The following is a 57,671-nucleotide window of genomic DNA, read 5'->3' on the forward strand; positions in this document are numbered from 1 at the left end:
GGTTCGAGTGGTATTGAAAAACAACCGCTTGGACTTCCAGTTCAGTGATCAAATGGAGCCAGCGTAACGGCAGTTGCTCACGTAAGTGTTCATTAAAGCAAGCGTTCACCAAAAGCAAAACCCGGCCTGAGAGCCGGGTTTTTTTGACCGCGTTCGGAGGATTAACGCGAACGGAAAACGATGCGACCTTTCGACAAATCGTAAGGGGTCATTTCAACAGTGACTTTGTCGCCGGTCAGGATGCGGATGTAGTGCTTACGCATCTTGCCTGAAATGTGGGCAGTCACCACGTGACCGTTTTCTAGTTCTACGCGGAACATAGTGTTAGGCAGCGTATCCAATACGGTGCCTTGCATTTCAATTACGTCTTCTTTTGCCATTGAATCCTCTTAGGCTTATTCTGATAGCCAATTTTTTGACCGACAGATAATGCCTCTATTCTGAAAGTCTGTAAAGTTCGGGTGCGAATTTTACCCTGTTGGAGCGCACCTTGCTAGAAAAAATAGCGACTATTGCGGAATAACTGGCCAGGAAAAGGCCCGCCACTGCTGATTAATAAAGCGTTGGTGGGGATAATAGTCCGCTTTATAGCGCATCGCGGCGCAGGCATCGATTTGATAGCCCAAATACAGCCAAGGTAACTGCATCGATTTTGCCAGCTGGAGTTGCGCTTGAATACTCACACGTCCTAATGAAAATCGGTGCTGGGGGTCAAAAAACGTATACAAGGCACTAAGGCCGTCATCCACCACATCGCTCACCGCCACGGCGATCAAGCGTGAACGCTGTTCTTCATTTTGGTACAGATGAATAAAGCGCGGGGTTAGCCAATCACTATGGATAAAATCTAAGAAGTCTTGCCGTTTGGCCGGGTACATGTTGCCCTCTGAGTGACGGGCGGTAATATAGCGGTCATACAACTCGAACCAGTGGTCATCTAACTGGCCACTGACGTGCATAGTGAGGCGCTTGAGCTGGCTGCGATGCCGCTTTTGACTTTTTGATGGGCGGTAATGGTCGACATCGACTCTCAACGCTTGGCAAGCCTGACAAGAAGGGCAATGAGGACGGTAGATGAGATGACCGCTTCGCCGAAAGCCTGCCGCTAACAGCGCGCCATAACGTTCGCGTTGATGGTATTCTGGAGACATCACCACCGCGAGTTGCTCAGTTTGATCAGTAAGATACTGGCAATCAGCGCCTGGTGTGACACCAACTTGGATTCCAACACTCATGTTATTCTCCAATCGGCAAGATGTTGCGGTGGGTAGCCATCAGCAATAGGGCGGTCACGATGTGCGTGAAGCGCGTCGATAAACGTATGACGTGACCAAGGTTGCGCACCTAATGACGCTAAATGCGGTGTCATCATTTGGCAATCAATATATTGCCCTCCTTGGTGAGCAAAATATTGGCTGAATTGCCTCAGCGCGAATTTAGACCCATTCGTTGTGCTTGAAAACATGGACTCACCGCAGAAAATGGCCCCCACCGACACACCGTATAATCCGCCGACTAATGTATTGCCTTGCCATACTTCCACGCTGTGGGCATCACCTTGATGATGAAGCTGGCAATAGGCCGCTTGCATTTCGTGCGTGATCCAAGTTTGCTCCGGCCCTCGAATCTCGGCACAGATAGCAATAACGCGCTCAAAGGCCTGATTCAAGGTAACCGTCATTCCGGACTTTCTCGCTGCTTTTTGTAAGCTTCTGCTGGCGTGAAACTCGGTTGGCTGAATGATGGCCCGCTCACTGGGTGACCACCATAACAGCGGGTCATCTTCACCAAACCACGGGAAAATCCCATTGCGATACGCAGACATTAGCCGAGCAGGGCTAAGATCCCCCCCGATGGCAAGCAAGCCATCGGGATGATCTAGCGCCTCGGTGACGGGAGGAAAACGAACGTCATCTTGCGCTAAAGGAGGCAAATAGAGGGTCATCGTGTGCTCTCTGATTTACAGCCGATGCATCAATTGTGCATAGCGTCCATTGGCATCGATCAATGACTGATGCGTGCCTTGTTCAATAATCTGACCGGCATCCATTAAGCAGACAGTGTCCATCTGCTCCAAGCCAACAAGACGATGGGTAATGATCACCACTGTTTTATCTTGGCAATGGGTTTTCAATAAAGACAGGATTTCGGCTTCAGTTTGCACATCTAAGCCTTCTGTCGGTTCATCTAAGAGCATAATCGGGGCCGAATGCAATAAACCACGCGCGATACCTAAACGACGGCGCTCACCGCCTGATAACTGGCGTCCACCATCGCCTAGCCAGGTGTCTAAGCCTTGCCCTTCTAATAGGCGCGCTAAGCCGACCTGCGTCAATGCCTGAGATAATGCCGAGTCTGAGGCATTTGGACGGGCGAGAATGAGATTATCGCGGAGTGAGCCGTTAAAGAGATCAACCCGTTGCGTCACCACAGACATAGCATCACGTAACCTAGACTCATCCCACTCGCTCAACGGAACGCCATCGAGTGTAATTTGCCCCTGAGTCGGATCCCATGCACGCGTCAGCAAGCTCATAAGGGTCGACTTACCACAACCTGTACGACCTAATAGCGCGACGGTTTGCCCTGCTGTGATGTCCAGCGAGACCCTTGATACCGCCTCTTGTGCCGCCCCAGGGTATTGATAGCTCACCTTATTCAAGCCAATTGATCCTATTACCGGTCCTTTGTGGCCATCGAGAGGGAAAGGAACACTGGGTGGGCGTTCTGTGATGGCGTTGAGTCGTTTTGCGGCCGTGAGCGTTTTGCCTAAATACTGGAAAGCTGCCGTAATCGGCATCATCAGCTCAAAGCTTGCCATGGTCGTAAACGCTACCATGGCGATGAGGGGGCCTGGCGCACGATCGCCAACGCCATCGGCTGCCAGCCAAATCATCAAGACTAACGTGAGTCCGGTGGCTGCGATTAGCACGGCGTTAGCCCACCCTGTGATACGGGCCATATTCGCTTGCGCATTGAGCATCGCTTGTTCGCTGTCGTCAATGCGCGCACGATATCGCTCACGAGCGCCAAATAAGGCCAGTTCTGCATGGCCTTGCAGCCAATCTAGCAGGGCAACGCGGGTTGCGGCATTTTGTTCTAGTTGATCTCGGCCCTGATCCTTGCCCAGACGATAGAAAACGATAGGTAGACTGACAAGCAGTACCAGCAAACTCAGACCCAAGGCAATACCAAGCGTCGGATCAAACCAGCCCAAGAATAAGCTCACGGCTAATACGCCCAGTACACCCACAATCATGGGGCTAATAAGGCGTAGATAAACATGATCCATGGCGTCGACATCCGCCACCATGCGGTTAAGCAAATCACCATCACGCATATTCAGACGATGGTCGGGGACTAACGGCGCCAATTTACGGAAAAACGACACGCGGAGATCAGCAAGCAACTTGAAAGTAGCGTTATGGCTGACCACACGTTCCGCCCAGCGACCAAAGGTGCGCCCAATAGAAAACCCACGCACGCCCGCGGCTGGCAACATATAGTTAAAGGTGGCGATGCCTGCGATACCGGCCACTGCCGCTGCGGCAATGAACCAGCCAGAGAGAGTGAGCAAGCCAATGGCGGCAAATAAAGTGGCAAACGCGAGGACAATGCCCAAACTTAAGCCAAACCAATGACGTTTATACAAGCGTAGATACGGCAGGAGTTCACGCATCAAGATTTCTCCTATCGGCTGAAGCCAGCATCTCTGCCAGCGGCCCTGTGTGCGCTAATTGATGATACTGGCCTTGTTGAACCAGCTTTCCGTCGGCCATCAACCAGACTTGATCACTGTTAGCCAGTGCATCTAGACGGTGAGAGACCTGGATGCAGGTTTTAGCTTGAGTGGCAGCGTGTAAGCTTTCAATGACCAGCTTTTCACTGTGTGCATCCAGGCTCGCAGTCGGTTCATCTAGCACCCATAACGCACCGTCTTGCAACAAGGCGCGTGCGACAGCGACACGCTGCGCTTGGCCGACGGATAAGCCGCCATTGCGATCACCGACGGCGTGCGCAAGGCCATTTTTTAACCGCATCACGAATTCATCCACATAGGCTTGTGTCATCACCTGGTTAATCGTTTCTGGACTCGCATCGGGGTTGGCGAGCGCGATATTATCGCGAATACTGCCATGGAACAGTTGTGGATTTTGTCCCACCCAGCTAATGGCTTGTCGCCAATGCGAAAGTGCCAGCTCACTGCGTTCACAGCCATTAATGGTCAATCTACCTCGGTAGGGAAGAAAGCCGAGTAACGCATTGAGTAAGCTAGATTTTCCGGCGCCACTCACGCCAACCAGTGCGATATGTTCACCGGGCTTAATATGAAAATTCATGGGACCGGCGAGTACCTGGCCATCTGGGCTGAGCACTTCGAGATCCTCGGCAGTGATGGTGACCGTGGCCAAGTCGGGAGTTGCTTCTCCTTGCGTGCCTGTATCAGGCTCAGCGTTTAAAAATGTGACAATCGATTCAGCAGCCCCAATCGCTTGCGCTTTGGCATGATAAAAGGTACCGAGATCGCGAAGCGGTTGGTAAAACTCCGGTGCCAGCACCAGCACAAACAAGCCGGTAAAGAGCGAAATAGGCGCACCATAATGACCAAAGTCAAGCTCACCGATAAAACTAAAACCAAAATACACCGCCACAACCGCAATCGAAATCGCCGTAAAAAACTCAAGCACCGCAGAAGATAGGAACGCGAGACGTAATACTTCCATCGTTCGTTGACGGAACGTATGTGACGCCAGGTGTAACTGATCGGCTTCGGCATCAACGCGATTAAATAGTTTTAGTGTGGGTAGGCCACGTAAACGATCGTAAAAATAGCCGGATAAACGCTGCAGTGCTTTAAAATTCTTGCGGTTAGCATCGGCAGCTTTCATCCCGACCAGTGCCATAAACAGGGGAACCAGCGGTGCTGTGATTAAAAAGATCAGCCCAGATGCCCAATTGATTGGAAACACGACGACTAAAATCACTAAGGGGATCAAGACTGCGATCGCCATTTGGGGTAAGTAACGAGCGAAAAAGTCCTGTAACTCCTCAACCTGCTCAAGGATCAGGCTTGCCCAGCTCCCCGCGGGTCGCCCTTGAATACTCACAGGTCCAAGCGCATGAAGTCGGTTGAGTATTAACTGGCGGATGTGTTGCCGAATGACCTCACCACAGCGATAGCCAGTTTTTTCTTTGGCCCAACTACACCCAGCACGGGCTAAAACAACGCCGACCAATGTGAGAAAACTTGGCAGTAAGGCGTATTTATCGGTTTGCTCAATAATCAGTTGATGCAGCAGGTGGGCAAGAAGTGCTGCTTGGGCAATCAAAAGCACACCAGAGAGGAGTGCAATGCTAATCGTCGCAACTAACCAGGGTTTGGCTAACGTGCTCTGCGACTTGAGCCATTGGGTTAGCGCCCGCTGTTTAGATTTATCCATATCATCTTATTATTCTATCAAAGCCTGCCAACAGGCTGGGCAGGCCATCGAATGATAGCCTGCATGAGCGCGAGAAATTACTGATTCGCGAGTGCGTCGAGATAACGCTCGGCATCTAGAGCCGCCATACAGCCGGTCCCTGCAGAGGTAATCGCTTGACGGTATACGTGGTCCATGACATCACCAGCCGCAAATACGCCTTCGACGCTTGTCTGGGTTGCATTGCCACTTAGGCCTGATTCAACCTGGATATAGCCGTTTTCCATTTTCAGCTGGTCAGCAAAGATGTCTGTGTTAGGTTTATGGCCAATCGCAACAAAAACACCCATCACATCAAGGGTTTCAGTCTCATCGCTTTGTGTGTCTTTTAAGCGCGCTTGTGTCACGCCCATTTCATCGCCCAACACTTCATCCAATACCCGGTTAGTGTGCAGGACAATATTACCGTTCTTCACTTTGTCCATCATACGATCGACCAGAATTTTCTCAGCACGGAAGGTATCGCGACGATGGACAACATGCACTTCAGAGGCGATGTTAGAAAGGTATAAGGCTTCTTCGACTGCCGTATTACCGCCACCAATTACCGCCACTTTTTGGTTGCGATAGAAAAAGCCATCACAGGTCGCACAGGCGGATACGCCACGTCCCTTGAACGCGTCTTCAGACGGTAAGCCAAGGTATTGCGCAGACGCTCCCGTCGAAATAATCAAGGCATCGCAAGTGAACTCGCCGTTGTCGCCTTTTAGGCGGAAAGGGCGTGAGGATAAATCCACGTCATTGATGTGATCAAAAATAATCTCGGTATCGAATTTTTCTGCGTGGGCTTTCATGCGATCCATTAATGCGGGACCGGTCAGTCCTTCCGGATCGCCAGGCCAGTTTTCAACATCCGTGGTGGTGGTCAGCTGACCCCCTTGTTGCATGCCTGTTACCATAACAGGGTTTAAATTGGCACGAGCCGCGTAAACAGCCGCGGTGTAGCCCGCTGGGCCTGAACCAAGAATCAATAGGTTCGCATGCTTAATGTTACTCATTCACGTCTCCGAGCAGGAAAGAGGTTCGTTTTTTTGAATGGAGTGATTGTAGGTAAATTGGAAGGCTAAAGAAAGGGCACCGTGATGGTGCCCTCTATTTCTATCATTGATATTGCCGATTAATGGGCTGACTTCAACGCATCCAGGGCATCAACGTATGGAAGATCAAAGCCTTCGGCCACTTCTTTGATGGTAACGTGGCCACTGATCACGTTAAGACCGTTACGCAAGTGCTCATCTTGAACTAAAGCATCGCGATATCCCTTGTTCGCCAGCTTCACAATGTAGGGCAGTGTTGCGTTATTTAAGGCAACCGTCGAGGTGCGCGCGACAGCGCCAGGCATGTTTGCCACACAGTAGTGGACAACATCATCAACGATGTAGGTTGGGTCAGCGTGGGTCGTTGCATGTGAGGTCGCGAAACAGCCACCTTGGTCGATAGCGACATCGACAACCGCAGCGCCTGGTTTCATTCGCTTGATATGGTCTTCGTTGACCAGTTTCGGTGCAGCAGCACCTGGGATAAGGACAGCACCGATAACTAAATCAGCGTTAAGTACGTGCTGGTCTAATGTTTCCTCGGTTGAGTAGACGACTTTGGCGCGGCCTTGGAATTCTTCGTCCAAGCGACGCAATGTATCGACATTTTTATCCAAAATAGTGACGTCAGCTCGGAGGCCAACTGCCATGCGCGCGGCGTTTGAGCCAACCACGCCACCGCCAAGTACGACGATTTTAGCGGGTTCGACACCAGGAACACCACTGAGCAGCATGCCCGAACCGCCGTGTGATTTTTCTAACGCTTGTGCACCTGCTTGAATAGACATACGGCCGGCGACTTCAGACATTGGCGCTAATAGTGGCAATCGACCTTTAGAATCTGTTACCGTTTCATAGGCAATGCAGATAGCTTTACTTTTAATTAAGTCTTCTGTTTGCGGAAAATCTGGTGCAAGATGCAAATAGGTGAACAAAATCTGTCCTTCGCGCAGCATGGCACGCTCGACAGCTTGCGGTTCTTTGACCTTGACGATCATGTCTGCTTTCGCAAATACGTCAGCGGCGGCAGGGAGAATGGATGCCCCAGCGGCTTTATAGTCATCGTCAGAGAAACCAATACCGTTACCTGCATTGGTTTCAACATAGACTGAGTGGCCGTGAGAAATAAGCTCACGGACACTTGCTGGAACCATACCCACGCGGTACTCATGGTTCTTGATTTCTTTTGGAACGCCAATGATCATGCTGTCACCTCTTGTTTATTTAGTGTTATCGGCTGGCTTGTTATTGAAATTGTCAATTTTCAGGCTAGTATAAAGGCAATAAACCAGCATTTGATGCTAAAGATTGTTTAGATGTTATTTAATTTGGTATATCTTTTTGCAAGGAAGTAACAAGGTGGAATAAAAAATGGTAGATACCAAAAACAAGCCCTCCAAGGAATTGGACCGTATTGACCGCAACATCCTAAATGAGCTCCAAAAGGATGGGCGAGTCTCCAACGTTGAGTTATCAAAACGTGTCGGTCTCTCTCCAACCCCCTGCCTAGAACGTGTGCGACGTTTAGAGCGTCAGGGCTATATTCTTGGCTACACGGCACAGCTTAATCCCCAGTATTTAGATGCATCACTGCTCGTTTTTGTGGAAATCACACTAAACCGTGGCGCACCTGACGTGTTTGAGCAATTTAATAAAGCGGTGCAGACACTAGAAGACATCCAAGAATGTTCGTTAGTGTCCGGTGATTTTGATTACCTACTAAAGACACGAGTAGCTGACATGTCGGCTTATCGCAAGTTATTGGGTGAAACCTTGCTACGTTTACCCGGCGTGAATGACACACGCACTTACGTGGTAATGGAAGAGGTAAAACAAAGTAATCATCTGGTGATCCACACGCGTTAAGTGTTGGCCATAGGGTGAAGCAAAACATAACCAAAGCCGGGCATTGCGCTCGGCTTATTTTTTGTACGCCATGATTTAAAGAATGTGATATCTCGGTAAAGATTGAACGTAAACACGCATCATGCCTGCCGTCACGGCATGAATGTGATAAAGTCAGGGCAATCAGAGCAAGCCTCCATTCAGGGTGAGGAATGCGATTAACGAATAATATTAAACAGGTAATGATGGAGTTTTCTTTACGTCGAGAGCCGAAAACGGCTCAGCAGAAAGCGCGTTTAGATGGCGGTCAACGTTTAAAAGAGTGTGGATTCATCTTGGTCCTCGCCGCTGCTGTGTTTACCATGGTGGCATTGTTATCTTTTAATCCGGCTGATCCTTCGTGGTCGCAAACCGCGTGGCATGGTGACGTTCATAATGCGGCTGGCGCGATGGGTGCATGGATAGCAGACAGCTTTTTCTTCTCGTTTGGGATCTTGGCGTATCCATTACCCCCTGCTGCTATTCTTGGCGGTTGGGTTTTTTTGCGGCGGCGTGGTGATAATGAACCCATTAATTACACCATTATTGGCGCACGTCTATTGGGGCTTCTGGTCCTTTTCCTGACCAGTTGTTCGTTAGCTGATCTCAATTTTGATGACTTTTGGCATTTTTCATCGGGTGGCGTGATGGGAGATGTCACCAATAGCCTTGCTTTGCCCTTGTTTAATGTCTTAGGGACCACCTTGGTCATGTTGTTTGGCTGGGCGGCCGGTTTCACCTTATTCACGGGAATTTCATGGCTCACGATCGTGGATCACCTCGGCGCGGTGACGCTAAATGGTATCACCTGGCTGGTTAATCGCGTGCGTGGCGATACCCCGACACAACTTGGTGCGCCTGGCTCATCGGCCCCCGAGCGCACAGACGTGACGCAATCGCGTGAGACTTGTGAACCGATGGAGCTGAGTGATTTACGTCGATTGACGCCGACATCGCCTGAGAAAGCGTCCGTTTCTGAGAAAAAATCGGTCGCTGAAAAAACGACAGAGACGGAAAAGGAAACCGTTGATCACAGCGCGCACGAGAGTGAAAGGTCGATCATCTTTGGTGGACATGCCACCGCTGAGCAAGCCGGTTCGACGCAGTCCGAATCCGCGCTGTCAGAGAGTGCGGATGAACCGGCATTGGGACAATGGCAAACCGCTGTTGCTGATGATGAGCCCTCTGCGTCGGTATTCAGCGCAGACACCGACTCAGACCCGCAAGCCCAAACACCGACTCAGCATGATCGTGAGTCGGTCGCAGCTTACGTGTCGACAGATTCAGAGCATTCAGAGACAGAGCACTTAGAGACAAAGCACTCAGAGTACGCTGATACCACCTATGGCAATCAAGATGGACTCTCGGAGCTAGAGCGCGCGGAGCAGGCAAGTAAGTTGGCCGATGATGACGAGGATCCTTTCCAAGAAACGATTCGCCAAGCACAAAAATCCCAACAGCAAGCGGCCGGGCTCGACCATCCTTTTTTAGTGAAAGATGAGCCTAATTTGCCTAAACCGGCAGAACCTTTCCCAACCCTCGATCTGTTGGATCCTGCGCGCCATACAGCGCAACAAGCCACGCGCGAAGAGCTAGAGCAAATTGCGCGCTTGGTTGAGGCGCGCTTGGAAGATTTTAAAGTGCAAGCACGCGTGGTGGGTGTGTATCCAGGGCCGGTGATCACGCGTTTTGAGCTTGATTTGGCGCCGGGTGTTAAGGTCTCACGAATTTCAGGTTTGTCTAAAGACTTAGCGCGTGCGCTATCAACCACCGCGGTGCGCGTGGTCGAGGTGATCCCAGGAAAACCTTATATTGGCCTTGAACTGCCGAACGAGCATCGCGAAACGGTGTTTATGTCAGAAGTGATTGGCAGTGAGCGATTTAAAAACAGCCAATCGCCGATCTCCGTAGTATTAGGAAATGACATTGCCGGCGAAGCCATTATTACCGATCTTGGCAAAGCACCGCATATGCTGGTGGCAGGGACGACAGGGTCGGGTAAATCTGTGGGCGTGAACGTGATGCTGGTTAGTATGCTCTATAAGGCGTCTCCTGAAGATGTGCGTTTTATCATGATCGACCCTAAAATGCTGGAGTTATCGGTTTATGAGGGCATTCCGCATTTGTTGTCAGAAGTTGTCACCGATATGAAGGATGCGGGGAATGCGCTGCGTTGGTGTGTGGGTGAGATGGAACGACGTTACAAGCTGATGTCGGCCCTTGGCGTGCGCAACCTTAAAGGTTTTAACGAAAAGGTGAAAGCAGCAGAAGCCGCGAATAACCCGATCCCAGACCCACTGTGGAAATCGGGCGACAGTATGGATGAATCGGCGCCTAAACTGGAAAAACTGCCTTATATCGTGGTGGTGGTAGATGAATTTTCCGATCTCATGATGGTGGTTGGTAAAAAAGTCGAAGAGTTGATCGCACGATTAGCACAAAAAGCACGGGCAGCAGGTATCCACCTTGTGCTAGCCACCCAACGTCCTTCTGTTGACGTGATTACGGGGCTGATTAAAGCCAATATTCCAACGCGTATGGCGTTTACTGTCTCGACCAAAACAGACTCGCGCACCATCCTTGACCAAGGCGGCGCTGAGTCGTTGCTGGGAATGGGGGATATGCTCTTTATGCCGAATGGTTCCAACCATCCGATCCGCGTGCATGGTGCCTTTGTCAGTGATGAAGAAGTGCATCGGGTGGTTAATAATTGGAAAGCGCGAGGCAAGCCGCAATATATCGATGAAATCACCCAAGGCGATCAAGGTGCAGATAGCTTATTACCTGGTGAAGCGCCGACCGGCGGCGATGGCGAAGAGCTGGACCAGTTGTTTGATCAAGTGGTTGAATTTGTGACCGAAAGTCGTCGTGGTTCCGTGTCTGGTGTCCAGCGTCGATTTAAAATTGGTTATAACCGTGCGGCGCGTATTGTGGAACAACTCGAAGCACACGGTGTCGTAAGTTCACCAGGCCATAACGGTAATCGCGAAGTAATCGCACCGCCGCCACCGAAAGATTGATCGAATGGAAGGTTCAATGACTCGATTTGCTGCTGTCCGCCACCTGTTGGCGGTGATATCTCTCTTGGTTGTTGTCAGCGCGCAAGCGCAAACAGAGGCGCAACAACATTTAATCGAAAGACTGAATAAGGTTGATGCGTTCAGCGCACAGTTTGAACAAAAGGTCCAAAGCCCAGAGGGTGACGAGATTCATCAAGCGAAAGGGACCTTGGCTATCCAACGCCCTAATTTATTTAACTGGACCACCACGTCGCCGGACGAAACCATCATGATTTCTGATGGTGAAACCTTGTGGTACTACAGCCCCTTTGTTGAACAAGTAACTGCCATGTGGTTAGAAGAGGCAACAGCACAAACGCCCTTCGTGCTATTGACCCGTAACCAACCGAGTGATTGGCAGGATTACCAAATCACCCAGGAAGGCAATACCTTCACGCTTACGCCAAAAACCACCGGCACCATTGGTCAGTTTGATGTCACGGTCAAGCCCGATGGTACCTTGACTGGCTTTAGAGTCGTTGAACAAGATGGGCAACAGAGTCAGTTCGCACTGAGCCAATTTAGCCGACAAACGCCAGACGCGGACTTGTTTTCGTTTACCCCGCCTGAGTCGGTCATGGTCGACGATCAACGCCAGTCACGTTAACCGCATCGGAGGATGCCTTGCCTACCTTGCCGCTCGATTTCGCTGAGGACTTTCGCCCACTGGCCGCGCGTATGCGGCCCGTCACCTTGGACCAATATATTGGCCAGCGCCATCTGCTTGGCGAAGGCAAACCGCTTCGCCGTGCCATTGAGTCGGGGACGCTTCATTCCATGATTTTTTGGGGACCACCGGGCACAGGCAAGACCACACTGGCCGATATTGCTGCGCGTCAAGCTAATGCCGAGCTGGAACAAATTTCTGCGGTGACCTCCGGAGTGAAAGAGATCCGAGATGCGATTGGACGTGCAGAGCAAAACAAGCAAGCCGGTGTACGCACTGTCTTATTCGTTGATGAGGTACATCGCTTTAACAAAAGTCAGCAAGACGCTTTTCTGCCTCATGTTGAGTCGGGGACCGTCACCTTTATTGGCGCCACGACGGAAAATCCATCGTTTGAGCTTAACAATGCCTTGTTATCGCGTGCTCGGGTCTACCGACTGACGAGCCTGGATGATCGCGATCTTGAAGCCGTGATTGATCAAGCCCTTGCCGACTCGCAACGCGGGTTAGGCGAGCAGGCACTCACTTTCGATAAAGGAGTTAAAGCGGCGTTAACCGCGGCGTGCAGTGGCGATGCGCGTATGGCGTTGAATCTTCTGGAAATGCTGGCAGATATGGCTGATGGCCAAGTGACGCTGTCGATGCTTAAAGACGTTGCCGGTGAAAAAGTGGCACAATTCGATAAGCAAGGGGATGCTTGGTACGATTTGATTTCTGCGTTTCATAAATCCGTCCGTGGCTCGAGTCCTGATGGCGCCCTGTATTGGTACGCACGCATTGTCAGTGCCGGTGGCGATCCCCTTTATGTGGCGCGCCGCTTATTAGCTATCGCCTCGGAGGATATTGGCAATGCGGATCCACGTGCCATGCAGGTGGCATTGAATGCGTGGGATTGCTTTACTCGCGTAGGGCCGGCGGAAGGCGAGCGAGCGATTGCTCAAGCCGCTGTATATTTAGCCAGCGCGCCCAAAAGCAATGCTGTTTACACCGCATGGAAACAAGCGTTGCGAGACGCTAAAGAAACCGCCAACGCGCCTGTTCCCATGCACTTGCGCAATGCGCCGACCGCATTGATGGAAGATATGGGGCATGGGAAGGGCTATCGATATGCCCATGATGAGCCCAATGCTTATGCGGCAGGAGAACGCTATCTACCGTCCGACCTTGGCGATACTCGCTATTATCAGCCCGTTAATCGTGGGCTAGAAATTAAAATCGCCGAAAAGCTCGCCTTTCTGGCCGAGCAGGATGCAAAAAGCCCGCAAAAGCGCTAGGCAAGTTTACCCTTTTTGGGTAAGGTTTAGAGTGCAGCGACGCCATGAAGACGCAGTCTCCTCGTCGTGGTGACATCCACCGTCACCCTTGACCAATCGCGTAATACAATACGCAGTATCGACGCTTGTTTTCAAACGTGATGACAAGTGATAACCAACTAATCAACCCGAAAAGCACAGGATTAGCATGCTGGATTCCAAATTACTTCGAACTGAGCTGGAAGAAACCGCTCAACAACTCGCTCGTCGTGGCTTTACGCTTGACGTTGACGCTATGCGTGAACTCGAGGAACAACGTAAGGCGCTGCAAATTCGCACCGAACAACTGCAAGCAGAGCGTAATTCCCGATCGAAGTCCATTGGCCAGGCTAAAGCAAAGGGTGAAGACATTGCGCCATTGCTAGAAGAAGTGTCAAACCTTGGTGATGAGTTGGACGCAGCGAAAACAGAGCTCGCGGCGCTGCAGCAAAAAGTCAACGACGTGGTGATGAGCGTGCCTAACTTACCGGCGGAAGACGTCCCAAGTGGTAAAGATGAGTCTGAGAACCAGGAGATCATGCGCTGGGGTGAACCGCGTCAGTTTGATTTTGAGGTTAAAGATCATGTTGATTTAGGTGAACTGTCCGGTGGTCTCGACTTTGCCAGTGCGGTAAAACTATCTGGCTCTCGCTTTATCGTGATGAAAGGGCAGATGGCGCGCATGCATCGTGCTTTAACCCAGTTTATGCTCGATTTACATACCAACGAACACGGCTATACCGAAATGTATGTGCCGTACTTAGTCAATGCCGACAGCCTCTATGGCACCGGCCAATTGCCTAAGTTTGGTGACGATTTGTTTAACACCAAGCCGGCCACCGAAGAAGGGATCGGCATGTCGTTAATCCCAACCGCGGAAGTACCTCTGACTAACATGGTGCGCGATGAGATCATCGATGAAGCGGATCTGCCGCTGTGCATGACCGCACACACACCGTGTTTCCGTTCAGAAGCCGGCTCCTACGGACGTGATACGCGTGGGCTGATTCGTATGCATCAGTTTGATAAAGTCGAGCTGGTGAAAGTGGTGAAGCCTGAAGATTCTATGGCAGCACTCGAATCACTTACCGCCGATGCCGAAAAAGTATTGCAGTTGCTGAACCTGCCTTACCGAAAAGTACTGTTATGCACCGGTGACATGGGCTTTGGCGCGGCCAAAACCTATGACCTAGAAGTTTGGTTGCCTGCGCAAGATACCTATCGTGAAATTTCATCATGTTCAAATACCTTGGACTTCCAAGCGCGTCGTATGCAGGCGCGTTTCCGCCGTAAAGGTGAGAAGAAGCCTGAGCTGTTGCACACGCTCAATGGGTCTGGCTTAGCTGTGGGTCGTACCTTGGTGGCCATTTTGGAAAACTATCAGCAAGCGGATGGTCGTATCGAAATCCCTGAGGTATTACGTCCGTATATGGGTGGACAAACGCATATTGGCTAATGGGCTCACCGTGTGCTTAATAACCATGAAGCCGGCACGATTGTCGGCTTTTTTTATGCTTGCATAAACGCGGGGATTATCGGTTAAGCGCTGTTTGTTTAGCGCTATCTCGCGGCTCATGCAAGGGCGATAAGGTATTAAAAATATCGTCCTGTGGTGCAGGAAAGCCTGCTAATAGGTCGGCAAGACAATTATCGAGCACGGTGAGTATCACTGCATTGACGCGCTGAGACAGCGCGAGGCGACTGGCCAGTGGTGTCTTACCAGCTAACGGTTTCTCAGTTGCCAACGGTTTCTCAGTTGCCAACGGTTTCTCAGTTGCCAACGGTTTCTCAGTTGCCAACGGTTTCTCAGTTGCCAACGGTTTCTCAGTTGCCAACGATTTCTCAGTTGCTAACGGTGCCTCAGTCGCTAAGGCCCGCTCAGCGTCGTTACTGAGTTGGGAGATAAGACGATCAATCTCTGTGTTTAGCGAATCCTCTAGGTTAAGGTGCTGGAGCTGGCATAAGCGTTTCACTAAAATTTGCTGTTGCAGGTTTAATGACTGGCTCGCGTTTGGCGTCGCTTTGTGTAACTGAATACTGGCGTAAGAATATCGCTGACGTGCTTGTAATAATTCTAAAACGGCATACCACACATGTTGATAATGCGACAAGCTGGCTTCGTCATTGTGGGCTATCAGGAAGGGCGGCACTGCCTCGTCAACAAGATAAATAATATGTTGTAACGCGCGGTTTTTCATCCGTGCTTGTGTGACTTCATCGTATTGCGGTAGCGCATGTAAGTGATGAAATAAAAGCCGATACATCGGTTTTTGTGCCTGAGGCGCTAAGTGGTGCAATTGACGAATTTGACTGAGTAAATGTTGGTAGTCACTGGAAGCAATATGTGTTTGAGCGGCCAGCTCACGTGCGTGCTGCAGCAGCGCACGTAATTCATGTAGCTGATGTAACGGCCAATCTGGGCGTTGACGGTAAAGTACGACGGCGACGACGACCGCTATTCCGAGCGCCAGTGCGCCTACCATGACTAACCATCCCATATGCTCTCCTTGCAATCGCGACTCTCCGTCATCAAGCTCAGCATGAACTGTGCCAAAGATGAGAAGTGGGTCACATCCTATGAAAGCGGCGTTAAGGGCATCAAGATCAGATAAAAACGCACTATGATGGCGCTTGAGCGCACTCAAATGGTGCAAACTATCAAACGCTGCAAACTATTAAACGGTGCAAACTAAGAGAGTCGCAGGCAAAAAAAAGAGCCCTTGTTGGGCCCTTTGATGTTTTAGCTATCGCGCTGTTTTACATGACGCGCATGCCAGGTTGAGCCCCTTCATGCGGCTCTAAAATCCAGATTTCTTTGCCACCCGGACCCGCCGCGAGGATCATGCCCTCTGACATGCCGAATTTCATCTTGCGAGGCTTTAAGTTGGCGACCATGACGGTGTGCTTACCCACGAGATCTTCCGGCTTGTAGGCCGATTTGATCCCAGAGAACACCTGACGCGTTTCACCGCCAATATCGAGCTTAAACTTCAGCAGTTTGTCCGCTTTTGGCACCGCCTCACACTCAACAATTTTAGCGACACGCAGATCGACCTTAGCAAAGTCACCAAATTCGATTTCATCGGCAATCGGCTCGTCCGCTAACGGCCCTTGTGCTTTGGCCTTTTCTGCTTGTTCAGCGGCTGCATCTTCCTTGCTCGCGGCGATCATGGCGTCGACGGCTTTCGGATCGATACGGTTAAACAGTGCCTTGAACTTGCTAATGCGATGGCCGGTCAGTGGCGTCGCAATGCTTTCCCACGTCAAGGTATCATTCAAAAAGCCTTCCGTGCGCTCTGCCAGCTTAGGCATCACAGGTTTGAGGTACGTCATCAGCACACGGAATAGGTTAATCCCCACAGAGCAAATCGCTTGTAGTTCGGCGTCTTTTCCTTCTTCTTTAGCGATCACCCATGGCGCCTTTTCGTCCACGTATTGGTTGGCTTTGTCGGCCAAGCCAATAATTTCGCGGATGGCGCGGTTAAACTCTCGGGCTTCGTAAAGCTCACCAATGTATTCAGCTTTGTCGATGAACGATTGATAAAGCTCGGGTTCGGCGCACGTATCAGAGAGCTGACCATCAAAGCGCTTAGTGATAAAGCCAGCGTTACGTGATGCCAGGTTGACGACCTTGTTGACAACATCCGTGTTCACACGCTGAATAAAATCATCCAGGCTTAAATCCAGATCATCAATGCGGCTATTGAGCTTGGCCGCGTAATAGTATCGCAGGCATTCTGGATCAAGATGGTTCAAATAGGTACTGGCTTTGATAAATGTCCCTTTTGACTTGGACATTTTCGCGCCATTGACCGTGACATAGCCGTGCACGAAGACGTTGTTAGGCTTACGGAAGCCAGCACCGTCCAGCATGGCAGGCCAGAACAGACTATGGAAATAAACAATATCTTTGCCGATGAAATGGTATAGCTCGGTGTCGCTATTAGCCTTCCAGTATTCATCAAAGTCGATGTCACCGCGTTTGTCACAATAGTTTTTAAACGACCCCATATAGCCGATCGGTGCATCGAGCCAAACGTAGAAAAACTTGCCGGGTTGGTCGGGGATTTCAAAACCAAAGTAGGGCGCATCGCGGGAGATATCCCACTGCTGAAGACCGGTTTCGAACCACTCATTCATCTTGTTAGCGATTTCGCTTTGCAGCGAACCAGACTTGATCCACTCGTTAAGCATTTGCTCGAACTGTGGTAAATCAAAGAAAAAGTGCTCTGAATCACGCATCACCGGCGTGGCACCGCTGACTGCGGAACGAGGATTGATCAATTCAGCCGGCGTATAGGTTTCACCACAGTTATCACAGTTATCGCCGTATTGATCGTCGGCGTGACACTTCGGACATTCGCCTTTGACAAAGCGATCCGGCAAGAACATTTCTTTTTCCGGATCAAACAGCTGAGAGATGGTGCGGCTGGTGATATAACCTTTATCACGAAGTTGCGTATAAATGAATGACGCTAATTCGCGGTTTTCATCACTGTGGGTGCTGTGGTAATTATCGAAGCTGATATCAAAGCCATCAAAATCTGCCTGGTGCTCTTGTTGCACGCCGGCGATCATGGCTTCTGGCTCGACACCCATTTGCTGCGCTTTTAACATGATAGGTGTGCCGTGAGCATCGTCAGCACAAATAAAGTGAGTGGTGTTGCCACGCAGGCGTTGATAGCGAACCCATACATCTGCCTGAATATGCTCGAGCATGTGGCCCAAATGAATCGAGCCGTTCGCATAAGGCAGCGCACAGGTCACCAGAATTTTCCGTGGGTTTGCAGCCATAATCTTGTTTATTCGCTCTTATGATATGAATGGAATGATTGCGGAAATCTTACCTGATACGATATGCCTTGCCTAGTGTAAGGCCGGGTCCTCGCGCGTTTATCCGTTAAAGACGCACACGAGCGGCTAACATATTTCAATCAACGGGATGGTGCTGGATGTTTTTTGGGTCCAAAAAGAAAAAAACAAAAAAAGAAGACACAGCTGCTTCGCTCTCAAACCTTGATGATGCGATCGCGTTACTTAATCAATTCTCACACCCGCAGTTGGTCGAGCAGTGGGCAAGCCAAACGGGGTGGGTGAGAACCGCAGATCATGGCTTTAGTGTCACGTTCCCCTTTGCGGCGCACTCTATCGCTGAAGCGCTTAAAGATTGGCTCAGTGCGCAGTCTGATGCCCTTGCCAACCAATTTGAACTGATGCAACGGGTGGCACCGTTAAAAACGGGCGAAAAAACGCCGGTGAAAGGGGTGAAAAACCTGATTGTTGTGAGCTCAGCGAAAGGTGGCGTCGGTAAATCGACCACCGCTGTGAACCTAGCGCTTGCGTTGCATGCGGAGGGCGCTGCAGTCGGCATTGTTGATGCGGATGTGTATGGGCCGTCTTTACCTATCATGTTGGGCGCCAAAGATAGTGAGCCACAAACCCATGATGGCAAGTTAATGGAGCCTGTGACGCGCCATGGTATCGCCTCAAACTCGATCGGTTATCTGGTGCCCGCAGAGAACGCGACTGTTTGGCGAGGTCCTATGGCCTCAAAAGCGTTTGCACAGCTGATCAACGAAACACGGTGGCCCGAGCTGGACTATTTAGTCGTCGATATGCCGCCTGGTACCGGTGACATCCAACTGAGTTTGGCGCAACAGTTTCCGGTGACAGGCGCGATTGTGGTGACAACGCCACAAGATTTGGCATTAGCCGATGCGGTGAAAGGGGTGGCGATGTTTGAAAAAGTTCACGTTCCCGTGTTGGGCGTGGTAGAAAACATGAGTTACCACATTTGCTCGCAATGCGGCCATCATGAAGCCATTTTTGGCTCAGGGGGCGCCGATAAAATGGCGCAAGAGCAGGGGACGCCAGTGCTTGCACAGGTACCGCTTCATGTCGCGATTCGGGAAGATATTGATGCTGGTGTGCCAAGCATGGTCGCGCGCCCTCACAGTGAGCATGCGGCGGTTTATCGACAGATGGCAGCGACGGTCGCCAGTCAGCTCTACTGGCAAGGTGAAGCACGTCCTGAACAGATTAGCGTACAAACTGTGTCGCCCTGATTGCGCAACCGGCCGTGATTTATCGGCTAAAGCGGCCGGATGCACAGACAAGCGCGATTTTCTCTGGCGCCAGCTGCTTCAACTCCCTATAATCAGGCGGTTTATGTTGATTCCGCCAAGCTTCCCCTGGGTATTCATATTATGAGTGACAACAACCACCACTGCGTTATTATCGGTATTGCAGGTGCCTCTGCTTCCGGTAAAAGCCTGATCGCCAGCACCATTTATAAGGAATTAAAGGAAAAAGTCGGTGATCATCAAATCGGCGTGATTACAGAAGATAGATATTATCGTGATCAGAGCCACCTCAGCATGGAAGAGCGCGTAAAAACCAATTATGACCACCCTCAGGCACTGGATCACGATCTTTTGTGTGAGCATCTTGAAGCATTGGTCGCCGGTCAGCCGGCTGATGTGCCGGTTTATAGTTACTCCGAGCACACCCGTATGGGAGAAACCACGACGATGACGCCCAAAAAAGTGATTATCCTCGAAGGTATTCTGCTTCTCACCGATCCCCGTCTTCGCAATTTGATCCACGCCAGCGTCTTTATGGACACGCCACTTGATATTTGTTTACTGCGTCGGATGAAACGTGACGTTGCCGAGCGCGGTCGTACCATGGATTCGGTGATGGAGCAGTATCAAAAGACGGTCCGCCCTATGTTTATGCAGTTTATTGAGCCGTCGAAGCAATATGCCGATATCATTGTCCCGCGCGGGGGTAAAAACCGCATTGCGATTGATGTACTAAAAGCGCATATCGCGCGTTTACTTAAAGCGTAAGGCATGATCTCCCATCACATGATGGGTCAATGACTGTGTCTCTAGGTAATCAGTCGTGGTTTAATCCATAATGTGTGCGCGAATATATCGAATGAGTGCGGTGCATAAAGCAAAACACCGCGTGAGTAAATAACCGTGAGGAATGTTAGATGCGACTGTGCGACAGGCATATCAAAGAACACCTTGATGATGGCCGCATCAAAATTGATCCCCGTCCTGCCGCAGACGCGATTTCGGGCGTGACTGCGGATGTGACCCTGGGTAACCAGTTCCGTGTGTTTAACGATCATGGGGCCGCTTATATTGATTTATCGGGGCCGAAACAAGAAGTGAACGCCCAGCTTGAGCGTGTTATGAGTGATGAAATAGAAATCGCTGACGGCGACCCTTTTTATCTTCATCCGGGTCAATTGGCCTTGGCAGTCACGCATGAGGCTGTGACATTACCCGATAATATTGTCGGTTGGCTCGATGGCCGTTCATCGTTGGCGCGGTTGGGTTTGATGGTCCATGTCACGGCACACCGAATAGATCCGGGCTGGTCAGGGCGAATTGTTCTAGAGTTTTATAATAATGGGCGTCTACCGTTAGCGCTACGTCCCGGCATGCCGATCGGTGCCTTAAGCTTTGAGCCCATGTCAGGGTCAGCGGACCAGCCTTATAATAAACGGGATAATGCCAAGTACAAAAATCAGCAAGGGGCAGTCGCCTCTCGTATTAGCCAAGACAAGGCTTAATGAGTGAAATGCGCCTGAGGGCGCATTTTTTTTCTCACCAGGAACTCGACGGTTAAATCGTGGTCGATAACGCGTCTGACACACAAGGAGCATCTTGCAATGATAAAAAAAATCGTCCTTATTCTCGCAGCATTTGTCGTGGTGTTGATTGGCGCCGTCGCGACTTTAATTGCCACGGTAAACCCCAATCAATTTAAACCCTTGCTGGTGGAACAAGTCGCAGAGCAAACGGGCTATGAGGTCGTTATCGGTGGCGACATCGAGTGGCAGTTCTGGCCGAGTTTGGGCTTTTCCATTGCTGATGTGGCGATCAAAAACCGACCTGGTTTTGATGAGCCTGATTTACTCCGTTTGTCGCGCGCGCAATTATCCGTTGATGTGTTGCCATTGATGTCTCAGACATTACAAGTGGGTGAAATTGTCTTACAAGACCCGCATGTATTTATTCAAACGTTGGCGAACGGCGATAGCAATGTGACGCCAGCTCAAACAGTGACGCCAACTCAACCAAAAAACGTTGGCGCGTCGGCAGAGCGACAGACAAGTTCGACGTCGTCAGAGCCGGCTAGCCAGCAAGATACAGTGAGTGGGGCGTGGCAAGTTTCCTTACAAGGTCTACGCGTCACCAATGCCAGTGTCGTGATTAAAGATGATCAGGTGGGTACGCAAACGGCCTTACGAGATGTTGATCTCCAAGTGGGCAATATAGCAACCGATATATGGACGCCACTGACCGTATCACTGCGTGGCGAACAGGATGGTGCGACCTTCAGCGCGCAAGGGCAGGGTGAACTGAAGCTTGCCGCGGATCCACAACAAAGTCAGTTACGAGAACTTGCGCTAAATGTTTCGGCACAACAAGGCGAGATGACCATCAATGAAGCCAATATTACCCTCGACCGTGTCGCCTTGGGTCAAGCGGCTCAGCTCGGCTTTAATATCAATGCGCAGACGTCAGAGCTAAAGGTTGAAACCTCTGGAAACGCACAAGTTACTGTGGCAGAAAGCCAAGACAAGGTCACAGTGCAGGGGTTGGACATGCTCACTCAGCTCTCGGGTGACGCATTACCCGGCGAGTCGCTGACTCAAGAGCTGGCGGCAGATATCGTCTTCGATGCCAAGCAGCAAACGTTAGATATCACTGAGATGACCAGCCGTCTTAATACTGACGAGGTGGTCATAGACGGTAAAGTGGCCATCAAGCTGGCAGATATCCCGCAAATTCGTTTTGCACTCAATACCAATCACATCGATCTCGATACCTTTTTACCGACAGACAATGCAGCGCCTCGTCAATCTGCAAACGAAAGTCAGTCTGGGTCCAATGATGAATCCAGCCCCAGTACGCAAACTGGGTCACTTAGCCAAGAAGAGCCTGATCTGAGAGTGTTGAAGACGCTGGATATTGCCGGCTCACTGGCGATGAAAGGGCTTACCGTGAGTAACGTTACCTTAGGACAAACACGCGCCACGGTTGCTATCAACCGTGGCAAAGTCGACGTGTCCGAGCTGATCACGCAAGCCTATGAAGGCAGGGTAGTTGTGCAAGGGATGTTAGATACCACTCAAACCCCCGCGCGCTATCAAGTGAGTAAAAAAGCACGCAACATTGCCATCTTGCCGTTATTGGAGGATGTCGCACAGGTTGATCTGCTTGAAGGCAAAGGCAATGTGGATATTAACCTCCAAGGTCAAGGTTTATCGCCTTATGCTCTCCGTCAGGCGATTCAGGGCAGTGCCGCGATTTTCTTTGAGGATGGCGCGATCAACGGCATTAACTTGGCACAAATGCTGAGAGAAGCAAAAGCGACGTTGAAAGGAGAAGCGACCAGCAACGCTGCCAACGATGTGCGCAAAACCGACTTTAGTGCGCTCACCGCCAGTTTTACCATCGGAAATGGCATGGCACGCACCAACGATCTGCTACTAGAAGCCCCAGCGCTGCGAGTCAGAAGTGAGGGGCAAACTGATTTGCTGAAAGAAACGTTAGATTTTGATGTGTTCACGTCTGTGGTTGAAACCAGCAAGGGTCAAGGCGGCAAAGATATTGATGAACTTCGTGATGTGACCATCCCAGTGACGGTGGCCGGTACCTGGCAATCGCCGAGTTATCAATTAGATATCAAGCAGCTACTCAGCAGCAACAAAGTCTTGGAAGAAAAGGCACGCAAAGAAGCACAGCGTGGGATTAAAAAGTTACTGGGTGATAAAGCGGATGATGACAAGGTAAAAGAGGCAACCGATAAACTGCTTAATTTATTCCAGTGATCGGTTTACAACTTTTTACGCTAATAAATCAAAACCTTGTTAAAGGATAAGCGATGGATTCTATTACCCAGGCGGCACTGGGCGCGGCGGTTGCTGGGTTAGTCTCGGGCAAGCGCTGTTCTCCAAAAGTGCTTTTGGCCGGTGCTGCATTGGGCACCTTACCTGACTTAGATGTGCTGATTGATTATGGCGATCCGGTGGCGAATACGGTCAACCACCGTGGATTCAGTCACTCATTATTTGTGCTGCCTTGGGTTGGTGCAATCATCGGATGGTGCGGGTGGCGATGGCGTCGTCAATGGCCGCTGTGGCAAGTCATGACGCTGGTGATCGCGGTGCTCGTGACACACCCGTTGTTGGATGCGATGACGGTTTATGGTACCAAGCTTTTTTGGCCGTTAGACGTGCCTTCGGTAGCAGTCGCCAGCCTGTTTATTATTGACCCACTTTATACGGTGCCCTTATTGGTCAGTGTTATCGCCGCGTGTATTTGGCGACATCGGGGCGCCAAAGCATGTGGTATCGGGTTGGCAGTCTCTACGCTCTACCTGGCCAGTTCGGTCTATCAGCTTGAAAAGATTGAAGTACGTGTTGCAACCCAAACCCAAGGAACCGACTTGGCAGGGCGACCGCATATTATTATGCCCACCCCGTTTAACACGCTGCTGTGGCGAGTGGTGATTATCGGCGACGACCACTACTGGGAAGGACTCGCGTCACGCTTAGACAAAGATAAGCATATTCAATGGATCACGCGTCCTCGCGGACAATGGCCACTAGCGGGCTCGGAAACATTAATGGCACTTCGCACGTTTTCGCGTGATTTTATTCGCTTTGAAAATCGGAATGGGCAGCAGGTGGTGACCGACTTACGTTTTGGCGTAGCAAACTATCAACCCTTTCAGTTTTTGCTTGCCGAGCAAGACGCCGAAGGGCAGTGGCAGCCAGTTATGCCTAAGCAGCTTGAGCCAGGGCCGCTACGAGACAGCGCCTTGCCAACCCTCTGGCAGCGATTGCTGGGTGATCAATCGATTGATGCGCGTTTGTGTCGCCAGTCTTGCCAAGAGGATGCCGTGGACAAGACGCAGTCGATATCGTTAAACGCGAAGCCCTGAGAAAAGCGGCGCTCAGGTTAACGTCAGCCACGGCTTTCTTTGTTTTTACTCGGTAGCTTACCAGTCAATGCCTTGGCGCGCTTTCACGCCGGCGTCGAAGGCATGCTTAACGTTTCTGACTTCCGAGACGGTATCTGCTATCTCAACTAAGCGGCGGTGTGCGCCACGCCCAGTGATGATAACGGATTGTTCGCTAGGGCGTTGTTGCAGCGCATCAATGACTTCATCGAGGCTGATATAGTCGTACGTGATCATGTAGGTGATCTCATCCAGTACCACTAAATCGTAGCGGTCATCCGCAAGCATCGCCTGACACGCTGCCCATATTTGCTGAGCGGCTTGGGTGTCTGCGGTTTTGTCCTGCGTATCCCAGGTAAAACCGGTACTCATCACGTGAAAGTCGACACCATGTTGGCTCAGTAAATCCCGCTCTCCACAAGCCCACGTGCCCTTGATGTACTGAGCTACGCCACACTTTAGCCCATGGCCGGCGGCCCGCGCCACTGTGCCAAACGCGGATGTCGATTTACCTTTACCATTGCCTGTTATGATCAGGAGGAGCCCTTTTTCTTGTTGCGCGGCTTCAATTCGAGCATCAACTTTTTCTTTTAACTTTTGCTGACGTTGCTTGTGTCCTTGTTCTGACATACGATTTCTAACCCCAAATAAACGTTACACCATAGTAAAGCGACGTCATGCTTCATGCTACCCATAACAACGCAAAGGCGAGCAGATTGAAGCGACTAGGCATCTGAGTGTCGAGTTGATAGAGTAAAACTTTACCAATAAGGAGACTCTATCGATGACAACCCCAAAAAATGTGCCGAGTCTATTGGTGGTTTGCTTAGGCAATATTTGTCGTTCACCGACGGCAGAAGCGGTATTACGCGCCCGTGCCCAGACGAGAGGGATCATGGTGAGCATTGATTCTGCGGGGACAGCAGGTTATCACCAAGGTAATCCGCCAGATAAGCGGAGCCAACAGGCAGGTCAAGCGAGAGGGTACTCGTTTGCCGGTATTCGAGCCCGTCAAGTACGGCAGGAAGATTTTGCGGATTTCGATATGATCTTAGCGGCCGATGAAAATAACTTGGCCGACCTGCATGCACAATGTCCGGCTGATTACCAAAACAAACTGTCTCTGTTTCTCAGTTGGGGAGAGCAGACGGAGGGTGCGATCCCTGATCCTTATTACGGCGGCGACGATGGATTTGAGCACGTACTGGACTTATTGGAGCAAGCAGCAGACGGTGTGCTAGACCATATTGTTGCAAAGACCAACGCGCAATAGAAGCAGTTAAGACCACAGCCAGTTAAGACCACAGCCAGTTAAAACACGCATAGACACGCAGGGCATGAAAAAAGGCGCTGTCATCAAGCGCCTTTTGGGTTTGTGATGAGAGACGCTACCATTTTTTCTTGGGGGCAAACAGCTCGTCCAATTCGCTTTTTTCTTCTTCTTGCTCGGACTGCAATTTCTCATGACCACTGTTTAGCGTATGAGTGATGTCGCTGTGCATTTTTTCAAGATGCTGTTTCATCTCTGACGAGTATTCATCGGTCTTTGGACTGACGACATCGATCGCTTTTTTCAGTAATTGCTGCGCCGTGCCCATTTGACCTTTATTTTTCGCATCGTTGGCACGTTTAATCACGTTCTCAATATTTATCTTGAGCTGCATTTGCTCTAGTCGCGCGTTTTCCGACACAAAAGCTTGCGTTGCCAAGCGGCCTTTCGAATGCTCGGCTTTAACCACTGAGCGCAAGCGCTTGACGAGTTTGAGCATCGATATTGCCTCTCGGTCGTTATTAGGCACTTTAAACGATGTCGAGTCCCGGTTGGAGTAGCTTTGTTTGACCTGATCGATTTGAGCCTGGGTCGCACTAATTCGTTGCTTAATTGACTTATCCGATGGWTCGACCTCGTACATGGCTTTCAAGGAATCCAAGATCTTTTTGTTCAAGCACGCCAGTAACGTCCCGCTATAGGGTAGGTTATGCGCATTGCCAATCAGCTCTTCTGTCGCATCGATGACGGCAATGTGCTTCGCCATTTCTTGGCGCTTGTGAGACTCGATTTGCTTTCGTTGTTGAGCCAATATGTTGTAGCCGACAATCAGGCCGAGCAATATGACACAAAGGCCAGCTATCAAGGCAATATTCATAATTTAGCGTCGATGTTCCTTGCAATAAACTCAACTGGTTAAGATACACCATCTCGACTGACAGAGATAGCATCAATCGAGAGGTGAAAGCTGCATGAGTGATCCGCCTCTAACTCTGAGCGTTGCGGCCTCGTCGAATGCGCCTTTATGAGTGTGGCCCATGATCTCGCGATCTGCGATAAAGTTGTTGCAATAAAATACTATTTGCGATCGAGTCGGTTAGAATGACAGGGTAAATTGCTTAGTGAATGTGCAATCGCTAACGTTTATATAACCAAAGCCTATTAAATAGTCGAATTTGGGTATATAAATGAGTGATATAAAACCATGCTGCCACTTAACCCACGAGGCTGACGCGTCTGCACTATGAAATTACAACAGCTTAGATATATCGTTGAAGTCGTTAACCACAACCTTAACGTATCTGCGACGGCGGAAAGTTTGTATACCTCTCAACCTGGGATTAGCAAACAAGTCAGGCTGTTGGAAGATGAGCTAGGCGTACAAATATTCGAACGAAGTGGTAAGCATTTAACGCAAGTAACACCAGCCGGTGAGGCGATTGTCGAGATCTCACAAAGCATTTTATCACGAGTAGAAAGCATCAAAGCGGTCGCTAGTGAGCATACTCATCCTGAAATGGGGAACCTCAATATATCGACCACCCATACGCAAGCGCGTTATGCATTACCCGACGTGATCAAAGCCTTTACCAAGCGGTACCCGAAAGTTTCCTTGCATATGCACCAGGGGACGCCGACGCAAATATCCAGTTCAGTGGCAAAGGGGACGTCTGACTTTGCCATTGCAACCGAAGCATTTCATCTCTACGAAGATTTGGTGATGCTGCCTTGTTATCACTGGAACCGCTCGATCATTGTCACGCCCGATCATCCTTTAGCACAAAAAACGGATCTCAGTATTGAGGATCTCGCGGCCTATCCGCTCGTAACGTATGTGTTTGGGTTTACAGGGCGATCTGAGCTGGATGAAGCCTTCCATCGCGCTAACCGCACACCGAAAATTGTATTCACAGCAACTGATGCGGATGTGATTAAAACCTATGTGAAGTTAGGCCTAGGTGTGGGCGTGATCGCGAGCATGGCCATGGATAGTCATGCTGATGCAGATTTGGTTGCCATCGATGCGAGTCATATTTTCGGTGCGAGCACCACCAAGATAGGCTTCCGTAAAGGAACCTTTCTTCGTAGTTATATGTATGACTTTATTGAGCGTTTTGCGCCGCATTTGACCCGAAATGTGATTGACCAAGCGGTAGCACTGCGTACCAATGAAGAAATTGATGCTATGTTCAAGGACATTCCGCTTCCGGTTCGATAAACTGTTTAAAACGACGAGGCTGCTGAGGCAGCCTTTTTTGATCACGCACTCATCAATACCTTCATGCTAATCATGTCATCTTTATCGTTCAGCGACCAATTTAATCAGTTAACCAATCTGTTGATACAGCACCAAAATCTGTGGCGACCGATGCCGATGGCGCATACTCAGCTTCCTTGGCAAGACGGCGGGCCGCTTTGCCAATGGCTCGCCACGTTGGATAATACGCAACTCGCGGCGTTAAACGCGGATCCAGACGCTGTGATAAAAAAACTCGCGACCTGGTGGCCAGCGTTAAACCAGTTACCTGCGTTAGTCTCAGTACCGATGGCGCAACATACTGATATTGAAATTGATTCGCGCTTGAATGTTGGTGTGCCGGGACGCAAATGGGCGCAAATACAGGCGTATTTAGGCGCGATGCCGCAAACAGATAAGACGGCGTGTTATTTAGAGTGGTGCGCTGGAAAAGGATACTTAGGACGCGGTGTCGCGGCGATCACAGGTAAACCAGTAGAAAGCGTAGAATGGCAATCGGAACTGTGCGAACAGGGACAAACTTTCGCGGATCAAAAGGCGCTCCCGATGCAGTTTTACTCGTTAGATGCAATGAGTGAGGCGGCAACAGTCGTCATTGCCGGTTGTGAGCACGGGCTGGCGTTGCACGCGTGTGGCGACTTACACGTAAAGCTTCTTCAAAAGGCGGTCGCAACGGGTATGCGTGCACTAACGGTTTCACCTTGTTGTTATCATTTAATTCGCGGAGATAGGTATCAACCTTTATCCGCACAGGCGCAGGAAGCCGCCCTGACGCTTTCAAAAGCAGATTTAAAGCTCGCGGTTCAAGAGTCCGTCACTGGCGGGCAGCGGGTGCGCCGTCAACGCGAGCAGGAGGTCACTTATCGGTTGGGCTTTGATGAATGGCAACGTGACTATCAACAATCTGAGCACTATTTACCGCTACCCGCACTCAAAAAGTCACAGCTTACCCAAGGGTTCGCTGCCTTTTGCCGCTGGGGGGCCGCGCAAAAAGGGCTCACATTCCCCGGCGACTTTGATCAGACTCACTACTTGGCTCGAGGCGAAGCAAGGTTTCTCGTGCTGGAGAAAATCAATCTAATTAAAAGTGCATTTCGGCGCGCCATGGAGCTGTGGCTAGTGCTTGATCGTGTTTTATATCTTCAACAACATGGATACCGTGTCACGCTAACCCAGTTTTGTGAACGCGAACTCACGCCAAGAAACCTCCTTATTCATGCAGAGCGTACTCATGGCGACCATGTTCATGGCGACCATATTCACTTAAAAAAGAAACGACGTAATAACAATTAAGCACGTGCATAACGTGTTACGCCTAGTTGACAATATCTAGCGCGCCAAAGCCGGATGGTACTCGCTGCCGCGACTGAAAATGGGTACACTGGCGGTAAATAGTTTAATGTGAAGAAACTTTATTATGCCAGATATTGGTGTGTCGATTGCGGTGGCTCTGATCTTAGGGTTAGGGTGCTTTGTGCAGAGTTTGATTGGCTTTGGAATGGCGATCGTAGCGGCGCCGCTTTTATTGATGATTGATCCGAAATTGGTACCAACGACAATTTCGATGGTGGGGCTGACATTAGCCAGTATTAACGCTTGGCAATATCGTCATCAGTTGTCTTTTCGTGATTTGAGTTGGGCGTACTTCGGCCGAGTGCCAGGCACCGCGGTTGCGGGCGGGATCATGTTGGTAGTCACAACACAAATGCTTGAAATTATTATAGGTGCTGCCGTCTTGCTCGCTGTGTTTGCCAGTGTGATGCGCTTTAATATTGCCCCCAACCGGCGTAACTTTTTTATCGCTGGGTTTACGTCGGGAGTCATGGGAACAACGACCAGTATCGGTGGTCCACCGATGGCGCTTGTGTTACAGCATGCAGAGGTGAATAAAATGCGCGCCTGTTTGGCAGGCTACTTTGTTGTGAGCTGCATTTTGTCTTTAATCGCCTTGAGCGCGACCGATTATCTAACCTGGTGGCATGTCAAACAAGCGGCATTTGCCGTTCCTGCCGTATTGCTGGCGACCTGGTTGGCTTACCGTATTGCGCCACGTGTTAAACCGCAATTTGTTCGCCGAGCGATGCTAATACTCTGTACATTGGCGGGGATAAGTACATTGGCGCGCGGACTTATCGGTGCTTAAAGGTCGCACCCCATTAGCGTGGGGGCGACCGATGGTGTGAATCAAGGTCGGCCCTCGGTGTGTTATCCGATAAATTGCGCCGCGACAACCGTGATACCGCCGACCATTGCCAGGCTCAATCCAAGATTACCGCCAATGACTTGATAGTGCTCGTCAGTTGAGACCGTCTGGCGTGCCTTGCGCACCATCAAAACCGGGAGTACCACGGCAAGAATGACGAGTGCGATCGCAGCGTATCCTAACGCTGTGATAAAACCCTGCGGATAATACAGCGCAAAGACCAACGGTGGGAGGTAGGTAATAGCCGCTGTTTGTAAGCGCCCGCGCACGCTATCTTGGCGGTTAAAGCTGTCGGAGATAAAGTCAAACAAGCCTAAACTGACGCCGAGAAAAGACGTAGCTAGTGCTAAATCGGCGAACAGTGAGATGCTTGAAGCGATATAGTCTTGTTGAACCACTGATTGGATAATTGCCACAAACTGGGACAGTTCACCGTTTTGTACCAAGGTAGACTGTGCCACCGTCCCGAGACTGGCTACTTGCCAAAAGATATACAAGGCCAACGGAAGGGTAGAGCCAACAATCATGACCTTTCTTAGCGAAGGTAAGTCGATCCCGACGTATCGCACAATAGAAGGAATACTGCCGTGGAAGCCAAAAGACGTGAAAATGACCGGTAACGCGGCAACCAGCAAACCTCGTTCAACGGGCATTTCGACTAAGTTAATGCTAGAGACATGAGGCGTCAGTAGGGTTAAGGCCAAGATTAAGAATAATAACTTAATGGTGAATAACCCGCGGTTAATTAAATCCACTTTACTGGTGCCCAATGTCACCACAAGACCGAAAACCAGCGTAAATAAAACGGCGCCTGCCGCAGGTGGTAGCTCAATGGCCGACCATTGCGCCAGCTTTTCATTTAATTGGCTGCCCCCACCTGCAATATATGCGGCACAAAGTGAGTAGAATAAAAAGAGCATCGCAAACGACGCCAGCCATTTTCCTTTATTCCCCAAAAACTGTTTCGCTAAACTGTGCAATGTCGCGTCGGCCTCTGCGAACTGATGCACTTCTAACATCAGTAAGGCGGTATAGGTCATTAAGGCCCACATCGCACCCATGAGTGCCATCGATGCGCCAAACCCGATGCCGGCAGAGGCAAGAGGCAACGCCAGCATACCGGCGCCAATGGTTGTGCCCGCAATAATGAGCGAACTTCCGAGTACTTTATTCATATTATGTTTAACCAATGTTAATAAATAGTTAATTGTTGTGTTCGCACAAAAGATAACCTGAATTTATTCGTATTGTGCATCGTCTAGACAGATAAAAAAACGGCTTTGTGTAATGTTACAGGTACGGTGTTGTAAAATAAAGTGTACGATAAGGGTGGGGTAGTGCATTGTGCCGTCTAATGTCATAATCAAGGTCGGATGATCGCGACAACAAGGAGCGGCAAGGTGGACAAACAACAACATGAAACCCCATTGCCACGGATCGCAATGCTCTCGACAGGTGAAGAGGTATTGCTGGGTGATATTACCGATACCAACGCCGCTTGGCTTTCAAGAGTATTATTTGAAAACGGGCTGGCGATGTCTCGTCGTGTGACTATCGGCGATGAACTTGATGATATGGCGATTGAGCTTGTACGCCTGTCACAAACGGAAGAGGTCGTGATCGTAAATGGCGGATTAGGACCGACCACGGATGATTTAACCACGGCGGCCATGGCTGCTGCGATGGGGGTAGAGTTAACCCTCAATGAAGCGTGGTTAGACGAGTTAAAACAGCGGTTTGAGCGTCGAGGCCGGCCGATGGCCCAAAGTAACCTCAAGCAGGCGATGCTGCCAGAAGGCGCAAGGTTAATTGATAACCCCAAAGGCACTGCTTGTGGCTTTCACTGTGAGCTCAACGGATGTCACTTTTACTTTACGCCCGGAGTGCCTTCTGAGTTTTTCTCAATGGTTGAACAGCAAATTCTTCCTGAGTTGTTACATAATTACCCAGCCAAAGCGCGATCGTGTTACCGTTTATTTACATTTGGGCTGTCAGAGTCGGGGATAAGCGATGTGATGGCATCGTTAGTGCTTCCCAATAGTGCAACACTCGGATATCGCTCCAGCTTGCCGTTTATTGAAGTTAAGTTGTTCATCGAGGCGGATCATGTTGAAAAAGATGCGGTTCTGGACGCGTTACGGCATCGTCTTGCGGACTATGTCGTGTCCTTTTCTGAGCCGATGACGGCGGCATTAGCTGCGGATATCAATCATCACGGTGTGGTGTTAAAAGTTGCGGAACAATTCACTGGTGGTTGGCTGGCGAGCACTTTAAACGGTCAGGCGGCACATCTGGTTGAGCAGGGTTGGGTAATGTCGAATGCGCATGTGCCAGAGCAAGCGGTCGCTAATCCCTTAGCCGCGTCATTAGCAATGGCAAGTGCGACGACGTCGCCAGGACAGCGTCAAATCGGACTTGCCTGCGGGCCTGAGCTTCACGGCCAGATATGTGTGGCGATTTCTACCCCAGAAGGTGAATGGGGGCAGCGGCTTAGTTTTAAGCGACACCTTTCAAATGACGATGCACGTTGTTACATGGCGACGGTCTTATTAGACATGCTACGGCGTTATCTTAGTGGAGAAGCCGTTATTGCGGATTATGCATCCTTAACTCGCCACGACGACATTTTTATCGATGCACAGACACTGGCGTAGAGAAAGTTACAGAAAAGAAGAACACGCCACGAGGCAGTGACTGTCGGTCACGCCTCGTTCACTTGTTTTTTAATGCATGCCGGTTGGTAGTCAAAGACAATTGAGACGTTAGTTTGTGGAGCACTTTGACAGGCAAGGATTTCCCCGGGCATCACGAAAGCCATGGCATCGTGTTGAGTGACCGAACCTTGATTAAGTTTACAGCGACACGCACCACACAGACCACTTCGGCACTGATATTCAGGCTGAATGCCAGCATTTTCGAGTTGTTCAAGTAAGTTTTGGTGGGTGTTGCCACCCACCTCCACGCCATTCACATCGATAGTGATACGGGTCATAGTTCAAAATCACCGAAGTCTTCAACGCTGACTTCATTGTCGATCTGTCCAACCAAGTAGGAGCTAATCTCCGCTTCTTGTGGGGCAACTTGCACGTTATCCGATGACAACCATGCATTAATCCAAGGAATGGGGTTTTGGGTTGCATCGTCGTACGCGGGGGCGAGGCCAACAGCGGACATACGCAGGTTGGTAATGTATTCCACGTATTGACACAAGATGTCTTTGTTCAACCCAATCATGGAGCCATCACGGAATAGATACTCGGCCCAATCCTTCTCTTGCTCGGCGGCTTTTTTAAACAGATCAAAGCATTCTTGCTCGCATTCTTTTGCGATCTCAGCCATTTCAGGATCGTCCTGACCGCTCCGCAGAATATTGAGCATATGTTGTGTGCCGGTCAGGTGCAGCGCTTCGTCACGCGCGATAAATTTAATGATCTTGGCGTTACCTTCCATTAATTCGCGCTCGGCAAACGCAAACGAACAGGCAAAGCTGACGTAGAAGCGAATCGCTTCAAGTGCATTCACTGACATTAAACACAAATACAACTGACGTTTTAGGGCACGCAAGCTCACGGTGACGGTATGACCGTTAATGGTGTGTGTGCCTTCACCAAGCTGATGATAGTAGTTGCTTAGTTGAATAAGATCGTCGTAATACTGCGCAATATCTTCGGCGCGCTTTTGAATGTGTTCATTCATCACAATGTCGTCAAAGACAACCGCTGGATCAGCGACAATATTACGAATGATATGCGTGTAAGAGCGCGAATGAATGGTTTCTGAGAAACTCCACGTTTCAATCCAGGTCTCTAGCTCCGGAATGGACACCAATGGAAGCAGTGCCACATTTGGGCTACGACCTTGGATAGAATCCAATAATGTTTGATACTTCAAGTTACTGATAAAAATATGTTTTTCATGTTCAGGTAGCTTGTTGTAGTCAATACGGTCGCTTGATACATCGACTTCTTCTGGGCGCCAAAAGAAAGACAGCTGCTTTTCGATCAGCTTTTCAAAAATCTCATATTTTTGCTGGTCATAACGGGCAACGTTGACCGATTGGCCCAAGAACATCGGTTCTTTAAGCGGATCGTTGTTAATTTTAGAAAACGTACTGTAAGCCATGAATCTTATTAACCTCTAGAAAAGGGCCCGGGTGGGGCCCTTCGCATATTGTGTTAGATCTTACATGCGCCGCCGGCACAATCATCATCGGCAGCTTGTGCCGCGCTTGAGTCGGATTGACCGTCCGTCGCGCCATCACGGGTGTTGTGATAATACAGGGTTTTTACCCCTAATTTATAAGCTGTGAGCAGATCTTTAAGCAGTTGGTTCATAGGAACTTTACCGCTTGCATGTCGGCTCGGATCATAATTGGTGTTGGCAGAAATCGCTTGGTCAACGAATTTTTGCATGATACCCACTAACTGTAAGTAACCCTCATTGCTACCAATGTTCCAGAGCAGTTCGTAGTTATTTTTATATTTATCATACTCCGGTACCACCTGCTTCAAGATGCCATCTTTTGATGCTTTGACCGAGACAAAACCACGCGGTGGCTCAATGCCATTGGTGGCATTTGATATTTGCGAAGACGTCTCAGACGGCATCAGCGCTGTCAGGGTCGAGTTACGCAAACCATGGGTTTGAATATCCTTACGTAGGGTTTCCCAATCCAGATGAAGCGGTTCGTCGCAAATCGCGTCTAAATCTTTTTTATACGTATCAATAGGGAGAATGCCCTGTGCATAGGTGGTTTCATTAAAGGCTGGACACGCGCCTTTCTCTTTCGCCAGCTCTACCGATGCACGCAATAAGTGGTATTGGATGGCTTCAAAGGTACGATGCGTGAGGCCATTCGCACTGCCATCCGAATAACGCACGCCATGTTTAGCCAGGTGGTATGCGAAGTTAATGACACCCACACCGAGCGTACGACGGTTCATGGTCGCTTTACGTGCGGCGGGCAATGGATAGTCTTGGTAATCTAACAAGGCATCCAGTGCACGAATGGTCAATTCAGCCAGCTCACCCAACTCATCGAGTGATTCAAGCGCACCCAGGTTAAAGGCCGAGAGGGTACACAGTGCAATTTCACCGTTCTCGTCTTCAACATTATTCAGTGGCTTAGTGGGGAGGGCAATCTCCAGACACAGGTTCGACTGACGAATCGGCGCAACAGATGGATCAAACGGGCTATGCGTATTGCAATGGTCCACATTTTGAATGTAAATACGGCCTGTTGACGCACGCTCTTGCATCATCAGTGAGAACAAATCCACGGCTTTAACGGTTTCACGCTGGATTGATTCATCTGCTTCGTACTGGGTATACAGACGCTCAAATTCTTCTTGGTTTTCAAAGAATGCGTCATAGAGCCCTGGCACATCTGATGGTGAGAACAACGAAATGTTGCCACCTTTAAGCAAACGGGTGTACATCAGCTTGTTAATTTGTACCCCGTAGTCCATATGGCGGACACGGTTCTCTTCGACGCCTCGGTTATTTTTCAATACCAGCAGCGATTCAACTTCACGGTGCCACATCGGGTAGAACAAAGTCGCTGCACCACCACGTACGCCACCTTGTGAGCAACATTTCACCGCGGTTTGGAAATACTTATAAAAAGGGATACAGCCGGTGTGGAAAGCTTCACCGCCACGAATAGGGCTACCCAGTGCACGAATGCGGCCTGCGTTAATGCCAATCCCTGCGCGCTGTGACACGTAGCGAACAATGGCACTGGACGTCGCATTGATTGAATCCAAGCTGTCGTCACACTCAATCAGCACGCAAGAGCTAAACTGGCGTGTTGGTGTCCGTACGCCTGACATAATCGGCGTTGGCAGCGAAATTTTAAACTGCGACGCGGCATTGTAGAAGCGGCGAATATAGTCAAGACGCGTTTCTTTGGGATAAGAGGCAAACAAACAGGCAGCGACCATCATGTACAAGAACTGCGCGCTCTCGTAAATCTCACCGGTGACACGGTTTTGTACCAGGTATTTACCTTCCAGCTGTTTGACGGCCGCATACGAGAAGTTCATATCACGCCAGTGATCGAGATAGCCATCCAGGGTCTCGAGCTCTTCGAGGCTGTAGTCTTCCAAAATGTGTTTATCGTATTTGCCTTTCTCAACCATGCCTTTTACATGATCAACCAGCTTAGGTGGCTCGAATTGGCCATAGGCTTTTTTACGTAAATGGAAGACAGCCAAACGCGCCGCGAGATACTGATAATCCGGGCTTTCTTCAGAGATAAGGTCGGCAGCGGCTTTGATGATTGTCTCGTGGATATCTTCAGTGCGCATGCCATCGTAAAACTGGATGTGAGAGCGCATCTCAACCAGAGAAACGGAAACGTTTGAGAGGCCTTCGGCAGCCCAAGTCACAACGCGATGGATTTTGTCGAGGTTTAAGTTTTCTTTGCGTCCATCACGCTTTAATACGGTAATTTCTTGGTTCATTTGTATGCTTTCCCAATATTTCCTTGCCAAACTGCTCTTTTTGCAAGTTCTTATAAAATGCTGATGATTTTTTGGTCGGCCTCTATGCGGACGTTGCGTCGTTCATACACTATATATAGGGGTCGGCGTGTAAGTCGGTTACAAGATAGTGATATAGGCGCACTTTTGCAAGCCAATCTGACGGCCTTAGGGTGTGGATATCTTGGGGATGTTATCCTTAAAGTTAGTAACTACCAACCTACTGGCTCAAGGCCGCCAAGATTAATGAAAATTTCAATCACTGAAAGGCAAAAATTAGCAATAAAAAAAATTTATTTTGGTTGATCTTAGTCATGATCAGTGATCGGTTTTAACTGATTGAAAAGCCAGCAAACCCCACAAAATGTGGGGTGTGACTAGGATCCAAGAAAGGCGCTAAGCTGTGTTGGTGTGGTAAAAATATGATCTGCTTCCCAATTGCTAATCAGCGCCGGATCACCCACATATCCCCAGCCAGCAACAATCGACTTCATATTCGCTGCATGAGCCGCCCGAGTATCATTTTCGATATCTCCGACGTAGAAGCAGCACTCTGGCGCACAATCAAGCGTTTTGGCCGCTTCTAAAAGAGGTAATGGATGCGGCTTAGCGTGCGCATAAGTATCGGCACCCACAATCACTTGTGCCGCTTGCAGACGCGGAAAGTGGTCGAGTAACTGATGAGTGAGCCCTTCAGGCTTATTGGTCACAATGCCCCAACGCATCGCTAAATGCGCCAACTTATCCAGCAGTGCATCAATACCTGGATACACCTGCGTCCCTTGGCAAATCGCTTGGCCATAATGATAAAGAAAGCGCGCACGTAAGGCGATAGGATCTTGATGTTTTGCTTGCTCGCCAAATCCGGCCGTGAGCAGCCCTCGCGCCCCAAAACTGGTGTGGGTGTATATTTGCTCCGCGGTCAAAGGCGGCAGGTCAAATTCGGCTAAAACACGATTCGCAGCTTCACCCATATCGGGCGCAGTATCGAGCAGGGTGCCATCAAGATCAAAGAGGATGGTCGACGGAGTCATGCCAGCTTGCTTCCTTTTCAGTCGGTTAGGGGGCCTGAGTATGAACGAGATAATTCACATCGACATTGGTATTCGACAGCTTATAGGTGTCGAAAAACGGATTATAGTGCAACCCAGTCATATCTTGGGCATTAAGCGAGGTGTTATCAATCATTGTCATCAGCTCTGAGGGCCGAATAAATTTATGATGCTCGTGGGTGCCTTTCGGGACTAACTTCAGAATGTGCTCGGCACCGACAATCGCAAATAGCCAGGATTTTGTATTGCGATTTAAGGTTGAGAAAAAGACATGGCCACCCGGTTTAACCATTTGGGCACAGGCGTGAATGACAGAGGCGGGCTCAGGGACATGCTCTAGCATCTCCATACATGTCACTACATCGTATTGCTGGACAAAGCTACTGGCGTGTTCTTCGGCTGTTGATTGGATGTATTGAACATCGACGCCCGCTTCAAGCGCGTGGAGTCGGGCAACGGTGAGTGGTTCTTTACCCATATCTAAGCCGGTGACGTCGGCGCCTTCTTGCGCCATGCTTTCTGCAAGGATCCCGCCACCGCAGCCGACATCGAGCACCTTCTTACCAAATAGTCCACCGGCTTTGGCCATCACATAGTCAAGACGCAGAGGATTGATTTGGTGTAGAGGCTTAAACTCACCCTCTAAATCCCACCAACGTGATGCCATGTCTTCAAACTTTTGAATTTCTGCCGGATCGACATTTGATACCTGAGTCATAACTACAGCTTCCTTATCGGTTTTGCTGCATTATAGCGAAATCCAACACGATAAAAAGAAGCCTATCTATCAGCGCGACGTGATACACCAGGCCAGCGCGCTCAGACACCTTGTGGGCTTATATTCTTAAAAATGCATAGCCAGATACGGAAGTGGTGGGTTTTTATCCGTATAGACGCATTCAGAGCGTCTACTAACGAGATCCGTGATACATCTTAGCCATATTCACGTGTCTCGTAGAAGGCTTTGTGTTATTCTCCGTGGTCACGTATTTGAATACGCAAACATTATTTTGAGGGATGTTGGCTCCATGAGCGATCTTGCTAAAGAGATCACGCCAGTCAATATCGAAGAGGAGCTGAAAAGCTCATACCTCGACTATGCAATGTCCGTCATTGTTGGCCGAGCTCTTCCTGACGTGCGTGATGGCCTAAAGCCAGTACACCGCCGCGTATTATTCGCGATGAACGTACTAGGCAACGACTGGAACAAGCCATATAAGAAATCGGCCCGTGTGGTCGGTGATGTGATCGGTAAGTATCACCCACACGGTGATAGTGCGGTTTACGACACTATTGTGCGAATGGCGCAGTCATTCTCGCTACGCTACAGGTTGGTAGATGGTCAAGGTAACTTCGGTTCTATTGACGGCGATTCTGCGGCGGCGATGCGTTACACCGAAGTGCGCATGGCAAAAATTGCCCATGAACTGCTCGCCGATCTTGATAAAGAAACCGTGGATTATGTGCCAAACTACGATGGCACCGAACAAATCCCGGATGTGTTGCCAACACGCGTACCTAACCTGCTCGTCAACGGTGGGTCAGGCATTGCGGTCGGGATGGCAACCAACATCCCACCTCACAACTTAACCGAAGTGGTTAATGGTTGTCTGGCTTACATCGATAACGAAGATATTACCATCGACGAGTTGATGGACTATATCCCAGGCCCTGACTTTCCAACCGCGGCAATGATCAATGGCCGTAAAGGGATTGAAGACGCTTACAAAACGGGCCGTGGTAAAGTTTACTTACGTGCCAAAGCGGATATCGAAACAGAAAAAAATGGTAAAGAGACCATCGTTGTTAACGAGATCCCTTACCAAGTCAACAAAGCGCGTTTGATTGAAAAAATCGCCGAGTTGGTAAAAGACAAAAAAATCGATGGTATTTCTGCACTGCGTGATGAGTCGGATAAAGATGGCATGCGGATTGTCATCGAATGTCGCCGCGATGCGGTTGCGGAAGTGGTTCTAAACAACCTTTACGCGCAAACGCAATTGCAGACATCGTTCGGTATCAACATGGTGGCGCTGGACAACAACCAGCCGAAGCTTTTCAACTTGAAAGAAATGTTGAAATGCTTTGTCAATCACCGCCGCGAAGTGGTTACACGTCGAACGGTTTACGAATTACGTAAAGCACGCGATCGTGCCCATATCCTGGAAGGGCTCGCGGTCGCGCTTGCTAACATCGATGAAGTGATTGAACTGATTCGTCAAGCACCAACACCTGCTGTTGCCAAGCAAGAGTTACAAGACCAAGGTTGGAAACTCGGTGGCGTATCGGCAATGCTTGAAGCGGTTGGGGGCGAAAATGCCCGTCCAGAGTGGCTTGCGGCAGAATTTGGTGCCCGCAACGATGGGTCTTATTATCTCACTGAGCAACAAGCGCAAGCGATCTTGGATCTGCGTTTGCACAAGCTTACTGGGCTTGAGCACGAAAAGATCTTAGACGAGTACAAAGGGCTTCTAGAGCAAATCGCGGAGCTATTACACATCTTAGCGAGCACTGAGCGCTTGATGGAGGTCATCCGTGAAGAGCTGGAAGCGGTGCGTGATAGCTATGGTGATAAACGTCTAACTGAGATCACTGCGGCAAGTGCCGACATTGATATCGAAGATCTGATCAACCAAGAAGATGTGGTAGTGACGTGGTCACACGACGGGTACGTCAAGTACCAAGCGTTGAGTGACTATGACGCGCAACGTCGTGGTGGTAAAGGCAAATCGGCGACGCGTATGAAAGATGAAGACTTCATCGAGCGTCTATTGGTGGCAAACACCCACGACACCATCTTATGCTTCTCCACCCGTGGCCGCATGTACTGGCTGAAAGTTTATCAATTGCCGCATGCGTCACGTAATGCCCGTGGTAAGCCGATTGTTAACTTACTCCCGCTTGAAGACGGAGAGCGAATTACCGCTATTCTACCGGTGCGTGAGTACGAGGAAGACAAGTATGTCTTTATGGCAACCGCACACGGCACGGTGAAGAAAACGCCGTTGACTGACTTTAGTCGTCCACGTAGCGCCGGTATTATTGCGGTGAACTTACGTGACAACGATAGTCTGATTGGCGCGCAGCTCACCGACGATAGCAGCGAAGTCATGTTGTTCTCGCAATTCGGTAAAGTCGTGCGGTTTGTCGCCTCAAATGACACCGTGCGTGCAATGGGTCGTACCGCTGCAGGGGTGCGAGGTATTCGATTGGCCGAGAATGACCAAGTTGTCTCGCTGATTATCCCGCAAGCCGGCGCTGAGATCCTAACCGTCACCGAAAATGGCTTTGGTAAACGTACCGCTTTGGATGAATATCCGACCAAGAGTCGTGCAACCAAAGGGGTGGTATCGATCAAAGTCTCCGAGCGTAACGGTGATGTCGTGAGTGCCATTCAGGTGTGTGAAGGCGACGAGCTGATGATGATCACCAATGCGGGCACACTGGTACGTACTCGCGCCGAAGAAGTGAGCCAAGTGGGTCGAAATACCCAAGGTGTTCGCCTGATCCGCGTCAGCGATGACGAGAAAGTAGTTGGCCTACAGCGCATTGAAGAGCCTGATGAAGAAGAAATGGAAGCGCTGGCGAATGAAGCTGCTGCGACCCATAAATCAGAGGGTGTCGACACGTCGGACGAGGATGTTTCACCTACGGTGAATGATGATCAAGACGACGCGCCAGCGCCGGATGAGGATTCAAACACCTAATCGTGACTCGGTGTAAGATTAAAAAGGGTGCAGTGAACTGCGCCCTTTTTTATTGCCTATTGATTGGGTAGCGCTAAAAATATCCAGGCATGCCAAGAAATCAGGGTGGAATGTGCCTTGGTGCTTTCAAAATGTGCGTGAAACGTGTTAAATCAATCACACGCCTTTTAAAACGAACGGCTTAAAACGTCTTTTTAAAACAACGAGTAGTCTTGCCGTCCAACGGACGCGGGAGATGACAAAAAGCAGGAGCCCCTCCCCAACATGGATAACGTCTATAACTTCTCAGCTGGCCCGGCGATGCTGCCGCGTGAGGTCATGCTTAAAGCCCAAAAAGAATTCATGAACTGGCAAGGCCTTGGCACGTCAGTAATGGAAGTTTCGCATCGCAGTGAGGCATTTTTATCTTTAGCTCGCCAGTCTGAGCAGGATCTGCGAGAACTGCTGGTTATTCCAGAGAATTATCATATTCTATTTTGCCAAGGTGGCGCACGTGCGCAATTTGCCGCAGTACCCATGAACCTCATGGGCAACCATACCATTGCTGATTACGTTGATGGTGGTTATTGGGCCGAGAGTGCCGTCAAAGAAGCAAAGCGCTATTGCACACCGAATGTGATTAACGTTCGACGCGAGCGTGACGGTAAGCGAGCTATCTCGCCAGCCAAAGATTGGCTGCTCAGTAGTGACGCTGCGTATGTGCATTTTTGCCCGAATGAAACCATTGATGGCATTGAAATTAACGATCTGCCCGACACCCATAAGCCGATTGTCGCCGACATGTCATCGACCATTTTGTCACGTCCGATCGACGTGTCTCGATATGGTGTTATTTATGCGGGTGCACAGAAGAATATTGGCCCTGCTGGACTCACACTGGTCATCGTGCGTGATGACTTACTGGGCTTGGCAAAAGATGTATTGCCAAGTGTGCTCAATTACAAAGTATTGGCCGATAAAGACTCCATGTTTAACACACCACCGACCTTTGGCTGGTATCTTGCGGCTGAAGTGTTTAAGTGGTTAAAACAACAAGGTGGTATTGAAGCGGTGTACGCGCGTAACCAACAAAAAGCGGCGTTGCTATACGATGCCATAGACCAGTCAAGCTTGTACCGGAACCAGATTCATCCTGACAACCGATCATTGATGAATGTGCCGTTTCAACTGGCCAATAGTGAGCTGGATGAAACCTTCCTCGCGGAAGCGACAGCGCAAGGCCTACATGCACTCAAAGGCCACCGTGACGTGGGTGGGATGCGAGCGTCTATTTATAACGCGATGCCACTAGAAGGGGTGCAAGCCCTCGTGGACTTTATGCATGAGTTTGAGAAAACGCACGGCTGATTCACTGTGTCCAGGTAAGATTTATCGAAAATGACCGCTTTTGTCGTGAAAGCGGTCTTTTTATTTCCCTTCTCGACACTTTGATAAAAATAATAATTGTGAGACCGCTTGTATTTTGGTTACTCTGGGGACACTAAGCATCACGGATATAAACCAGAATGGAGCAACTGACACTTTCCCCCATCTCTCATGTTAATGGTCAAATTAACCTACCTGGCTCGAAAAGCGTGTCTAATCGCGCCTTGCTGCTCGCCGCGTTAGCGTCAGGCACCACACGATTGACCAACCTACTCGATAGTGATGACATTCGGCATATGCTTAATGCATTTACCGCGTTAGGTGTGTCGTATCAACTGTCTTCGGATCGCACCGAATGTGTGGTAGAAGGGCTGGGACAAGCTTTTCAGGTCGACACCCCGCTTGAGCTATTTTTGGGCAATGCCGGCACAGCGATGCGGCCTTTAACTGCGGCACTGTGCCTGGGTAAAGGCGAGGTGACCTTGACTGGCGAACCAAGAATGAAAGAACGCCCGATTGGTCACTTGGTCGACGCGCTCAATGCGATCGGCGCTGATGTCCGTTATCTCGAGGCCGAAGGTTACCCGCCATTGCGCATCAAAGGCACAGGGTTAGCTGGCGGTGATGTCAACATCGATGGCAGTATCTCCAGCCAATTTCTGACCGCGCTGCTGATGGCTGCTCCGTTTGCGCGCCAAGAAACGCGTATTACTATCAAAGGCGATTTGGTCTCTAAGCCTTACATTGATATTACCCTTGCTATCATGGCGCAATTTGGCGTCGAGGTGCAAAACGACAACTATCAGCGCTTTGTCGTGCCGGCTGGTCAGCACTATTGCTCGCCTGGGCATTTTATGGTTGAAGGCGATGCATCGTCTGCCTCTTATTTTCTTGCGGCCGCGGCAATCAAAGGCGGTGAAGTTAAGGTCACAGGCATTGGACGGAAAAGTGTGCAAGGTGATATCCAGTTTGCCGATGCGCTAGCCGCAATGGGCGCGGATATAGAGTGGGGCGACGATTACGTGTTAGCGCGCCGCAATACGCTACAAGGCGTGGATATGGATTTTAACCATATTCCCGATGCCGCGATGACCATTGGTGTCGCTGCGTTATTCGCAAACGGACCGACGCGCATTCGTAACGTGTATAATTGGCGAGTCAAAGAAACCGATCGACTTTATGCCATGGCAACGGAGTTGAAAAAACTCGGCGCTGTGGTCGAAGAAGGTGACGATTATCTGTATGTTGAGCCACCTAAGCAACTTAAGCATGCGGCAATCGACACGTATGACGATCATCGCATGGCGATGTGTTTTTCGCTGGTGGCACTCAGTGATACGCCCGTTACCATCAATGACCCGGGTTGCACCTCAAAAACCTTTCCTGATTACTTCGACAAGCTAGCGGCGATCAGCGCTGACTGATGATAAAGCGTGAGGGTTTTTTATTGCTGCTGATATTGAGTCAGCAGCAATGATTTCCTTGTCCATTTCTTCTATAATGTGCACCGAATTATACAACCGCCCGTTTTCGTTAAAGCGTGATGCAAGCAAAAGCCTGATGCGACTAACAAGCATCATGTGACTAACAGGCATGATGTGACAAAACGGGCGCGTTGAGCGATCGAGACCAACGTGGAGAGATTTATGCCGATACAGGCGCCTGTCATTACAGTAGATGGACCAAGCGGTGCAGGAAAAGGAACCCTATGTATGCGACTAGCTGAAAAGCTCGGTTGGCACCTGCTCGACTCAGGAGCTATCTATCGGGTACTGGCTCTCGCAGCGATTCATCATGACGTTGATACCGAATCGGAAGAAGCACTGGTGCCACTGGCCGCCAACTTAGACGTGCAGTTTTTAGCCGAAGGAGACTTGGTGAAAGTGATCCTGGAAGGCGAAGATGTGTCCGGGACCTTGCGGACCGAGCAGGTAGGCAACCAAGCCTCAAAAGTGGCTGCGTTACCCCGGGTACGTGAAGCATTATTACGCCGCCAGCGCGCCTTTGTTGGTGAGCCGGGGTTGATTGCTGACGGACGTGATATGGGAACGGTCGTGTTCCCGAAAGCGGCGGCTAAAATCTTTTTGGATGCCAGTGCAGAAGAACGCGCGCGTCGCCGTCAGCACCAGTTGCAAGGTAAAGGGGTTAATGTTACCTTTGAGCAACTTTTAAGTGAAATTCAAGAGCGTGATGATCGCGATCGCAACCGAGCGGTGGCACCATTGCGCCCTGCGTCTGACGCCTTAGAGCTAGATTCTACCTCGTTATCGATTGACGAGGTGATCGAGCAGGCGTTAGCGTTTATTGAAAGCAAATTATCGGCTGCATAAGCAGTCTATAACCGTTAGCTGCAAGGATGATAGCTGACATATTTTACAACCCCATGCGGTAGGATACCCGTGGACGTTTATCAAATTGAAGATTTTAAATATAATGACTGAATCTTTTGCTCAACTCTTTGAAGAGTCTCTAAAAGAAATCGAAACTCGCCCAGGTTCTATTGTTAAGGGTACTGTTGTTGCTATCGAGAACGGTTTCGTTCTGGTTGACGCAGGCCTGAAATCTGAATCGTCCATTCCGGCTGACCAATTCAAGAACGCTGCTGGCGAACTTGAAATTGAAGTAGGCGGTGAAGTCGATGTAGCCCTGGACGCAGTGGAAGATGGTTTCGGTGAAACTCAGCTTTCTCGTGAGAAAGCTAAGCGTCACGAAGCTTGGATCCAGCTAGAAAAAGCGTACGAAGAAGCTGAAACCGTTAACGGTGTTATTAACGGTAAAGTGAAAGGTGGTTTCACCGTAGAACTGAACGGCATCCGTGCGTTCCTACCGGGTTCACTGGTTGACGTTCGTCCAGTACGTGACACTTCTCACCTGGAAGGCAAAGAGCTCGAGTTCAAAGTAATCAAGCTTGACCAGAAGCGCAACAACGTTGTTGTTTCTCGTCGTGCGGTTATCGAGTCAGAAAACAGCGTTGAGCGTGACGAGCTGCTAGCTTCTCTGCAAGAAGGCATGGAAGTTAAAGGTATCGTTAAGAACCTGACTGACTACGGTGCGTTCGTTGATCTGGGCGGCGTTGATGGCCTGCTTCACATCACTGACATGGCGTGGAAGCGCGTTAAGCACCCATCAGAAATCGTTAATGTTGGTGACGAAATCAACGTTAAAGTTCTGAAGTTTGATCGTGAGCGTACTCGTGTATCACTTGGTCTGAAACAACTGGGTGAAGATCCATGGGTAGCCATTGCTAACCGTTACCCAGAAGGTCACAAGCTGACTGGTCGTGTAACTAACCTAACTGACTACGGCTGCTTCGTTGAAATCGAAGAAGGCGTTGAAGGTCTGGTACACGTGTCTGAAATGGACTGGACCAACAAAAACATCCACCCATCTAAAGTGGTTAACGTGGGTGACGAAGTTGAAGTTATGGTTCTGGACATCGACGAAGAGCGTCGTCGTATCAGCCTAGGTCTGAAACAGTGTAAAGCCAACCCATGGCAGCAATTCGCTGAAACTCAGAACAAAGGCGACCGCGTTACTGGTAAGATCAAGTCAATCACTGACTTCGGTATCTTCATCGGTCTAGACGGCGGCATCGACGGTCTGGTTCACTTGTCTGACATTTCTTGGAACGCAACAGGCGAAGAAGCCGTTCGCGAATACAAGAAAGGCGACGAGATCTCAGCAGTGGTTCTTCAGGTTGACGCAGAGCGTGAGCGCATCTCACTCGGCATCAAGCAGATGGAAGAAGACCCATTCAACAACTACCYGGCAGCCAACAAAAAAGGTGCTATCGTTAATGGTACGGTAACTGCTGTTGACGCGAAAGGCGCAACGGTTGAGCTAGCAGAAGGTGTTGAAGGTTATCTGCGTGCTTCTGAAGCATCGCGTGACCGTGTTGAAGACGCGACGCAAGTGCTTTCAGTTGGCGACAGTGTTGAAGCGAAGTTCACCGGTGTTGACCGTAAGAACCGCGTTCTTAACCTGTCTGTTCGTCTGAAAGACGAAGCTGACGAGCAAGAAGCAGTAGCGAGCCTGAACAAAACCGAAGAAGGTTCTATCGGCAACGCTATGGCTGACGCGTTTAAAGCAGCGAAAAGCGAATAATGTATACGTTGAGGGGGAAATTTTCCCCCTCTGCACTTATACTGTTGAGAGACATACTAAAGCGGGGTGTTTATGACCAAATCTGAGTTGATTGAAAGACTCTGTAGTCAACAAACCCATCTATCTGCGAAGCAGGTAGAGGATGCCATCAAGGAAATCCTTGAGCATATGGCAAGCACACTAGAAAGCGGTGATCGTATCGAAATCCGTGGTTTTGGTAGTTTCTCACTACATTATCGCGCGCCTCGTGTGGGGCGTAATCCTAAAACAGGCGAAAAGGTCGAGTTAGACGGCAAGTACGTCCCTCACTTTAAAYCTGGTAAGGAACTTCGTGATCGCGTTAACATTTATGGTTAATCGATAGACGCTGAAAAAAACGGCATGCTGCAAGTATGCCGTTTTTTTATGTCCGCTGATCATAGCTTGCGTGACGAATTTCCTGCATAATCATACCTCCTGTGTAAGATCTTATACCTACGACGACACGTTGTTATTCGGATTAACCTTAGCCTGAATAAAGCGTAAGCTAGGGGAAGGGTAACGACGACGTTTGGTATTGAAATCAAGCGTCAATGTTCACAATGGCAGGTGCCTCGCACTTTGTCTATCTACCATAACTGATCGGGCATTCGGCCTTTCGCAATGAGGGAATACTTGTGAAAATACTCGGCATTCTGTTTCTGGTATTATGCTTTTTGATCGCCTTGGCGCTAGGAGCGCAAAACCAAGCTGTGGTCAATTTTAACTATTTAATCGCTCAGGGTGAGTTTCGTTTATCCGTCATCTTGGGTATTGTCTTTGTCATCGGGTTTGGCATTGGCTGGCTCGTTTGCGGCGCACTATATCTCAAAGCCCGAATGACGGCTCGAGGACTACGTAAACAGGTGGAAAAGCAACGCAAAGAACTTGATAAGTTGCGTACGGACCCGCTTAAGGAACAATAATTCATGCTAGAGCTGTTGTTTCTGTTACTCCCGATTGCCGCCGGTTACGGCTGGTACATGGGTAACAGGAATGCTCGTCATCGACGGCAAGAACAGTCCCATCATTTGTCTCGCCAATATGTGGCGGGGCTCAATTTGCTGCTGTCTGAGCAATCAGATAAAGCGGTCGACTTATTTATCGAGCTTTTGCAGGTCGATAACGAAACCATTGATACTCACCTGGCGTTGGGCAACCTTTTTCGCTCACGGGGTGAAGTCGACCGGGCAATCCGAATTCATCAAAACCTAATCGCTCGGCCCAATCTCACCTTAGATCAGCGCAACCTCGCGATGCAGCAGCTCGCTAAAGATTATATGGTTGCCGGCTTTTTTGATCGCGCCGAGAAAATCTTTGCAGAGCTGGTTGATGAGCCCGATTATCGCGAATTTGCCCTGCAGCAATTACTTGCCATTTCGCAACAAACGCGAGAATGGGAGCAAGCAATCGATACCGCAGCGAAGCTGGTCAAAATGGGCAAACATAAGCTGCGTAAAGATATCGCACATTTCCACTGTGAGCTTGCGATGCAGCAACTCGCTGAGGGTGATGAGCACAAAGCACGGCAATTGTTACGTCGTGCTTTGTCTTACGATAAAAGCTGTGTCCGAGCGAGCTTAAAATTGGCAAGACTCGACATTCAGCATGAAGATTACAAAGGGGCGCTCAAACAGCTCGAGAACATCTTAGAGCAGGATGCTGATTTTGTCAGTGAAGCGCTACCTTTGCTTGCAGAAAGCTATCGCGCCTTGGGACGAGAGATGCAGTTGGTGCGTTTTTTAAAAGAATGTATTGAAAAGAATGCAGGCGTCAGCGCCGAGCTAATGCTCTCTGAAGTGATTGGCAGCAACGAGAATATCGCCATGGCGCAGAGTTTTCTTACGCGCCAACTTACGCGTAATCCGACCATGCGCGGCTTTTATAAGTTAATGGAATACCATGTTGAGCAAGCCGAGGAAGGGCGAGCAAAAGCAAGCTTGAACACCTTAAAAGGCTTGGTCGCTGAACAAATGAAAGTGAAGCCTCATTACCGATGTCGTAAATGTGGTTTTTCCACGCATGCGCTTTATTGGCAATGCCCATCTTGCAAAAGCTGGGGCGCTATCAAGCCAATTCGAGGGCTTGATGGGGAGTAATGGCGATGCTTAGGCATCGCCGTTTTTTTATCGGTTAGTGCGGCATTATGCCGTTTATAAGCATTCAACGAGGAACGAGGAAACAACATGCACGACCCAAAAGTCATCGTGGCACTTGATTATGCAGATATGAACCAAGCGTTAGCCTTTGCGGATAAAATCGAGCCAGGTTCATGCCGTTTAAAAGTGGGCAAGGAAATGTTTACCTTGTTTGGCCCAGCGCTTGTCAAACAGCTTCATGCAGGCGGACACGACGTCTTTCTCGACCTCAAGTTTCATGATATCCCCAATACCTGTGCCCGTGCTGTAGCGGCTGCGGCAGAGCTAGGCGTGTGGATGGTCAATGTGCATGCATCAGGAGGCGAGCGCATGATGAGTGCAGCACGCGAGGCGCTTGAACCATATGGAGGCAACCGCCCATTGCTTATCGGTGTCACCGTGTTGACCAGCATGACGGATGCGGATTTACGCCAAATTGGGGTACAACGCTCACCACAAGCGCAGGTGCAGCATCTTGCCAAGCTGACGCAACAGTCGGGTTTGGATGGTGTGGTGTGTTCAGCACAAGAAGCCAGTTTGCTTAAAGCGCAGTGTGGTGACACCTTTAAGTTGGTGACTCCAGGGATCCGTCCGGCTGGCAGTGCCGCAGGCGATCAGCGCCGAATTATGACGCCAGAAGAAGCGGTAAATGCAGGTTCGAATTACCTTGTCATTGGTCGACCTGTCACCCAAGCTGCCGATCCAGCCGCTGTGTTACATACGATTAATCAATCCCTACGCACTTGATGTGCCAGCTATCTAAGTCTTACTAGAGAAGGCACTAACAGATAACGCACTAACAGATAAAGCACCAACAGAGAAAGCATTCAAAGAGAAAGCACTAACAGAGAAGCATCAAGCAAGGAAAGCATGAGCGGCGGACAGAGCCGGCCGCTCATGCTTGTATTACGGTCGTGCACCTGAGGATTTGCGAGAGCGCCTGTCTAATACCGGAGCGGTAAAGTGGCTATCGATAAGCCTTTGGGTGAGGCTATGCTGTGGGTTAGCAAACAGTGAGGCGGTATCGCCCGATTCAACCACTTCGCCTTTTTGCATCACCATCAACTTATCCGTCACATGTTTAATCACGCCCATGTGTTGCGACACATAGACATAAGATAACCCCATTTCTTCTTGTAGCTCGAGCAGCAGGTTGATGATCTGCGATCGCATTGACATATCCAAGCCATTTAATGCCTCATCGGCAACAATCACACTGGGTTGCAAAATTAACGCCCTTGCAAGCGAAACACGTTGCTTTTGACCGGTAGCAAGCATTTGCGGATAAAAATAAGCGTGCTCCGGGATTAGCCCGACCCGTAATAAGGTGTCTTTAATCCGTTTCCCACGCTCTTGGGGTGTCATATTGGTATTTCGACGCAAAGGCCCTTCCAATATTTGTCCAATTTGGTTGCGTGGGTTCAGCGAGGTATTCGGGTCTTGAAAGATCATCCGTATGAGCTTGCAGCGTGTTTGATAATCTTTATAGCGGAGCGGATCGCCATTAACGCGGATTTGTCCCGCGGTCGGTTCAATCACGCCAGCAATCATTCGTGCTAAGGTTGACTTACCTGAGCCATTTTCCCCGACAAATGCAATTGTCTCGCCGACATCCAATGAAAAGGACACCGGCTTCACCGCATGGGTGACGCGCTTTTTTAGCCAACCAGACCGGTGATGATAGTCTTTCGATAGCCCATCAATTTCAAGAAGAGCGGCCATGCTTGTTCTCCATGTTGAGCGGGAAATGACAGGCAAATTTATGGTTTTTCACTTTCTCGGTTCGCGGTACTTCTACGCATTTACGCTGCGCATAAGGGCAGCGCGGGCCAAGTCGGCAACCAATAGGTAAATGTTGTAATGGCGGTATTGAGCCAGGAAGAGTTTCTAGTTTGCTTTTATGCGGGATCTCGCGGCTAAAATCCGGCATGGTCCGTAATAATGCGTCTGTATATGGATGATGGGGCGTGGTGAGTATTTGCTCTCGGTTTCCCGACTCCACAGACTGGCCACAATACATCACGGTAATTCTATCCGCCCAACGCGTAACCAAAGTCAGATCATGACTAATCAACAAAATGGTCGTGTTCGACAGCTGATTGGTGCGGCTGAGCAGTCGGAAAATTTGTGCTTGCGTGATGGGATCCAAATCATTGGTTGGTTCATCGGCAATTAATAATCGAGGGCGGTTAGCGATCGCCATTGCAATCATCACCTTTTGACATTCGCCATCGGTGAGCTCGTAAGGATAGCTGTCCATCACCCGCCGATGATCTTTTATCCCAACCTTATGGAGTAGGGCGATGGAATGCTGTTTACGCCAGTTTAAACGCTGCCACCAACTGCCAGAAAACGACGCGGGAGGAATCGCTTCTTCAAGCTGATGGCCCACCACTTCAGAGGGGTCAAGACAGGTCGATGGCTCTTGAAAGATCATCGCAATATCTTTACCCACTACGTGGCGACGCTCTCTGGCTGGTAGCTCCAGTAAATCAATATTGCCCAGCCTTAAACGGTCGGCGCTGACATGCCATTGATCTTTGGTCACACCGCAAATGGCCTTGGCGACCAAGCTTTTGCCTGAGCCCGATTCTCCTACCAGGCCACGAATTTCACCGTCATTAATGGTCAGGCTCATTCTATCAACCGCTTTCACCATCCCTTGAGGCGTTTCAATTTCGATGGTTAGGTGTCGAATATCTAATAACGGCATTATTCAGTTCCTGCGTTGATGGCTTGGCTGACGCCCTCACCGACAAGGTTAACAACCAACACGCTAAACGCAATGGCTATGCCGGGCAGAGTCACTGTCCAGGGGGCGGTAAAAATAAGCTCAATGGAATCACCGAGCATAGCGCCCCATTCGGGGGCTGGGGGTTGAGCCCCTAATCCCAGAAAACCCAGCGCGGCAACATCCAAGATCGCGACCGAGATTGCACGGGTTACTTCAGTACTCAATACGGTGACAATATTCGGCAAAATAGAATGGTGTAACAGATAGATATTATTCGCGCCATCCAAGCGTGCGGCGATGATGTAATCTTTCTCTATTTCATCGTGGACCGCGGTATACACCGCACGAATAATTCGAGGGATCAGTGACAACCAAATCGCGAGCAATATCTGGGTTTCACCAACACCGAGAAAGGCGACCACAATGATCGCCAATAGCAGCGAAGGGATGGAAAGAATGCTGTCAAGAATGTGGTTTAACACACTGGACTTCAGGCCCTTGGTCATACCTGCCAGCACACCAATAGCGATGCCGACCAACGACGCGGTTAATGCCGTTATCAGCGCCAATCCAAAGGTTAAGCGAGAGCCGGCAATTAAGCGCGATAGCATGTCGCGGCTCAAATCATCGGTGCCGAGAAAAAACTCAATCTGCCCAGACTGCACCCAAGAGGGTGGCATCAAAAGCTGACCCGTTTGATGTTGCGGGCTCCAAGGGGCGAGCAAGGGTGCAAAGAGGGTCACTAAGAGAAGCCCGGCTAGACACCAAAACCCAATCACAGCTAACTTATTGCGGCGAAAGGCAGTCCAAGTCCGCTCAAACTGAGTGGGAATATGCTGTTCAACGTAGACGCTATTTGAGGGCATACCATTTCTTCCTTACCAGCGGATTCATAAACGCCCCTAGCACATCGGAGACAATATTAATCAATAAGACAAATCCACCAATCGCGAGCACGCCCGCCTGTACAGAGGTATAGTCTTTGACAAGGAGCGCATCGAGTAACCAACGCCCAATGCCTGGCCAGTTAAATACAGATTCGACAATAATCACAAAGGTCACCATGGTGGAAACCAATAATCCAAAATTGGGAATAATAGGCGGAATCGCGTTTTTCATTCCATGCCGAAGCACAATCTCGGTTTTCGATAGCCCTTTAGTGGCCGCGGCTTTAATGTAATTCTGACTCATCACATAAGCCATTGAGTTTCTGACCATCTTAATAATTTCAGTTGTCGGAACCACGGCAAGCGTCAGTGTCGGGAGAGCAAGATGACGCATAATATCGGTCGCGACTTTTCCCTGGAGCGGTAAATCCGAGAGCCATAAATCGACTAACGCAAACCCAGAAATATGTGGGATCTCATACAAAAGGTTGTAGCGGCCTGATACGGGGAACCATTGTAAGTCGAGTGAGAACACCATAATCAGTAAGATGGCTAACCAGAATGTCGGAATCGAAAATATCACGACGGCGAGGGATGAAATCACTTTATCCGTGGGGCCTTGACTACGCAGCCCTGCAAGCGTGCCGAGCGGTACGCCGACCATCACGCTAATGACCAGCGCGGAAATACAGAGCTCTAACGTCGCCGGTGCGACATGGGCAAGAATATTGACCACTGGCTCCCCGTTAGCCGCAAGCCCTAGGTTTCCATCAATGAGTTGGCGTAGATAATAAACCCACCCTAACCAATAGTCATATTGGTGCCATCCTGAATCAGGCGACAATAAAATGATGTTATAAGCGACCAAGGTGAGGATCACCAAGGTGATCAAAAATAAGTTGAAGCGTCGTAAGGTATAAATCAGCATGGTTTAGCGCTCCCGTGACACATCAGCAAAACTGTCTGCCCCAAAGGGTGTCATCGTGAGCCCGGTTAAATGTTCATCACGGACTTGGTGTTGAATACCGTGGGCAAGCGGCACCACCGGCATCCGACGGTCAAGAATGGTTTGTGCGTCCTGGTATAAGGTTTTGCGCATGGCCATATTGTCTGTCGCAATGGCTTCATTTAAGGTTTGATCGAAAAAGCGGTTACACCAATTGGCGATATTCCACCCCGTGAACTTGGCATTGCAAGTCAGTAACGGGCGTAAAAAAGCATCAGGATCCCCATTATCGGCCACCCAACCGGTAAGCACCATACCGTGACTGTCATCGCCTTCCCGAATCGATGCGCGGTTAACGGTTTTTTCTGGAATGATATTTACGTCTATGCCAATTTCTCCCAGATCGGCCTGGATCAGTTCGGCGGTTTTACGCGGACTTGGATTAAACGCCGTGGGCTTTAATGGCACCGTTAAATCAACACTGAAGCCATGGCGATACCCGGCTTTGGCGAGCAGGGCCGCTGCGAGCTTGGGATCATATTGGCTTTGCTGATTAGGGTCATACGCCCAGGACATCGGTGGCAACAAGCTGGTGGCAGGCGTGCCTGTGCCATAATACACCGAGCTTAGTAAGGCACCGCGATTAATCGCCAGATTGATCGCCTGACGAACCGCCACCTGCGAAAGCGCTGGATGGCGGGTGTTGAGCGCAATAAACGCCACGTTCATTCCCGTTTGAGATGATAAACGAAAGCGCGGATCATTCACCACGACGGGTAACTGACTGGCAACGGGAGAGGCGAGCACATCACATTCACCCGTCAGCATTTTTGCCAAGGTGCCCGTTCCTCGGGTTGAAATATCAAAGACCACCTGTTCCATCGGGGCGGGACCTTGCCAATATTGCCAGTGGCGGCGCAGACGAATTAATTCACGAGGCTGATACTCAGCCATAGCAAACGGGCCGGTGCCAACCGGGTAGGCGTCGATCTTTTCCGGTGTACCGGCGGCTAATAATTGGTTGGCATATTCTTTTGAAAGAATCACCGAAAATTTGCTGGCTAGTGTAGAAAGAAACGATACATCGGGCCGCGAGAGGGTAAATTGCACACGATAGGTATCGGTCGCTTTGACACTCGAGACTAAACTTGAAAAATCCATGCTATCGAACCATGGATATTGACCGCCAGAAATGCGATGAAAAGGGTGACGGGGGTTAATCAAGCGCCGAAAAGAGAAAACAACGTCCTCAGCATTGAGGTAACGAGACGGCGTAAAGGTCACACTGCGATGAAAAGCCACACCACGACGCAGCACAAAGGTATAGGTTTTACCGTCATCACTGACCTCCCAACTTTTCGCGAGCATGGGCTCGGGTTGGTAGGTGTCAGGGTTCAGCTGAAGCAGGCGATCGTACAGCTGGCTCGATAAGGTGTCTGCGGTCAGGCCGCCATCGGTCAACTGAGGGTTAAATGTGTTCGGTTGGCCTGGGCCACAAAACACAAAACCACGGTTGTCGGCCGCACGTTGATCGTTAGCCGCATCACAACCTGCGAGAAGCAGACCGCTCACGCCCAGGATCAAAAACTGGAAAAAAACGCGCATAAACCAAGTAAAATCAGCTATCAAAATGAATCCCGTAATCTACCACCGAAACGGTCTTACCACCAAGTAAAGTAGGGGTTATCTTGCGTTTCTGTGTCCGTGAGTTGTCCCTGTGCCGATAAAGGTTGAGCAACCACAAGATTAGTTATCTTGTCCCACGTCATGCTTGCGCAACAGCCCCCTGAATTGATGGTAGCTTAGGCCGAGTAACTGCGCGGCCTTCCTCTGATGATAGTTGGCTTGCGACAACGCCGCTGTGACCAAATCGCGTTCTTGTGTGGTTTGCCACTCACGCAGATCAAGAGGAAAGGCTGGCAGTGAACCTTTGACCGCTGAAGGAGCATGCGTGGATTGCTGAGGCTGCCAAGGCGGTGAAAATGGGTCAAGGCAAATCGTATCGATGGGTGTGGTGGCATCATTATGGCGAGAAAGCGCCCGCTCAACTGCATTTTTCAGCTCTCGCACATTACCTGGCCAGGAGTGTGTTAGCAATTGTGCTTGGGCCGGTTGCGAAAAGCCCGCAAATAATGGATAACCGAGCTCAACCGCCATTTTCATGGCAAAGTGCTCGGCCATGATCAAGATATCCTGCTGGCGCTCGCGAAGTGGGGGAAGATGGATAACGTCGAAGGCGAGCCGGTCCAGCAGATCAGGACGAAATTGGTTGTCTTGCGCAAGCGCAGGTAGATCTTCATTGGTGGCGCACACCAGCCGAACATCTGCGCGCAAAGGCGTGGTGCCGCCAACACGTTCATATTCCCCATATTCAATCACACGGAGTAACTTTTCCTGAACGCCCTGAGGCGCGGTAGCGATCTCGTCCAAGAATAGCGTTCCGCCCTCAGCGCGCTCAAATCGGCCCGCATGTCGGCCTTTGGCACTGGTAAAAGCACCGGCCTCATGGCCAAAGAGCTCAGAATCGATCAGCCCCTCGCTTAGCGCCGCACAGTTCAAGCTCACAAGCGGTTGTGACCAACGGGTTGAGAGGTAATGAAGACGCTGCGCGATTAACTCTTTCCCGGTGCCGCGCTCACCCATAATCAGGACCGGACGGTTGAGCGGGGCCAGCCGACTAACATGGTCTAACACGGCTAAAAAACGGTCGGACTCCCCCAGTAAGTTATCTTGTTCTCGCATGGCGATTTTTACCAAATAGTGGTTTTATTCATCATGAACGGTTTAGAAGGCCGACGCAACTGCTTTTAACCGATTGAAAAATAGCGCATAAAAAGTTGGCATACCGTTTGAATAAGTGTGAGCAGGTTTAAACAAACTTGAACAAATAGAAGGAGTCAGTGATGGGAATCTTTTCTCGTTTTGCAGATATCGTCAATGCCAACGTCAACGCCTTGCTCGATAAGGCGGAAGATCCACAAAAAATGATCCGTTTGATCATTCAAGAAATGGAAGACACCTTGGTAGAGGTGCGGACATCATCAGCGAAAGCGCTGGCAGATCAAAAAGAAGTCGCGCGTAAGATTGAAAACATCGAACGCCAAATTCAAGACTGGCAGGAAAAAGCCTCGCTAGCGCTGCAAAAAGATCGTGAAGATCTCGCGCGCGCTGCATTGATCGAAAAACAGAAAGCGCATGATGTGAAAGTCGCACTCGATGAAGAGCTGAGTTTAATTGCGGAAAGCGTTGAAAAACTGAGTGGTGAAATTGCAGCGCTTGAGACCAAGCTGAGCGAAACGCGGGCACGTCAGCAATCGCTGAGCATTCGCCGTGAGACAGCGGGCAATCGTCGTGATGTACGTCGTCACCTCGGCAGTGGTCGGGCGGACGAAGCAATGGCGAAATTTGAACAATACGAGCGCCGTATTGACGAACTTGAAGCGGAAGCCGACAGTTATCAAGTTGGCAAAGGCAAAGGACTAGACGACGAGTTCGCGGATCTTCAAGCCCAAGACGAAATTGAGAAAGAGTTGGCGTCTTTAAAAGCCAAAATGAAAGATAATCAATCATAACCAATACGACGAGGAGCGGACATGTCATCACTATTTCTTGGCTTTCCACTGGCGATATTTTTACTGTTCGTCGCCCCGCTATGGCTGTTGCTGCATTACCGCAGTAAACGCCAAGTTGAGCAGGGCTTAAGTGGGCAAGATTACGAAACGTTACAGCAGCTGGCTCAGCGCGCTGAAAAACTGCAAGCCCGTGTGGATAACTTAGAGCGCTTGCTTGATGCTGAAGCGCCACAATGGAGGCAACGCGCATGAGGGGAACCTTATATCGAGATCCAGACAACGGCCGCATTGCCGGTGTGTGCGCCGGCCTTGCCAACCACTTTGGGATGGAAACCTGGTTAGTACGGATCCTGACGGTCTCCGCGTTTTTGCTCGGCTTCGGTTTTTTTGTGGTGGTGGCCTACATCGCCGCCGTGCTGATCTTAGATAAAAAACCGGCGCAAGAACACGAAACGGTCGAGCCGACTCAGGCGGCGCCAGCGCATCAGGTGAAACAAAAGCCATGGCAGTCGGGCAAGTCAGCCAGCC

The 57,671-nt window shown here is 49.9% G+C and carries 50 protein-coding genes and 1 pseudogene (2 of these 51 only partly in view); 28 read left to right on the plus strand and 23 right to left on the minus strand.

Translation table 11 applies throughout. The annotated features are described in order from the left end of the window. On the plus strand, positions 1 to 67 hold the final stretch of the coding sequence (gene clpA, locus BZG76_RS03605) for an ATP-dependent Clp protease ATP-binding subunit ClpA (protein WP_077460186.1). The gene continues 2,189 nt to the left of window position 1, outside the view; the window shows 67 of its 2,256 coding nt (coding positions 2,190-2,256); its start codon lies off the left edge, out of view; it ends in the stop codon at positions 65 to 67. A gap of 94 nt (positions 68 to 161) precedes the next feature. On the opposite strand, the gene infA is transcribed toward clpA, so the two are convergent. The 7 genes from infA to ald form a co-directional block, all read right to left on the minus strand. Further along, positions 162 to 380, minus strand: coding sequence for a translation initiation factor IF-1 (gene infA / locus BZG76_RS03610; RefSeq protein ID WP_021022425.1), 219 nt, complete (start codon positions 378 to 380; stop codon positions 162 to 164). Between the two features lie 129 nt (positions 381 to 509). Next, entirely contained in the window at positions 510 to 1,235 is a 726-nt protein-coding gene (locus tag BZG76_RS03615) for an arginyltransferase (RefSeq protein ID WP_077460187.1), read from the minus strand. After that, entirely contained in the window at positions 1,232 to 1,945 is a 714-nt protein-coding gene (gene aat / locus BZG76_RS03620; RefSeq protein ID WP_077460188.1) for a leucyl/phenylalanyl-tRNA--protein transferase, read from the minus strand. Before aat ends, BZG76_RS03615 begins: the two co-directional genes overlap by 4 nt. A gap of 15 nt (positions 1,946 to 1,960) precedes the next feature. Further along, positions 1,961 to 3,679: a heme ABC transporter ATP-binding protein/permease CydC gene (gene cydC / locus BZG76_RS03625; protein WP_077460189.1), complete on the minus strand. Its 1,719-nt coding sequence runs from the start codon at positions 3,677 to 3,679 to the stop codon at positions 1,961 to 1,963. Continuing rightward, positions 3,672 to 5,441, minus strand: a complete 1,770-nt coding sequence (gene cydD, locus BZG76_RS03630; protein WP_077460190.1) for a heme ABC transporter permease/ATP-binding protein CydD — start codon at positions 5,439 to 5,441, stop codon at positions 3,672 to 3,674. Before cydD ends, cydC begins: the two co-directional genes overlap by 8 nt. Before the next feature lie 77 nt (positions 5,442 to 5,518). Then, entirely contained in the window at positions 5,519 to 6,478 is a 960-nt protein-coding gene (trxB, locus tag BZG76_RS03635) for a thioredoxin-disulfide reductase (RefSeq protein WP_077460191.1), read from the minus strand. A 119-nt stretch (positions 6,479 to 6,597) separates the two neighbouring features. Further along, positions 6,598 to 7,722, minus strand: coding sequence for an alanine dehydrogenase (ald, locus tag BZG76_RS03640; RefSeq protein WP_021022420.1), 1,125 nt, complete (start codon positions 7,720 to 7,722; stop codon positions 6,598 to 6,600). A 166-nt stretch (positions 7,723 to 7,888) separates the two neighbouring features. On the opposite strand from ald, the gene lrp reads away from it, so the two are divergent. The 5 genes from lrp (at position 7,889) to serS (ending at position 14,875) form a co-directional block, all read left to right on the plus strand. Beyond that, the gene (gene lrp, locus BZG76_RS03645) at positions 7,889 to 8,383 is read left to right on the plus strand and encodes a leucine-responsive transcriptional regulator Lrp (protein WP_077460192.1); all 495 of its coding nucleotides are present in this window, start codon (positions 7,889 to 7,891) and stop codon (positions 8,381 to 8,383) included. Between the two features lie 224 nt (positions 8,384 to 8,607). Next, complete coding sequence (locus tag BZG76_RS03650) at positions 8,608 to 11,421, plus strand: DNA translocase FtsK 4TM domain-containing protein (protein WP_077460246.1); 2,814 nt, start codon at positions 8,608 to 8,610, stop codon at positions 11,419 to 11,421. A 16-nt stretch (positions 11,422 to 11,437) separates the two neighbouring features. Next, complete coding sequence (gene lolA / locus BZG76_RS03655) at positions 11,438 to 12,067, plus strand: outer membrane lipoprotein chaperone LolA (protein WP_021022417.1); 630 nt, start codon at positions 11,438 to 11,440, stop codon at positions 12,065 to 12,067. Between the two features lie 71 nt (positions 12,068 to 12,138). After that, complete coding sequence (locus BZG76_RS03660) at positions 12,139 to 13,401, plus strand: replication-associated recombination protein A (protein WP_077460247.1); 1,263 nt, start codon at positions 12,139 to 12,141, stop codon at positions 13,399 to 13,401. A 187-nt stretch (positions 13,402 to 13,588) separates the two neighbouring features. After that, a complete protein-coding gene (gene serS, locus BZG76_RS03665; protein ID WP_077460193.1) occupies positions 13,589 to 14,875 on the plus strand; it encodes a serine--tRNA ligase in 1,287 nt (428 codons plus the stop codon). Between the two features lie 76 nt (positions 14,876 to 14,951). Here the strand turns inward: serS and BZG76_RS03670 are convergent, their stop codons facing one another. Both BZG76_RS03670 and metG read right to left on the minus strand, forming a co-directional pair. Further along, positions 14,952 to 15,917: a hypothetical protein gene (locus BZG76_RS03670; protein WP_077460194.1), complete on the minus strand. Its 966-nt coding sequence runs from the start codon at positions 15,915 to 15,917 to the stop codon at positions 14,952 to 14,954. A gap of 259 nt (positions 15,918 to 16,176) precedes the next feature. Beyond that, the gene (metG, locus tag BZG76_RS03675) at positions 16,177 to 18,213 is read right to left on the minus strand and encodes a methionine--tRNA ligase (RefSeq protein WP_077460195.1); all 2,037 of its coding nucleotides are present in this window, start codon (positions 18,211 to 18,213) and stop codon (positions 16,177 to 16,179) included. A 158-nt stretch (positions 18,214 to 18,371) separates the two neighbouring features. Here metG and apbC point away from each other — a divergent pair, with 158 nt between their 5' ends. The 5 genes from apbC to BZG76_RS03700 all read left to right on the plus strand — a co-directional run bounded on the left by apbC (position 18,372) and on the right by BZG76_RS03700 (position 24,390). Then, positions 18,372 to 19,484 carry an iron-sulfur cluster carrier protein ApbC gene (gene apbC, locus BZG76_RS03680; protein WP_077460196.1) on the plus strand — a complete coding sequence of 371 codons (1,113 nt, stop codon included), beginning with the start codon at positions 18,372 to 18,374 and terminating at the stop codon, positions 19,482 to 19,484. Between the two features lie 141 nt (positions 19,485 to 19,625). Next, positions 19,626 to 20,270: a uridine kinase gene (udk, locus tag BZG76_RS03685; RefSeq protein WP_077460248.1), complete on the plus strand. Its 645-nt coding sequence runs from the start codon at positions 19,626 to 19,628 to the stop codon at positions 20,268 to 20,270. 149 nt (positions 20,271 to 20,419) lie between these two features. Next, positions 20,420 to 21,007, plus strand: a complete 588-nt coding sequence (dcd, locus tag BZG76_RS03690; protein WP_021022410.1) for a dCTP deaminase — start codon at positions 20,420 to 20,422, stop codon at positions 21,005 to 21,007. Positions 21,008 to 21,106: 99 nt separating this feature from the next. Then, the gene (locus BZG76_RS03695) at positions 21,107 to 23,275 is read left to right on the plus strand and encodes an AsmA family protein (RefSeq protein ID WP_077460197.1); all 2,169 of its coding nucleotides are present in this window, start codon (positions 21,107 to 21,109) and stop codon (positions 23,273 to 23,275) included. 53 nt (positions 23,276 to 23,328) lie between these two features. Then, positions 23,329 to 24,390 carry a metal-dependent hydrolase gene (locus BZG76_RS03700; protein ID WP_077460198.1) on the plus strand — a complete coding sequence of 354 codons (1,062 nt, stop codon included), beginning with the start codon at positions 23,329 to 23,331 and terminating at the stop codon, positions 24,388 to 24,390. Between the two features lie 57 nt (positions 24,391 to 24,447). Here BZG76_RS03700 and cobO read toward each other — a convergent pair whose 3' ends face one another. Beyond that, positions 24,448 to 25,038: a cob(I)yrinic acid a,c-diamide adenosyltransferase gene (gene cobO, locus BZG76_RS03705; protein WP_077460199.1), complete on the minus strand. Its 591-nt coding sequence runs from the start codon at positions 25,036 to 25,038 to the stop codon at positions 24,448 to 24,450. Between the two features lie 154 nt (positions 25,039 to 25,192). Between cobO and BZG76_RS03710 the strand changes: the two genes are divergently transcribed. Continuing rightward, complete coding sequence (locus tag BZG76_RS03710) at positions 25,193 to 25,681, plus strand: low molecular weight protein-tyrosine-phosphatase (RefSeq protein WP_021022406.1); 489 nt, start codon at positions 25,193 to 25,195, stop codon at positions 25,679 to 25,681. A gap of 115 nt (positions 25,682 to 25,796) precedes the next feature. Here the strand turns inward: BZG76_RS03710 and BZG76_RS03715 are convergent, their stop codons facing one another. Further along, positions 25,797 to 26,555 carry a DNA repair protein gene (locus BZG76_RS03715; protein ID WP_077460200.1) on the minus strand — a complete coding sequence of 253 codons (759 nt, stop codon included), beginning with the start codon at positions 26,553 to 26,555 and terminating at the stop codon, positions 25,797 to 25,799. A gap of 366 nt (positions 26,556 to 26,921) precedes the next feature. On the opposite strand from BZG76_RS03715, the gene cysB reads away from it, so the two are divergent. The 3 genes from cysB (at position 26,922) to BZG76_RS03730 (ending at position 30,078) form a co-directional block, all read left to right on the plus strand. Further along, positions 26,922 to 27,896, plus strand: a complete 975-nt coding sequence (cysB, locus tag BZG76_RS03720; RefSeq protein WP_021022404.1) for an HTH-type transcriptional regulator CysB — start codon at positions 26,922 to 26,924, stop codon at positions 27,894 to 27,896. Between the two features lie 72 nt (positions 27,897 to 27,968). Beyond that, positions 27,969 to 29,228, plus strand: coding sequence for a methyltransferase (locus BZG76_RS03725; protein ID WP_158011312.1), 1,260 nt, complete (start codon positions 27,969 to 27,971; stop codon positions 29,226 to 29,228). Between the two features lie 124 nt (positions 29,229 to 29,352). Beyond that, entirely contained in the window at positions 29,353 to 30,078 is a 726-nt protein-coding gene (locus BZG76_RS03730; protein WP_077460202.1) for a sulfite exporter TauE/SafE family protein, read from the plus strand. Between the two features lie 62 nt (positions 30,079 to 30,140). On the opposite strand, the gene tyrP is transcribed toward BZG76_RS03730, so the two are convergent. Next, complete coding sequence (gene tyrP, locus BZG76_RS03735; RefSeq protein WP_021022402.1) at positions 30,141 to 31,313, minus strand: tyrosine transporter TyrP; 1,173 nt, start codon at positions 31,311 to 31,313, stop codon at positions 30,141 to 30,143. A gap of 225 nt (positions 31,314 to 31,538) precedes the next feature. Between tyrP and BZG76_RS03740 the strand changes: the two genes are divergently transcribed. After that, complete coding sequence (locus BZG76_RS03740) at positions 31,539 to 32,792, plus strand: CinA family nicotinamide mononucleotide deamidase-related protein (protein ID WP_236719548.1); 1,254 nt, start codon at positions 31,539 to 31,541, stop codon at positions 32,790 to 32,792. A gap of 47 nt (positions 32,793 to 32,839) precedes the next feature. Here BZG76_RS03740 and yfaE read toward each other — a convergent pair whose 3' ends face one another. From yfaE to ubiG, 5 genes are all read right to left on the minus strand, one after another. Next, positions 32,840 to 33,130 (minus strand): class I ribonucleotide reductase maintenance protein YfaE, encoded by a 291-nt coding sequence (gene yfaE, locus BZG76_RS03745; protein WP_021022400.1) that lies wholly within the window; start codon positions 33,128 to 33,130, stop codon positions 32,840 to 32,842. Beyond that, positions 33,127 to 34,260 (minus strand): class Ia ribonucleoside-diphosphate reductase subunit beta, encoded by a 1,134-nt coding sequence (gene nrdB / locus BZG76_RS03750; RefSeq protein WP_021022399.1) that lies wholly within the window; start codon positions 34,258 to 34,260, stop codon positions 33,127 to 33,129. Before nrdB ends, yfaE begins: the two co-directional genes overlap by 4 nt. 53 nt (positions 34,261 to 34,313) lie before the next feature. Further along, positions 34,314 to 36,602 (minus strand): class 1a ribonucleoside-diphosphate reductase subunit alpha, encoded by a 2,289-nt coding sequence (nrdA, locus tag BZG76_RS03755; RefSeq protein WP_077460203.1) that lies wholly within the window; start codon positions 36,600 to 36,602, stop codon positions 34,314 to 34,316. Between the two features lie 395 nt (positions 36,603 to 36,997). Continuing rightward, entirely contained in the window at positions 36,998 to 37,654 is a 657-nt protein-coding gene (gph, locus tag BZG76_RS03760) for a phosphoglycolate phosphatase (protein ID WP_077460204.1), read from the minus strand. 25 nt (positions 37,655 to 37,679) lie between these two features. Continuing rightward, positions 37,680 to 38,390, minus strand: a complete 711-nt coding sequence (ubiG, locus tag BZG76_RS03765; protein WP_021022396.1) for a bifunctional 2-polyprenyl-6-hydroxyphenol methylase/3-demethylubiquinol 3-O-methyltransferase UbiG — start codon at positions 38,388 to 38,390, stop codon at positions 37,680 to 37,682. Positions 38,391 to 38,700: 310 nt separating this feature from the next. Here ubiG and gyrA point away from each other — a divergent pair, with 310 nt between their 5' ends. The 9 genes from gyrA to pyrF all read left to right on the plus strand — a co-directional run bounded on the left by gyrA (position 38,701) and on the right by pyrF (position 49,751). Further along, positions 38,701 to 41,379, plus strand: a complete 2,679-nt coding sequence (gene gyrA, locus BZG76_RS03770; RefSeq protein ID WP_077460205.1) for a DNA topoisomerase (ATP-hydrolyzing) subunit A — start codon at positions 38,701 to 38,703, stop codon at positions 41,377 to 41,379. A gap of 264 nt (positions 41,380 to 41,643) precedes the next feature. Further along, positions 41,644 to 42,726, plus strand: a complete 1,083-nt coding sequence (gene serC / locus BZG76_RS03775; protein WP_077460206.1) for a 3-phosphoserine/phosphohydroxythreonine transaminase — start codon at positions 41,644 to 41,646, stop codon at positions 42,724 to 42,726. Between the two features lie 158 nt (positions 42,727 to 42,884). Continuing rightward, a complete protein-coding gene (gene aroA / locus BZG76_RS03780) occupies positions 42,885 to 44,168 on the plus strand; it encodes a 3-phosphoshikimate 1-carboxyvinyltransferase (protein WP_077460207.1) in 1,284 nt (427 codons plus the stop codon). A 222-nt stretch (positions 44,169 to 44,390) separates the two neighbouring features. Further along, a complete protein-coding gene (gene cmk, locus BZG76_RS03785) occupies positions 44,391 to 45,074 on the plus strand; it encodes a (d)CMP kinase (protein WP_077460208.1) in 684 nt (227 codons plus the stop codon). A 103-nt stretch (positions 45,075 to 45,177) separates the two neighbouring features. Then, a complete protein-coding gene (gene rpsA, locus BZG76_RS03790) occupies positions 45,178 to 46,848 on the plus strand; it encodes a 30S ribosomal protein S1 (protein ID WP_077460209.1) in 1,671 nt (556 codons plus the stop codon). Positions 46,849 to 46,920: 72 nt separating this feature from the next. After that, positions 46,921 to 47,205 (plus strand): integration host factor subunit beta, encoded by a 285-nt coding sequence (gene ihfB, locus BZG76_RS03795; protein WP_077460210.1) that lies wholly within the window; start codon positions 46,921 to 46,923, stop codon positions 47,203 to 47,205. A 299-nt stretch (positions 47,206 to 47,504) separates the two neighbouring features. Beyond that, a complete protein-coding gene (locus tag BZG76_RS03800) occupies positions 47,505 to 47,792 on the plus strand; it encodes a LapA family protein (protein WP_021022389.1) in 288 nt (95 codons plus the stop codon). 3 nt (positions 47,793 to 47,795) lie between these two features. Beyond that, positions 47,796 to 48,965: a lipopolysaccharide assembly protein LapB gene (gene lapB / locus BZG76_RS03805; protein ID WP_021022388.1), complete on the plus strand. Its 1,170-nt coding sequence runs from the start codon at positions 47,796 to 47,798 to the stop codon at positions 48,963 to 48,965. A gap of 87 nt (positions 48,966 to 49,052) precedes the next feature. Continuing rightward, a complete protein-coding gene (gene pyrF, locus BZG76_RS03810; protein WP_077460211.1) occupies positions 49,053 to 49,751 on the plus strand; it encodes an orotidine-5'-phosphate decarboxylase in 699 nt (232 codons plus the stop codon). A gap of 159 nt (positions 49,752 to 49,910) precedes the next feature. On the opposite strand, the pseudogene BZG76_RS03815 reads toward pyrF, so the two are convergent. From BZG76_RS03815 to pspF, 6 genes and pseudogenes are all read right to left on the minus strand, one after another. Continuing rightward, positions 49,911 to 50,612: pseudogene (locus tag BZG76_RS03815) on the minus strand (peptide ABC transporter ATP-binding protein); the annotation flags it as partial. 97 nt (positions 50,613 to 50,709) lie between these two features. Then, on the minus strand, positions 50,710 to 51,717 hold the full coding sequence (locus tag BZG76_RS03820) for a peptide ABC transporter ATP-binding protein (protein WP_021022385.1): 1,008 nt from the start codon (positions 51,715 to 51,717) through the stop codon (positions 50,710 to 50,712). Next, positions 51,717 to 52,604, minus strand: coding sequence for a putrescine export ABC transporter permease SapC (sapC, locus tag BZG76_RS03825; protein WP_021022384.1), 888 nt, complete (start codon positions 52,602 to 52,604; stop codon positions 51,717 to 51,719). Before sapC ends, BZG76_RS03820 begins: the two co-directional genes overlap by 1 nt. Continuing rightward, the gene (locus BZG76_RS03830) at positions 52,591 to 53,553 is read right to left on the minus strand and encodes an ABC transporter permease (RefSeq protein WP_077460212.1); all 963 of its coding nucleotides are present in this window, start codon (positions 53,551 to 53,553) and stop codon (positions 52,591 to 52,593) included. The genes sapC and BZG76_RS03830 overlap by 14 nt, the downstream gene beginning before the upstream one ends. A gap of 3 nt (positions 53,554 to 53,556) precedes the next feature. Then, positions 53,557 to 55,176 (minus strand): ABC transporter substrate-binding protein SapA, encoded by a 1,620-nt coding sequence (gene sapA, locus BZG76_RS03835; protein WP_077460213.1) that lies wholly within the window; start codon positions 55,174 to 55,176, stop codon positions 53,557 to 53,559. A gap of 141 nt (positions 55,177 to 55,317) precedes the next feature. Next, positions 55,318 to 56,313 carry a phage shock protein operon transcriptional activator gene (pspF, locus tag BZG76_RS03840; protein ID WP_077460214.1) on the minus strand — a complete coding sequence of 332 codons (996 nt, stop codon included), beginning with the start codon at positions 56,311 to 56,313 and terminating at the stop codon, positions 55,318 to 55,320. Between the two features lie 161 nt (positions 56,314 to 56,474). Between pspF and pspA the strand changes: the two genes are divergently transcribed. The 3 genes in view from pspA to pspC are tightly spaced (at most 21 nt apart) and all read left to right on the plus strand, a layout consistent with a single transcriptional unit that may run on beyond the window. Next, positions 56,475 to 57,143: a phage shock protein PspA gene (gene pspA / locus BZG76_RS03845; RefSeq protein ID WP_077460215.1), complete on the plus strand. Its 669-nt coding sequence runs from the start codon at positions 56,475 to 56,477 to the stop codon at positions 57,141 to 57,143. Positions 57,144 to 57,164: 21 nt separating this feature from the next. Then, entirely contained in the window at positions 57,165 to 57,395 is a 231-nt protein-coding gene (pspB, locus tag BZG76_RS03850) for an envelope stress response membrane protein PspB (protein WP_021022379.1), read from the plus strand. Further along, positions 57,392 to 57,671, plus strand: the 5' portion of a protein-coding gene (pspC, locus tag BZG76_RS03855; protein ID WP_077460216.1) for an envelope stress response membrane protein PspC. 116 nt of this gene lie beyond the right edge of the window; only the first 280 of its 396 coding nucleotides appear in the window; the start codon lies at positions 57,392 to 57,394; its stop codon lies beyond the right edge, outside the window. Before pspB ends, pspC begins: the two co-directional genes overlap by 4 nt.

It is taken from the genome of Salinivibrio sp. AR647, from assembly GCF_001995415.1.
Taxonomy (GTDB): Bacteria; Pseudomonadota; Gammaproteobacteria; order Enterobacterales; family Vibrionaceae; genus Salinivibrio; species Salinivibrio costicola.

Bases quoted from the DNA above. Each gene is read 5' to 3' on its own strand.
- lolA (WP_021022417.1), top strand. From the start codon at position 11,438: ATGACTCGATTTGCTGCTGTCCGCCACCTGTTGGCGGTGATATCTCTC.
- pspF (WP_077460214.1), bottom strand. From the start codon at position 56,313: ATGCGAGAACAAGATAACTTACTGGGGGAGTCCGACCGTTTTTTAGCC.
- ubiG (WP_021022396.1), bottom strand. From the start codon at position 38,390: ATGACTCAGGTATCAAATGTCGATCCGGCAGAAATTCAAAAGTTTGAA.
- metG (WP_077460195.1), bottom strand. From the start codon at position 18,213: ATGGCTGCAAACCCACGGAAAATTCTGGTGACCTGTGCGCTGCCTTAT.
- BZG76_RS03615 (WP_077460187.1), bottom strand. From the start codon at position 1,235: ATGAGTGTTGGAATCCAAGTTGGTGTCACACCAGGCGCTGATTGCCAG.
- udk (WP_077460248.1), top strand. From the start codon at position 19,626: ATGAGTGACAACAACCACCACTGCGTTATTATCGGTATTGCAGGTGCC.
- BZG76_RS03695 (WP_077460197.1), top strand. From the start codon at position 21,107: ATGATAAAAAAAATCGTCCTTATTCTCGCAGCATTTGTCGTGGTGTTG.
- cydD (WP_077460190.1), bottom strand. From the start codon at position 5,441: ATGGATAAATCTAAACAGCGGGCGCTAACCCAATGGCTCAAGTCGCAG.
- BZG76_RS03670 (WP_077460194.1), bottom strand. From the start codon at position 15,917: ATGGGATGGTTAGTCATGGTAGGCGCACTGGCGCTCGGAATAGCGGTC.
- BZG76_RS03820 (WP_021022385.1), bottom strand. From the start codon at position 51,717: ATGCCGTTATTAGATATTCGACACCTAACCATCGAAATTGAAACGCCT.
- pspB (WP_021022379.1), top strand. From the start codon at position 57,165: ATGTCATCACTATTTCTTGGCTTTCCACTGGCGATATTTTTACTGTTC.
- infA (WP_021022425.1), bottom strand. From the start codon at position 380: ATGGCAAAAGAAGACGTAATTGAAATGCAAGGCACCGTATTGGATACG.
- BZG76_RS03730 (WP_077460202.1), top strand. From the start codon at position 29,353: ATGCCAGATATTGGTGTGTCGATTGCGGTGGCTCTGATCTTAGGGTTA.
- BZG76_RS03830 (WP_077460212.1), bottom strand. From the start codon at position 53,553: ATGCTGATTTATACCTTACGACGCTTCAACTTATTTTTGATCACCTTG.
- cysB (WP_021022404.1), top strand. From the start codon at position 26,922: ATGAAATTACAACAGCTTAGATATATCGTTGAAGTCGTTAACCACAAC.
- nrdA (WP_077460203.1), bottom strand. From the start codon at position 36,602: ATGAACCAAGAAATTACCGTATTAAAGCGTGATGGACGCAAAGAAAAC.
- cmk (WP_077460208.1), top strand. From the start codon at position 44,391: ATGCCGATACAGGCGCCTGTCATTACAGTAGATGGACCAAGCGGTGCA.
- pyrF (WP_077460211.1), top strand. From the start codon at position 49,053: ATGCACGACCCAAAAGTCATCGTGGCACTTGATTATGCAGATATGAAC.
- aat (WP_077460188.1), bottom strand. From the start codon at position 1,945: ATGACCCTCTATTTGCCTCCTTTAGCGCAAGATGACGTTCGTTTTCCT.
- serS (WP_077460193.1), top strand. From the start codon at position 13,589: ATGCTGGATTCCAAATTACTTCGAACTGAGCTGGAAGAAACCGCTCAA.
- sapC (WP_021022384.1), bottom strand. From the start codon at position 52,604: ATGCCCTCAAATAGCGTCTACGTTGAACAGCATATTCCCACTCAGTTT.
- BZG76_RS03725 (WP_158011312.1), top strand. From the start codon at position 27,969: ATGTCATCTTTATCGTTCAGCGACCAATTTAATCAGTTAACCAATCTG.
- gph (WP_077460204.1), bottom strand. From the start codon at position 37,654: ATGACTCCGTCGACCATCCTCTTTGATCTTGATGGCACCCTGCTCGAT.
- dcd (WP_021022410.1), top strand. From the start codon at position 20,420: ATGCGACTGTGCGACAGGCATATCAAAGAACACCTTGATGATGGCCGC.
- serC (WP_077460206.1), top strand. From the start codon at position 41,644: ATGGATAACGTCTATAACTTCTCAGCTGGCCCGGCGATGCTGCCGCGT.
- yfaE (WP_021022400.1), bottom strand. From the start codon at position 33,130: ATGACCCGTATCACTATCGATGTGAATGGCGTGGAGGTGGGTGGCAAC.
- tyrP (WP_021022402.1), bottom strand. From the start codon at position 31,313: ATGAATAAAGTACTCGGAAGTTCGCTCATTATTGCGGGCACAACCATT.
- pspA (WP_077460215.1), top strand. From the start codon at position 56,475: ATGGGAATCTTTTCTCGTTTTGCAGATATCGTCAATGCCAACGTCAAC.
- ald (WP_021022420.1), bottom strand. From the start codon at position 7,722: ATGATCATTGGCGTTCCAAAAGAAATCAAGAACCATGAGTACCGCGTG.
- BZG76_RS03700 (WP_077460198.1), top strand. From the start codon at position 23,329: ATGGATTCTATTACCCAGGCGGCACTGGGCGCGGCGGTTGCTGGGTTA.
- BZG76_RS03660 (WP_077460247.1), top strand. From the start codon at position 12,139: ATGCGGCCCGTCACCTTGGACCAATATATTGGCCAGCGCCATCTGCTT.
- lrp (WP_077460192.1), top strand. From the start codon at position 7,889: ATGGTAGATACCAAAAACAAGCCCTCCAAGGAATTGGACCGTATTGAC.
- aroA (WP_077460207.1), top strand. From the start codon at position 42,885: ATGGAGCAACTGACACTTTCCCCCATCTCTCATGTTAATGGTCAAATT.
- cobO (WP_077460199.1), bottom strand. From the start codon at position 25,038: ATGTCAGAACAAGGACACAAGCAACGTCAGCAAAAGTTAAAAGAAAAA.
- BZG76_RS03650 (WP_077460246.1), top strand. From the start codon at position 8,608: ATGGAGTTTTCTTTACGTCGAGAGCCGAAAACGGCTCAGCAGAAAGCG.
- apbC (WP_077460196.1), top strand. From the start codon at position 18,372: ATGTTTTTTGGGTCCAAAAAGAAAAAAACAAAAAAAGAAGACACAGCT.
- nrdB (WP_021022399.1), bottom strand. From the start codon at position 34,260: ATGGCTTACAGTACGTTTTCTAAAATTAACAACGATCCGCTTAAAGAA.
- trxB (WP_077460191.1), bottom strand. From the start codon at position 6,478: ATGAGTAACATTAAGCATGCGAACCTATTGATTCTTGGTTCAGGCCCA.
- cydC (WP_077460189.1), bottom strand. From the start codon at position 3,679: ATGCGTGAACTCCTGCCGTATCTACGCTTGTATAAACGTCATTGGTTT.
- sapA (WP_077460213.1), bottom strand. From the start codon at position 55,176: ATGCGCGTTTTTTTCCAGTTTTTGATCCTGGGCGTGAGCGGTCTGCTT.
- gyrA (WP_077460205.1), top strand. From the start codon at position 38,701: ATGAGCGATCTTGCTAAAGAGATCACGCCAGTCAATATCGAAGAGGAG.
- BZG76_RS03710 (WP_021022406.1), top strand. From the start codon at position 25,193: ATGACAACCCCAAAAAATGTGCCGAGTCTATTGGTGGTTTGCTTAGGC.
- lapB (WP_021022388.1), top strand. From the start codon at position 47,796: ATGCTAGAGCTGTTGTTTCTGTTACTCCCGATTGCCGCCGGTTACGGC.